The 57,671-nt window shown below is 66.4% G+C and carries 33 protein-coding genes and 1 pseudogene (1 of these 34 running past the window's edge); 17 read left to right on the top strand and 17 right to left on the bottom strand.

The annotated features are described in order from the left end of the window. The 11 genes from J7367_RS00520 to J7367_RS00470 all read left to right on the top strand — a co-directional run. A protein-coding gene (locus J7367_RS00520) for a family 20 glycosylhydrolase (protein ID WP_057660163.1) crosses the window boundary here: on the top strand, positions 1 to 1,476 show its 3' portion. Its footprint begins 975 nt before the window's first position; the window shows 1,476 of its 2,451 coding nt (coding positions 976–2,451); its start codon lies off the left edge, out of view; the stop codon is at positions 1,474 to 1,476. Between the two features lie 21 nt (positions 1,477 to 1,497). Beyond that, positions 1,498 to 4,188 carry a glycoside hydrolase family 2 protein gene (locus J7367_RS00515; protein WP_057660162.1) on the top strand — a complete coding sequence of 897 codons (2,691 nt, stop codon included), beginning with the start codon at positions 1,498 to 1,500 and terminating at the stop codon, positions 4,186 to 4,188. Positions 4,189 to 4,582: 394 nt separating this feature from the next. Continuing rightward, positions 4,583 to 7,243 carry a glycoside hydrolase family 3 C-terminal domain-containing protein gene (locus J7367_RS00510; protein WP_057660157.1) on the top strand — a complete coding sequence of 887 codons (2,661 nt, stop codon included), beginning with the start codon at positions 4,583 to 4,585 and terminating at the stop codon, positions 7,241 to 7,243. A gap of 746 nt (positions 7,244 to 7,989) precedes the next feature. Next, positions 7,990 to 10,881, top strand: coding sequence for a TonB-dependent receptor (locus tag J7367_RS00505; protein WP_244672237.1), 2,892 nt, complete (start codon positions 7,990 to 7,992; stop codon positions 10,879 to 10,881). Positions 10,882 to 10,978: 97 nt separating this feature from the next. Beyond that, positions 10,979 to 12,892, top strand: a complete 1,914-nt coding sequence (locus tag J7367_RS00500) for a beta-galactosidase (protein WP_057660156.1) — start codon at positions 10,979 to 10,981, stop codon at positions 12,890 to 12,892. Further along, on the top strand, positions 12,886 to 14,253 hold the full coding sequence (locus tag J7367_RS00495) for an APC family permease (protein WP_057660155.1): 1,368 nt from the start codon (positions 12,886 to 12,888) through the stop codon (positions 14,251 to 14,253). The genes J7367_RS00500 and J7367_RS00495 overlap by 7 nt, the downstream gene beginning before the upstream one ends. Then, on the top strand, positions 14,232 to 15,167 hold the full coding sequence (locus J7367_RS00490) for a sugar kinase (RefSeq protein ID WP_244667762.1): 936 nt from the start codon (positions 14,232 to 14,234) through the stop codon (positions 15,165 to 15,167). Before J7367_RS00495 ends, J7367_RS00490 begins: the two co-directional genes overlap by 22 nt. Beyond that, positions 15,164 to 16,588, top strand: coding sequence for a 6-phospho-beta-glucosidase (locus tag J7367_RS00485; protein WP_057660147.1), 1,425 nt, complete (start codon positions 15,164 to 15,166; stop codon positions 16,586 to 16,588). Before J7367_RS00490 ends, J7367_RS00485 begins: the two co-directional genes overlap by 4 nt. A 277-nt stretch (positions 16,589 to 16,865) precedes the next feature. Then, the gene (locus tag J7367_RS00480) at positions 16,866 to 18,329 is read left to right on the top strand and encodes a glycoside hydrolase family 125 protein (RefSeq protein ID WP_057660144.1); all 1,464 of its coding nucleotides are present in this window, start codon (positions 16,866 to 16,868) and stop codon (positions 18,327 to 18,329) included. Between the two features lie 85 nt (positions 18,330 to 18,414). Further along, positions 18,415 to 20,757, top strand: a complete 2,343-nt coding sequence (locus tag J7367_RS00475) for a GH92 family glycosyl hydrolase (protein ID WP_057660142.1) — start codon at positions 18,415 to 18,417, stop codon at positions 20,755 to 20,757. Between the two features lie 230 nt (positions 20,758 to 20,987). Then, positions 20,988 to 22,829 carry a beta-galactosidase family protein gene (locus tag J7367_RS00470; protein ID WP_057660141.1) on the top strand — a complete coding sequence of 614 codons (1,842 nt, stop codon included), beginning with the start codon at positions 20,988 to 20,990 and terminating at the stop codon, positions 22,827 to 22,829. A 49-nt stretch (positions 22,830 to 22,878) separates the two neighbouring features. Here J7367_RS00470 and xopK read toward each other — a convergent pair whose 3' ends face one another. Beyond that, the gene (xopK, locus tag J7367_RS00465) at positions 22,879 to 25,431 is read right to left on the bottom strand and encodes a type III secretion system effector XopK (protein WP_057660132.1); all 2,553 of its coding nucleotides are present in this window, start codon (positions 25,429 to 25,431) and stop codon (positions 22,879 to 22,881) included. A gap of 607 nt (positions 25,432 to 26,038) precedes the next feature. On the opposite strand from xopK, the gene J7367_RS00460 reads away from it, so the two are divergent. Continuing rightward, positions 26,039 to 26,239, top strand: coding sequence for a hypothetical protein (locus J7367_RS00460; protein WP_057660131.1), 201 nt, complete (start codon positions 26,039 to 26,041; stop codon positions 26,237 to 26,239). Between the two features lie 57 nt (positions 26,240 to 26,296). Here the strand turns inward: J7367_RS00460 and J7367_RS00455 are convergent, their stop codons facing one another. Beyond that, positions 26,297 to 26,626 (bottom strand): RebB family R body protein, encoded by a 330-nt coding sequence (locus tag J7367_RS00455; RefSeq protein ID WP_007968024.1) that lies wholly within the window; start codon positions 26,624 to 26,626, stop codon positions 26,297 to 26,299. A gap of 461 nt (positions 26,627 to 27,087) precedes the next feature. Between J7367_RS00455 and J7367_RS00450 the strand changes: the two genes are divergently transcribed. Then, a complete protein-coding gene (locus J7367_RS00450; RefSeq protein ID WP_057660130.1) occupies positions 27,088 to 28,251 on the top strand; it encodes a sialidase family protein in 1,164 nt (387 codons plus the stop codon). A gap of 355 nt (positions 28,252 to 28,606) precedes the next feature. Then, positions 28,607 to 30,346 (top strand): annotated as a pseudogene (xopL, locus tag J7367_RS00445) (type III secretion system leucine-rich repeat domain-containing effector XopL). A 102-nt stretch (positions 30,347 to 30,448) separates the two neighbouring features. On the opposite strand, the gene J7367_RS00440 reads toward xopL, so the two are convergent. The 10 genes from J7367_RS00440 to pilG form a co-directional block, all read right to left on the bottom strand. Continuing rightward, positions 30,449 to 31,180 (bottom strand): copper homeostasis protein CutC, encoded by a 732-nt coding sequence (locus J7367_RS00440; protein WP_007969838.1) that lies wholly within the window; start codon positions 31,178 to 31,180, stop codon positions 30,449 to 30,451. Beyond that, the gene (locus J7367_RS00435; RefSeq protein WP_057660127.1) at positions 31,177 to 32,241 is read right to left on the bottom strand and encodes a N(4)-(beta-N-acetylglucosaminyl)-L-asparaginase; all 1,065 of its coding nucleotides are present in this window, start codon (positions 32,239 to 32,241) and stop codon (positions 31,177 to 31,179) included. The genes J7367_RS00440 and J7367_RS00435 overlap by 4 nt, the downstream gene beginning before the upstream one ends. A 408-nt stretch (positions 32,242 to 32,649) precedes the next feature. Then, positions 32,650 to 33,273: a GNAT family N-acetyltransferase gene (locus J7367_RS00430; RefSeq protein WP_022558751.1), complete on the bottom strand. Its 624-nt coding sequence runs from the start codon at positions 33,271 to 33,273 to the stop codon at positions 32,650 to 32,652. Positions 33,274 to 33,504: 231 nt separating this feature from the next. Beyond that, positions 33,505 to 33,981 (bottom strand): chemotaxis protein CheW, encoded by a 477-nt coding sequence (locus J7367_RS00425; RefSeq protein ID WP_003482475.1) that lies wholly within the window; start codon positions 33,979 to 33,981, stop codon positions 33,505 to 33,507. A 33-nt stretch (positions 33,982 to 34,014) separates the two neighbouring features. After that, positions 34,015 to 35,202 carry a chemotaxis protein CheB gene (locus J7367_RS00420; RefSeq protein ID WP_007967134.1) on the bottom strand — a complete coding sequence of 396 codons (1,188 nt, stop codon included), beginning with the start codon at positions 35,200 to 35,202 and terminating at the stop codon, positions 34,015 to 34,017. 7 nt (positions 35,203 to 35,209) lie between these two features. Further along, positions 35,210 to 42,436, bottom strand: a complete 7,227-nt coding sequence (locus tag J7367_RS00415; RefSeq protein ID WP_057660125.1) for an Hpt domain-containing protein — start codon at positions 42,434 to 42,436, stop codon at positions 35,210 to 35,212. A gap of 113 nt (positions 42,437 to 42,549) precedes the next feature. Beyond that, positions 42,550 to 44,586, bottom strand: coding sequence for a methyl-accepting chemotaxis protein (locus J7367_RS00410; RefSeq protein ID WP_007967140.1), 2,037 nt, complete (start codon positions 44,584 to 44,586; stop codon positions 42,550 to 42,552). 39 nt (positions 44,587 to 44,625) lie between these two features. After that, on the bottom strand, positions 44,626 to 45,156 hold the full coding sequence (locus tag J7367_RS00405) for a chemotaxis protein CheW (RefSeq protein WP_003482487.1): 531 nt from the start codon (positions 45,154 to 45,156) through the stop codon (positions 44,626 to 44,628). Further along, positions 45,156 to 45,518 carry a response regulator gene (locus J7367_RS00400; protein ID WP_005913708.1) on the bottom strand — a complete coding sequence of 121 codons (363 nt, stop codon included), beginning with the start codon at positions 45,516 to 45,518 and terminating at the stop codon, positions 45,156 to 45,158. Before J7367_RS00400 ends, J7367_RS00405 begins: the two co-directional genes overlap by 1 nt. Positions 45,519 to 45,535: 17 nt before the next feature. Beyond that, a complete protein-coding gene (pilG, locus tag J7367_RS00395; RefSeq protein ID WP_057660123.1) occupies positions 45,536 to 45,937 on the bottom strand; it encodes a twitching motility response regulator PilG in 402 nt (133 codons plus the stop codon). Between the two features lie 236 nt (positions 45,938 to 46,173). Between pilG and gshB the strand changes: the two genes are divergently transcribed. Then, a complete protein-coding gene (gshB, locus tag J7367_RS00390; protein ID WP_057660119.1) occupies positions 46,174 to 47,124 on the top strand; it encodes a glutathione synthase in 951 nt (316 codons plus the stop codon). Continuing rightward, positions 47,121 to 47,996: an energy transducer TonB gene (locus J7367_RS00385; protein WP_057660117.1), complete on the top strand. Its 876-nt coding sequence runs from the start codon at positions 47,121 to 47,123 to the stop codon at positions 47,994 to 47,996. The genes gshB and J7367_RS00385 overlap by 4 nt, the downstream gene beginning before the upstream one ends. Positions 47,997 to 48,282: 286 nt before the next feature. On the opposite strand, the gene J7367_RS00380 is transcribed toward J7367_RS00385, so the two are convergent. The 5 genes from J7367_RS00380 to mrcB form a co-directional block, all read right to left on the bottom strand. Continuing rightward, entirely contained in the window at positions 48,283 to 49,197 is a 915-nt protein-coding gene (locus J7367_RS00380; RefSeq protein ID WP_007973966.1) for an ADP-ribosylglycohydrolase family protein, read from the bottom strand. Further along, positions 49,194 to 49,919 (bottom strand): tRNA (adenosine(37)-N6)-threonylcarbamoyltransferase complex dimerization subunit type 1 TsaB, encoded by a 726-nt coding sequence (gene tsaB / locus J7367_RS00375; RefSeq protein WP_057660115.1) that lies wholly within the window; start codon positions 49,917 to 49,919, stop codon positions 49,194 to 49,196. Before tsaB ends, J7367_RS00380 begins: the two co-directional genes overlap by 4 nt. 13 nt (positions 49,920 to 49,932) lie before the next feature. Continuing rightward, entirely contained in the window at positions 49,933 to 51,957 is a 2,025-nt protein-coding gene (locus J7367_RS00370; protein ID WP_057660113.1) for an ATP-dependent DNA helicase, read from the bottom strand. A 278-nt stretch (positions 51,958 to 52,235) separates the two neighbouring features. Further along, entirely contained in the window at positions 52,236 to 52,760 is a 525-nt protein-coding gene (locus tag J7367_RS00365; protein WP_007973971.1) for a hypothetical protein, read from the bottom strand. A 13-nt stretch (positions 52,761 to 52,773) separates the two neighbouring features. Further along, a complete protein-coding gene (mrcB, locus tag J7367_RS00360) occupies positions 52,774 to 55,218 on the bottom strand; it encodes a penicillin-binding protein 1B (protein WP_057660111.1) in 2,445 nt (814 codons plus the stop codon). A gap of 240 nt (positions 55,219 to 55,458) precedes the next feature. Between mrcB and J7367_RS00355 the strand changes: the two genes are divergently transcribed. Beyond that, the gene (locus tag J7367_RS00355; RefSeq protein WP_057660109.1) at positions 55,459 to 57,543 is read left to right on the top strand and encodes a glycosyltransferase; all 2,085 of its coding nucleotides are present in this window, start codon (positions 55,459 to 55,461) and stop codon (positions 57,541 to 57,543) included. Positions 57,544 to 57,671 lie beyond the last annotated feature (128 nt).

The following is a 57,671-nucleotide window of genomic DNA, read 5'->3' as shown; positions in this document are numbered from 1 at the left end:
GTGGACTGGGGCGTCAACCCGTATCTGTTCAACACCAGCGAACGCAGCCTGACCTTCATCACCAATGTACTGGACGAGGTGCTGACGTTGTTCCCGTCGACCTACATCCACATCGGTGGCGATGAGGCGGTGAAGGATCAGTGGGAAGCCTCGCCGGCGGTGCGCGCGCAGATGCGCAAGCTCGGGGTCAAGGACGCGCACGCGATGCAGGGCTGGTTCAACGAACAACTGGCGGCCTACCTTACCCAGCACGGCCGGCGCATGATCGGCTGGGATGAAATTCTCGAAGGCGGCGTGCCGGCGAGTGCGTCGGTGATGTCGTGGCGCGGCATCGAAGGCGCAGTGACCGCAGCACAGCAAGGCCACGATGTGGTACTCGCGCCGGGCGACTGGCTGTATCTGGACAACCTGCAGACCACCCGCAGCGACGAACCGAATGGTCGCCTGACCGTGTTGCCGCTGTCCAAGGTCTACGCATTCGACCCGGTGCCGGCCAAGCTCAGCGCCGAACAGGCCAGGCATGTACTGGGCGCACAAGGCGCGTTGTGGTCCGAATACATCCCCTCGCGCTGGCATGTGGATCACGCGCTGTTTCCGCGCCTGGCTGCGGTGGCGGAAGTGACCTGGTCGCCGCCGGCAGCGCGTAACTGGAACAGCTTCCTGGCGCGCATGCCGGCGCAGCTGCAGCGCTACAAGGCACTGGGCATCGACTACAGCGATGGCGCATTCGCTGCCGATATCGCCCTGGAAAACGGACCCAATCCGGTGCTCGCCGGCGGGCCGGCCAAGGTGACGCTGAGCACGCAAGCCGGCGCGGGCACGCTTCACTACACTACCGACGGCGGCGACCCGACGCCGGCATCGCCGCGCTACAACGCGCCGTTTACGATTCGATTGCCGACTACGGTCAAGGCGACTGCGTTCGATGCCAACGGAACGCCGCTGGCGGCCACGCGTCGCCGCACCTTCGATCGCGCGAGTTTGTTGCGGGTGGATACGCAGGGATTGCAGCACTGCGTTGAAACCGGCGCGCTCGGCTTGCGCCTGCCGCTGTTGCCGGAGATGACCGGCGCCGACACGCCGGTGTACAACGTCGACCTGTTCCGAGCCTGCCGCCTTTATCCGCAGGCACGGCTGGACGGTATCGGTGCGATCCGCATCGAAGCCGCACGCTTGCCCAACAACTTCGGACTGGCGCACGAGCAATCCAAGGTCGTGCAGTACCCGGCCAAGACCCGCGGCGGTGAGCTGGAAGTGCGTCAGGGCTGCGACGGCGAGTTGATCGCCAGCGTGCAGCTGCCGCGCAGCGACACCCTGGGCGAGCAATTCACCCTGGAAACCGCACTGCCTGCACGCACCGGCGTCCACGATCTGTGCCTGCGCTTCACCGCGCCGATTCGCGGCCCTCTGTACGCCATCGGCGCCGTTCAATTGATTGAAACCACTGCGCAGGCGCCCCCCGCCGCCACGCGCTGAGCCACCTTAGGAGAGTCACGCATGCCACTGTCCCGTCATCGTTTTGTTCCCGCCCCCGCCCGTCTCGGGCTTGCCCTGGCCTTGGCCATCTCGCAGGCCTGGGCAGCGCCGCCCACGGCGGTGACGCTGGATGGCGGCTGGCAGGTGCGACTGGTGCCGGGTCAGGAGCAGGGCAAGACGTATCCGAAAGCCGCGGCGTGGCTGCCGGCGCAGGTGCCCGGTGCGGTGCAGACCGACCTGATCGCCGCCAAGATCGTGCCCGACCCGTTCTATCGCGACAACGAAGGCAAGATCCAGTGGGCCGGCCTGAGCGACTGGCAGTACCAGACCCGCTTCAACGTGGATGCGGCCACGCTCAAGCGCGAACATGTCGAGTTGGTGTTCGACGGCCTGGACACGTTTGCCGAGGTCACCCTCAATGGCAAGCAGCTGCTCAGCGCCGACAACATGTTCCGGCAATGGCGCGTGGACGCGAAGTCCCTGCTCAAGCGCGGCGACAACGTGCTGGAGGTCAAGCTGTATTCGCCGATCAAGAAGATCCAGCCGTGGCTGGCCAAGCAGCCGTATGCGCTGCCGGGTGCCTACGATTCGGCGTTCGGGGACGAGCCGGAGGCACGGCACAGCTCGACCTATGTGCGCAAGGCGCCGTACAACTTTGGCTGGGACTGGGGTCCGCGCATGGTCAACGCCGGCATCTGGAAGGATGTGCGCGTGGAAGCGTGGGATGCCGTGCGGGTGGACGGGCTGCATATCGCCCAGCAACGGGTGGATGCGCACAGTGCGCAATTGCAGGCTCAACTGGAACTGCAGGCCGGCCGCAGCGGCCCGGTGCAGGTGACGCTGGATGTACGGGGTCCGGATGGGCAAAACGTCGGCCAGTTCACCCAGGACGCGGTGGTCGACCCGGGCCAGAACCGCATCGACCTGGCGGTGCGCATCGCCAAGCCCAAGCGCTGGTTTCCGGCCGGTTATGGCGCGCAGGACCGCTACACCTTCGTCGCGAGCGTGCGCGATGCCGATGGCGACAGCCAGCAGATCAAGCGCGTCACCGGCCTGCGTTCGGTGGAGCTGCGCCGCGAAAAAGACCAGTTCGGCAAGAGCATGGAGATCGTGATCAACGGCATCCCGATCTTCGCCAAGGGGGCAAACCTGATTCCCCTGGATGCTTTCCCCGCACGTGTCACGCACGAGCGCATGCGCAGCACCTTGCAGGACGCGCGCGATGCCAACATGAACATGCTGCGCATGTGGGGCGGCGGGCATTACCAGGACGACTATTTCTACGACGTGGCCGACGAGCTCGGCATCATGATCTGGCAGGACTTCATGTTCGGCGGCGCGGTACCGCCATACGACGTGGAGTTCCGCGAGAACACCCGGCAGGAGGCGATCGAGCAGGTCAAGCGGCTGCGCGATCACCCCAGTATCGTGTTGTGGTGCGGCAACAACGAAGTGCAGACCGGCTGGGAAAACTGGGGCGACCGGGTCAAGTTCAAGCAGTCGGTGGACCCGGAAGAACGCGCCCGCATCGAACGCGGCATGACCACCTTGTTCGGCACCGTGTTCCGCGAAGTGGTGGCCACTTACGACAGCGATGTGCCGTACTGGGCCACCTCGCCGGGCACCGATTTCGATGGCGCGGCCGACCAGACCAACGATGGCGACATGCATTACTGGAAGGTGTGGGGCGGCCCTGCCCTGCCGGTCACCGAATACCTCAACGTCACCCCGCGCTTCATGTCCGAATACGGCCTGCAGTCGTTCCCCGATATGCGCACCGTGCGTGCATTTGCCGAGCCCGGCGACATGGATCCGGAATCGCCGGTGATGCGCGTGCATCAGAAGTTCGACAAGGGCAACGGCAACAAGCGGCTGATGCTGTACATCCGCCGCGAATTCGGCGAGCCCAAGGATTTCGAAAGCTTCGTCTACCTGAGCCAGCTGATGCAGGCCGAAGGCATTCACATCGCGGCCTCGCATCTGCGCGCCTCGCGCCCGCAGTCGATGGGTTCGCTGTACTGGCAGCTCAACGATGTGTGGCCGGGTGCGTCGTGGTCCAGCGTGGATTACGACGGCCGCTGGAAGGCGCTGCATTACCATGCACGCCGCTTCTACGCGCCGGAAATGATCGCCGCGCTGCGTAACGACAAGGGCCAGACCGATGTGTCGCTGGTGTCCGACCGCACCACCCCGCTGGCGGCACGCTGGCGCATGCGGGTGATGGGTATGGATGGCAAGGTGTTGAGCAAGCGCGAGGAAAAAGCCAGCGTCAAAGCGCTGAGCAGCCTGCAGGTCGGCAACTTCAGCGACAAGCAATTGCTGGGCAGCGCCGATCCCAAGCGCACCTACGCGGTGTTCGAGCTGTTCGACGGCGACACGTTGCTGTCGCGTGAGGTGGTGTTCTTCGCGCCGGCCAAGCAGCTCGCCTTGCCGGCCGCGAAGATCGACGGCCAGTGGCGCGCCGATGGCGGTGGCTACGCACTCACCCTGACCAGCAACACGCTGGCGCGCGAGGTGTGGCTGTCGTTCGGCGATGTGGATGCCACGCTCTCGGACAACGCCTTCGACCTGCTGCCGGGCGAGCCACTGACCGTGCATGTCTCCAGCACGCTTCCGCTCGCGCAGGTGCAGGCGGCGCTGCAGGTGCGCGATCTGGGCTCGACCCTGGCTGGCGCACCGGCCGAGCCGCAGGAGGAAGCGGCTGCGAAATAAGAAGCAGAGCGGCCCTCATCCGCCCTTCGGGCACCTTCTCCCGCAACGCGGGAGAAGGATTGGATTTCTTGCAATGAGCGACTGATTTCTTGCAATGAAGGACTGGATTTCTTGCAACGAGAGACTGGATGTCTCGCAATGAAGGACTCGATTCCTTGCGATGAGGGACTGAATTTCTTGCGATGCACGTCTTCCTTCGTTCATGAGTGCCCTTCTCCCGCTGGCGGGAGAAGGTGCCCCGCAGGGGCGGATGAGGGCCCACCGCAAGACCAGCACCAGCCGTCACCCACGGCACGCATGCCACCGCCGCGCCCCACCCTTCACCTCACCGCAGCCACTGCGGCACCACCAGAACAATGCCCAGCGGCCTTGGCCGCTGCCCAGGAGTGAATCCATGTCGTCCGTGTTTGTATCGCGCCTTGCCATGGCAGTGGGCCTTGGCCTGACGCTGCCCTGCCTCGCCCTTGCCGCCCCCGCCGAACCGGCCGGATCGCCCGAACAGCGCGCCGCCGCGCTGGTCGCGCAAATGAGCCGCGAAGAAAAAGTGGCTCAGGCCATGAACGATGCCCCGGCGATTCCGCGCCTGGGCATCCCCGCCTACGAGTGGTGGAGCGAAGGCCTGCACGGCATCGCGCGCAACGGCTACGCCACGGTGTTTCCGCAGTCGATTGGCCTGGCGGCGAGCTGGAATACCAGCCTGATGCAGCAAGTGGGCACGGTGGTGTCCACCGAAGCGCGCGCCAAGTTCAACCAGGCCGGCGGTCCGGGCAAGGACCATCAGCGCTACGCCGGTCTGACCATCTGGTCGCCCAACATCAACATCTTCCGCGACCCGCGCTGGGGCCGTGGCATGGAAACCTACGGCGAGGATCCGTTTCTCACCGGGCAGATGGCGGTGGGCTTCATCCGCGGCCTGCAGGGCGAGGATCTCGACCATCCACGCACGATCGCCACGCCCAAGCACATCGCAGTGCACAGCGGGCCCGAGCCGGGACGGCATGGTTTCGATGTGGATGTGTCGCCGCACGATGTGGAAGCGACCTATACGCCGGCGTTCCGCTACGCCTTGGTCGAAGGCCAGGCCGGCTCGGTGATGTGCGCGTACAACTCGCTGCACGGCACACCGGCATGCGCCGCCGATTGGCTGCTCAACGGGCGCGTGCGTGGCGACTGGGGCTTCAAGGGCTTTGTGGTGTCCGACTGCGATGCGGTGGATGACATGACCCAGTTCCATTACTTCCGCCCCGACAACGCCGGCTCGTCCGCCGCCGCGCTGAAGGCCGGGCACGATCTCAATTGCGGGCATGCCTATCGCGACCTCGGCACGGCGATCGAACGCGGCGACGTGGACGAAGCCTTGCTCGACCAATCGCTGGTGCGCCTGTTTGCCGCGCGCTATCGCCTGGGCGAGCTGGAGGCCCCGCGCAAGGATCCGTACGCACGGCTCGGTGCGAAGGACGTGGACAACGCGGCGCATCGTGCGTTGGCCTTGCAGGCGGCTGCCGAGTCGATCGTGCTGCTGAAGAACGATGCCAACACGTTGCCGCTGAAAGCCGGCACGCGGCTGGCGGTGATCGGCCCGAATGCGGACGCACTGGCGGCATTGGAGGCCAATTACCAAGGCACCTCGTCCGCGCCCGTGACGCCATTGCTGGGCCTGCGTCAGCGCTTCGGTGCACAGCAGGTGAGCTACGCGCAAGGCGCACCGTTGGCCGCCGGCGTGCCGGGCATGATCCCCGAGACGGCATTGCGCAGCGACGGCAAGCCGGGATTGCGTGGCGAGTATTTCGACAACGTCGACATGAGCGGTGCTGCGCGCGTGGTGCGGCAGGACCGCGCGGTGAGCTTCAACTGGGATCAGGTCGGCCCGGCAAAGGGCGTACCGGCCGACCGTTACGCAGTGCGCTGGAGCGGCGAACTGCTGCCGCCCAGCGCTGGCGATTACACCCTGGCGGTGCGCGTGGCGCGTTGCTTCGATTGCAGCGGGCACGACCCGGTACGCCTGTATATCGACGACAAGCTGGTGGTTGCCGGCAACGCCGAAGACAAGCACGTGCCGGCCGGCATGCACAACGCCGACGGCCGCAGCGTGGAAACCGTGCTGCATTTCGACGACACCCGCCCGCGCAAGATCCGCCTGGAAATGGAGCATCGTGGCCAGGACCAGGGCGTGCGCCTGGAATGGCTGGCTCCTGCCGCCGCGCAACTGGCCGAAGCCGCGCAGGCCGTGGCGCAGGCAGACGCGGTGGTCGCTTTCGTTGGCCTGTCGCCGGATGTGGAAGGCGAAGAGTTGCGGATCGATGTCCCCGGCTTCGACGGCGGCGATCGCAACGACATCGCCCTGCCCGCCCCGCAGCAAGCGCTGCTCGAACGGGCAAAGGCGTCGGGCAAACCGCTGGTGGTGGTGCTGATGAGCGGCAGCGCAGTGGCCTTGAACTGGGCCAAGACGCATGCCGATGCGATCGTGGCCGCGTGGTACCCGGGCCAGTCCGGCGGCACCGCGATCGCGCGCATGCTGGCCGGCGACGACAATCCCGGCGGTCGCCTGCCGGTGACGTTCTATCGCTCCACCAAGGACCTGCCGGCCTACGTCAGTTACGACATGAAGGGCCGCACCTACCGCTACTTCAAGGGCGAGCCGCTGTTTCCGTTCGGCTATGGCCTGAGCTACACCCGCTTTGCCTACGATGCGCCGCAGCTGTCCACGACCACGCTGCAAGCCGGCAATCCGCTGCAGGTGACCACCACCGTGCGCAACACCGGTGCACGTGCCGGCGACGAAGTGGCGCAGGTGTATCTGCAATATCCGGACCGCCCGCAGTCGCCGTTGCGCAGCCTGGTCGGTTTTCAGCGCGTGCATCTTGCAGCGGGCGAGCAACGCACGCTGACCTTCCATCTGGATGCACGCGCCTTGAGCGACGTGGATCGCAGCGGGCAGCGCGCAGTGGAAGCCGGCGACTACACGTTGTTCGTCGGCGGCGGGCAGCCGGGCACCGGCGCCGCTGGCAATGCTGCGTCGTTTTCGATCCAGGGACGCTCGCCGTTGCCCAAGTAATGCCTGTGATCACATGACGCACAACAGGCGCCGGCTGTTTCAGCCGGCGCCTGTTGCGTTGACGCACGGCAATGCTGCGCCGCATCGGAAATCATCGCCATCCGCGTGCCGCGACGCTGTATTCGTCTTCATTGCGCAGCCGGCACGACGATCTGAGCACACACTTCACACCCGCTTGACAGTCGCAACAGCGCGGTCTATCACTCACCTCAGTCGGCAACACTCGTCATTGCGATGACCGTGGGCTGATCGACAGCAACAGCGTTTCCACGCAGCACGCGCACCGGGAGATGGTTGTATGCAGCATCGTCGTATCGACCAGCGCCTCCGTGTTGCCACCCTCGCGTTGCCTCGCCCTGCCCACATGCGCGCGCTCGTTGCACCGGTGCAGCCGGCATGACCAAGCACTACAAATTGAGCGCCATGCGATCGCGCTCCAAGTGCATCGCCGGCTATTCCCCGCCGCGCCACTGACGCCTGCAACAGCTGTCCCAGCTGGCAGACGCTTCGACGTGCATCCCCTGCGGTAATACGCACACGCTTTGACGGCGTGCTGCGCGATGCCGTGTGTGTGCTTCATCGTGCGCACCGTCTGCCCGAGAGCAAAGGCATTGGAGGGCATTGCCATCGGCAACGTTGCCCAGCATCTGGCGAGGTGGCACGTGGAAAAGCGTGAGCGTTCGAATGGCAAGCAATGGGCCGTGGCAATCCTGACCGTCACCGGCATGGCATCGGCGGCGACGGCAATGGCCGGCACGGTGGAAGGCGACCTGAAGGAAGCCAGCAGCGGCAAACCGGCAGCGAATGCGAAGGTGCGTATCGCAGGTACCGCCTATAGCGCAGTCGCCGATGCGCGCGGGCATTTCGTCATCCGTGACGTGCCTGCAGGGCAGTACGCGCTGAATCTGGAGTATCCCGGCTTCAGCGCGGCCGAAACCAGCATCCAGGTCGGCGAGACCGGTACTGCGTCGGTGGCGATCGCGCTGGAAGAGGTCAAGCAAATGAAGGCGATCAGCGTGGTGAGCAACCGCTACGACGCCAGCGACCTGAAGATCAACGCGGCCAACACGGTCGATGTGCTGTCGGCCAACGACCTGCAGCGCACCGCCGTGCACAACGTGGCCGAAGCGCTGGGCCTGATTGCCGGCATCAACATCACCAGCACCGGCTCGGGCTATTTCGGCGGCATCGACGGTGCAGCACGCGGCGAAGGCATGTTTGCCTCGGTGCGCGGGCTACCTTCCGAATACAACGTCAACATGATCGACGGCGTCACCGTGGCGCAGGGCATGCCGTATAGCCGCAGCGTGCAGCTCAGCCTGCTACCGCCGACCGGACTGCAGACCATCGTCGCCAACAAGACCTCCACTGCCGACATGGACGGCGATGCGATCGGCGGCACGTTGGATTTCCGCACCCCCACCGCCTACGACTTCAAGGACACCACCAGCGGCAGCGTCACCGGCAGCGGCCGGGTGGAGAGCCGCGCGCGCGATTACGGCGGCGATGGCCTGGGTGGCGGCTTCGGTGGCGAGTTTCAGCATAAATTCGGCGATGCGCAGCAGTTTGGCGTGTATGCCAGCGCGTACTACGACTACCGCACCACCACCAACAGCGAAGTGGCCGCGGCCACCAGCGCGCTCAACGATGGCTCGTGGGAATATTTGATTACCGACGCCAACGGCGGCAACGCCGCCGGCTTGGATCCGCAACACAACCTCACCAGCACCGGCATGAATGTCGGGATTGCCGCAGGCTGGGAGCGCCGCTACGGCGGCAATGCCTCGTTTGATTGGCACGTGGACGACACCCTGTCGCTCTACGCGCGCATGACCTACGCCTATGCCAAAACCGATCAGGGCACCACCTTCGTGCAGCTGCTGCCGCAGGATGTGCGCTACGTGCCGACCGGCACGTCTGGCGTATATACGCCCAACATCGGCCGCATCGCCTCGCGTTTCTGGTACGAAACCAACCCGGAAATCGCCGATCTGGCCACCTTTCAGATCGGCGCGAAAAAGACCGTGGGCGGCTGGACCTTCATGCCCAACGTGTTCTATAGCTTCGGCGACAACGACCGCCCCGACCACGTCGAGATCGATGGACGCGAAGACAAGTTCACCCAGGACAACTACGCCTATTCCGGTAATACCCTGGTGGCCTATGGCGGCGGTGCATTTCCATACCCGCAGCTCACTCCGGCGCTGCAGGCGCAGGTCAACAACATCCCCTCGTTGTATGCCGGCAGCTATGGCGAGCTGACCAAGATCTACTCCGGCCAGAAGAAAGGCGGCGCACGCGTCGATACCCGCTACGACTTCGAAGAGGATGGCGCACTGCGCTCGGTGCAGTTTGGCGTGAAGTACAGCAAGAGCCGTCGCCGCTACACCAATCGCGACTGGTATACCGGCGGCGTGGATGGCACCACCACGCTGGGCGAGCTGGGCATCTTCACCGGCACCTATGCATCGATCTTTCCGGGTAAATACGACTGGAACACCCCGCGCGTGAGCGAAGCCGCAGTGGCCGGTGTGATTGCGCAACATCTCACCGACGACGATCTGGACACCTGCGGCAACGCGTTCTACGTCAACAACTTCAACTGCAACACCATGCGCGGCACCGAGGCGGTCGGTGCCGCCTACGCCAGCGCCACCTTCACCATGGGCAACCTGGACATCGTGCCCGGCGTGCGCTTCGAACACACCGCGATCAACAACACCTTCTGGGTGAGCCCGACGGACGCCGACGGCAACGAAATTGCCGGCTACTTCGACCATAACCACACCTCCTACAACGAGCCGCTGCCCAGTGTGTTCCTGACCTGGCGACCGGATCTGCGCACGGCGTATCGCGCCTCGCTGTGGACCAGCTACACCCGACCGGCCTTCGTGCAGCTGGGCGGCGGCAGCCAGATCGACATCTCCAACGGCGTCACCACCATCACTCAGGGCAACCCGGACCTGAAGCCGATCGAATCGACCAACCTGGACCTGTCCGGCGAATGGTCCACGCAGCACGGCGGCTTTTTTTCGCTGGCCGGCTTCTACAAGCAACTGCGCAACTACATCTACGATGCCGGCTCGGCGCAGGCCAATGGCAGCACCACCGGTAGCGGCACGGTGCTGTACCACATGCCCACCAATGGCGGCGACGGCAAGATCTACGGTGTTGAAATCAGCGCCCGGCAAAAGTTCCAGGACCTGCCCGCCCCGTTCGATGGCCTGGGCGTGAGCGCCAACGCCACCCGCCAGCACGCGCGTGCGGACCTGGGCCTGGACGGTTTCGAGAACGAGCACATGCAGTCGGCGCCGGCGGCAATGGCCAACCTGGAAGTGTTCTACGAACACAACGGGTTCTCGCTGAACCTGAGCTACCACTTCAGCAGTTCGTACCTGCTGGGCTACGACTTCCTGCACGAAGGCGCGCCGTGGAACGACCTGTGGGCACGCCCCACCCGACGTGTGGATCTGCACACCGGCTACCGCTTCGACAATGGTGTGAGCATGGATCTGTCGATCTCCAACCTGACCAAGGAATGCAGCTATTGGGCGCATGTAGGTCGCCGCAATCTGGCGATCTCCGACATCGTCGATGCCGGAAGCACGGCGCTGTTCACTGTCAAGTACGCGTTCTAGCAGTGGGTCGCGCCGCGCCGCAGACCTGGCGACGCGGCATGGCGCACCGCAATGCGATCGATATAACGCAGCAGTTCCTTTCCTGGCTGGAGAGACGATGAAACGCAGGAGCCTATGCACGTTTGGGCTGCTCGCGCCGCTCGGCCTGGCGGCCGCACCGGCGCTGCTGTCGTCGCTGCGTGCGCCAGTGCCGGATGGTCGTCCGCATGTATTCGGCTTCGACCGCGGACAGTTCGTGCTGGACCAGCAGCCGTGGCAGTTGCGCAGTGGCGAGATGCATCCGTTGCGCATCGCCCGTGCGGATTGGCTGCAGCGCATCCGCATGGCCAAGGCGATGGGCTTGAACACGATTGCGCTGTACCTGATGTGGAATGCCTACGAGCGCGAGCCGGGGCAGTTCGATTTCGCGACCGACGAGCGGGATTTCGTCGCCTTCATCAAGCTTTGCCAGCAGGAAGGCATGTGGGTGTATCTGCGACCCGGCCCTTACGTGTGCGCCGAATGGACGCTCGGCGGGCTGCCGCCCTACCTGCTGCGCGAACCGGGCATGCGGTTACGCGACGCCAATGACGCACGTTACATGGCAGCGGTGCAGCGCTATATCGCCGCGGTGGCGCCACGCCTCGCACCGCTGATGGCCGGTGCCGGCGGGCCGGTGCTGATGCTGCAGATCGAGAACGAATACAGCATGCACGGCAGCGACGTGGGCTATCTGCAGGCGCTGGCTGCGCTTTGGCGCCAGCACGGCATCGATGGCCCGTTTTCCCTGGCCGAAGGCATGAAGGACCTGCGCCGGCGCAAGGCCTACCTGCCCGGCGCGGCGCTGGGTCTGGATGGTGCGGATCTGCAGGAGCTACAGCAGGCCAGAACCATCGCAGGTGACGCACCGGTGTGGGTCGCCGAAGGCTACCCGGGCTGGTTGACGCATTGGGGCGATGCCGATGTGGCGCGCCGCGACTACGCGCCGATGCTGCAGCGCCTGATGGCGGCCGGCTATTCGTTCAATCTGTATGTGGTGCACGGCGGCAGCAACTTCGGGCTGAGCGCTGGCGCCAATGCCGAAGACGACGGTTCGCACTTCCAGCCGGTGCTCACCAGCTACGACTACAGCGCACCTATCGACGAACGCGGCCGCGCCACGCCGGCCTACACGGCACTGCGCAGCATCATCGCCCAACACAGCAGCGGCCCGTTGCCGGCGATTCCGGCGGCGCCAGCGCGCGCCCGCTTCGACGCGGTCATTGCACACCCGGTCGCATCGCTGTGGGACAACCTGGGCGATCGGCCGGTGCCTACCGACCAGCCTGCCGACAACCAGACCCTGCTCAGGCAGAACCTGGGCCTGGTGGTCTATCGGCGCCGCATTGCCGCCGGCACGCAACTGGACCTGGGCCAGGTGCACGACTACGCAGCAGTCCACCTGGATGGCCGGGAGATCGGCCATGTCTCGCGCATGCGGCATGCGCACCTCAACAGTGCCGCGCAACTCGCCCTGCCGAACGCCGCCGCGAAGGAACGCCAGCTCGACGTGCTGGTCGACAGTTTCGGCCATATCAATTTCGGCCCGGCACTGGGCGATGCCAAAGGCCTGCTCGGCCCGGTGCGACTGGATGGCAGCGAGCTGCGCGGCTGGCAGGTGCACGGCGTAGCGCTGGATAGCGACACCGCGCCCACGTTGCGCCCACTGCAATCCCCAGCCACGCGCCCCGGCCTGTTCTTCGCCGCCGATATCGCACTGCAGACGGTCGGCGACGTGTACCTGGACATGCGCCAGTGGCGCAAAGGCTATCTGTGGCTCAACGGACGCCTGTTGGGGCGTTACTGGAACATCGGCCCGCAACAGTGCCTGTTCTGCCCCGGCGCCTGGCTGCGCAAAGGCAACAATGCGGTGCTGGTGCTGGATCTGCATCAACTGCAAGCCACCGCAATCCACTGCGCCGACAGCCTGCGCGCTGCACATGACGCGGCCACCACAGCACGCAGCACGCATGCGGCGTACAGCGCATGCTGAGCCCCTCGGTGGTATCGCCATCGTCCACACCGGCAGGCGCCCCGCCGCGCACGCTGGGTTTCTGGAGCGCGCTGTCGGCCAACCTGCTCAACATGATCGGCATCGGCCCGTTCATCACCATCCCGCTGGCGTTGTCGGCGTTGGCTGGCCCTTCGGTGTTGATCGGCTGGGTGGCCGGCGCGTTCCTGTGCCTGTGCGACGGGCTGGTGTGGGCCGAACTCGGCGCTGCGATTCCGCGCTCGGGCGGACCGTACCACTATCTGCGCGAAGCATACGGGCGCGAACGCTGGGGGCGCCTGTTCGGGTTTTTGTATCTGTGGCAAACGCTGCTGACCGCACCGCTGTCGGTGGGCTCGGCGGCGGTGGGCTGCGTGCAATATCTGGCGTTCCTGCTGCCCGGCCTGGGCCATGCCCGGCTCACCGCCATGGCGATGGCGCTATGCGCGTTCAACACACTGCTGCTGTATCGCAAGGTGCGTTCGGTGCAAGTGCTGTCGTTGCTGGTGAGCGCCGTGGTGATCGGTGCCTGCGTGTGGATCATTTTCAGCGGCGTGCTGCATTTCGATGTGGGCATCGCCGCGGATTTCCTGCATGCGCGCCCGGCTTCGCCGCACGGCTTCTGGCTGGGCTTGGGCGCAGTGGCATTGATCGCGGTGTACGACTACGGCGGCTACAACAACGTGTGCATGCTCGGTGGCGAAATCCGCAAGCCACGCCGCACCATTCCGCGGGCGGTGCTGGTCTCGATCCCGATCGTGGCGCTGCTGTATCTAGGCCTCAACGTCACCTTGCTCGGCGTGCTGCCTTGGCAGAAGGCGGCGCAATCCAAGGCGGTGATGGCCGACTTCATGCAGGCCATCTACGGGCCGGCGGGCAGCACCGTGGCAGTGGCGTTGATCGTGCTGGCCAGCTGGGGCTCGGCACTGGTGGTGTTGCTGGTATATTCGCGGGTGCCATATGCCGCCGCCGCGGCCGGGCAATTCTTCGGCGTGTTTGCGCGGCTGCATCCGCGTGGCGGCTTTCCCACCGTGTCGCTGCTGTTCGTCGGCGCAACGTCCGTGCTGGCCTGCCTGCTGTCGCTGGACGATCTGATCGCCACCTTGATGATCATCCAGATCCTGTTCCAGTTTCTCGCGCAATGCCTGGCCGTGGTGCTGTTGCGACGCAAGCGGCGCCGCCGTGCATTTTCGATGCCGCTGTATCCGTGGCCGCTGCTGATCAGCGTGGCCGGTTGGCTGTATCTGCTGGCCACCAGCCCCGGCCATCGCGTATTGGCGGCAGTGCTGGCGCTGTGCGTGGGCAGTGCGTTGTATCTGATCCAGGCACGGAGGGAGCGCGCATGGCCGTTCCAGCTGCAATGAGCGCGGCGCAACTCATGGTGGTCGGCGAGGTGTATCTCGACCACATCTTCAGCGGTTTCGAACGCTGGCCGGCACCCGGCGAAGAAGCGCTTGCGCGTCGCTACACGCGCGAGTTGGGCGGCGGCACGCTGATCACCGCCTGCGCGCTGGCGCGGCTGGGCTGCAGCGTGCGCGTGCTCGGTGCGATCGGTGCGCAGGACCGCCCGGTGTTCACGCAGCGCCTGGACGAGTTCGGGGTATCAGCTGATGGCTTGGTCGACTCACCGGCCGGCACCGGCGTGACCACCAGCGTGTCGCTACAGGACGACCGCTCGTTCTTCACCTACCACGGCGCCAATGCCGACCTGAGTGCGCTCCTGCTGGATGAAACCTCCATCGCCGCGATGTCTGCGGCCACCCACGTACACTTCGCCCTGCCGCTGCCTGCTGCGGTGGCGCAGCTCCTCCTGCCGCTGCTGGCGCGTGCCGGCTGCAGCACCTCGCTGGATGTCGGCTTCAACCCGGCCTGGCTGACCGATCCTGCCAACCACGCCACCTGCCGCGCGGTGACCTGGTTTCTGCCCAACCAGAAAGAAGCCGCGCTGATGGGCTGCGGCGATGGCGCCGCTGCGTGTCTGGCATGGGCACACGCACTCGGCCTGCGCCAGGCGGTGATCAAGCGCGGCGCTGCCGGCGCGATGGTGATCGATGACGCCGGCGCACGCCGGGTCGCCGCGCCCATCGTGCCGGTGCGCGACACCACCGGCGCCGGCGATGCCTTCGATGCCGGCTTTCTCGCCGCCCAGCTGCGCGGCCTGTCGCCGGACGAAAGCGCACAGCACGGCTGCCACGCGGGCGCGGCCTGCTGCAGCGCGCTCGGTGCGCTCGACGGCCTGTTTCTCCTATCTCCCCCCACACACGAGGACGTTCCATGAGCAGTTCTGTCGACAATCGCAAGCTCACCCTGATCGGCGGCGGCGGCGTCCGCACCCCACTGGTGGTGTATGGCGTCAACGAGGCCGCCGAGGCGCTGGGCGCGGGCGAGATCGTGCTGTACGACCCCGACCAGGAGCGGCTGGCGCTGATGGTGGCGATGGGCCGTGCCATCGTGGCCGAAGCCGGCGGCGCGTTGCAGGTGCATGCGGCGCGCTCGCTGGAAGCGGCGATCGAAGGCGCGCATTTCGTGCTCAACAGCATCCGCGTTGGCGGCATCGCCCAGCGCGCCTCCGATGAGCAGACCATCATCGGCCATGGCTATTCCGGCCAGGAGACCACCGGCCCCGGCGGCGTGGCCAAGGCGCTGCGCACCGTGCCGGTGGCGATCGAACAGGCGCGCATGATCGAGCGCCTGAGCCCGGACGCCTGGCTGGTGAGCTTCACCAACCCCGCCGGGCTGATCACCCAGGCCATCAGCGCGCATACCCGCGCGCGCGTGGTCGGTATCTGCGATACGCCGGTGGAGTTGTTCCACAACATCGCACGCGCGCTTGGCGAGCCGGCTTCCGATGTGGAATGCGACTACGTCGGACTCAATCATCTGGGCTGGATCCGCGCGGTGCGCCTGCGCGGCGAAGACATCCTCGACCGCGTGCTCGCCGACGACGCCATCCTGCGCCAGCTCTACCTGGCGCCCTTGTTCGACTTCGACATGCTGCGCGCGCTGCGGCTGATCCCCACCGAATACCTGTATTTCTTCTACGAGCGCCGCCGCGCCCTGGAGAACCAGCGCGCCAGCGGCGCGAGCCGTGGCGGCGAGATCGAGCGGCTCAACCGCACCCTCATCGGCAACCTGCGCAGCCGGCTGGACGCCGGCGACACCACCGGCGCGGTGCAGACCTATGCGGCCTATCTGGCGCAGCGCTCCGGCTCGTACATGAAGCTGGAGGCCGAGGCCGGCTCGGCCTTCGCGCCGGACCTGGCGCCGCAGCCGGACCCGTTCCGCGCCAGCACCGGCTATCACCGCATCGCGGTGGACGTGATGAGCGCGCTGACCGGCGCCCGGCCCGCGCGGCATGTCGTCAATGTGCGCAACCAGGGCGCGATGGCCGAGCTGGCCGACGACGACATCGTGGAAATCGCCGCAGACATCGATCGCGACCGCATCGTGCCGGTCCCGGCCGCGCCGCTGCCCAGCGCCGTGCAGGGGTTGGTGCACACGTTCAAGGCGTACGAGCACGCCGCCATCGAGGCGGCGCTCAGCGGCAGCCATCTGGACGCCTGCAAGGCCATGCTGATCCACCCGGCGATTGGCGAATGGAGCCCGGCGCGGCGGTTGCTGGACGCGTTGTTCGGCCACGCACACGACGACGGCCACTGCGCGGGGCCGGCGCAGTGGCGTGGACATGCGGTGGGCTGAGAACGAGCTTGATGCCGCGCCGTCGCTGCCGGTGCGGTCGTGACACTGGCGTGCCGGTGGTCGGCGCGTTTCAACGCCGCCGGCAGCGAAGACCCAGCGCAATCCGCTACGCAGACGGCAGAGAATTGTGCGGCCGCACTATGCACATTTGGCGCACACGTTGTATGGTCATCGGGAATTGGTCATGCATAGGTCTCATCCCTAGCCGGCGGGTAGCGCGGCGCTGGAGCGGCACTGGTGCGCAGGCCTGCAGTCGAAATCCAAGGAGTTCCAGGTCATGCACACCCGCCGCGACATCCTTCAGCTGCTGGGCGCCAGTGCCGGTGCCGGCCTGCTCGCCGCTGCCCTGCCTGCCCTTGCGGCCGCGCCCGCCACCGGCGCGTCCAGCGCAGGCAGCGCCTTCGTCAGCAGGCGCCCGCCCAAGGCGCAGCGCCGCTTCGTCAGCCAGGCGGTCGAACAGCAACTCGCGCAGATCAAGGCGCGCATCGCCGACCCCGAACTGGCCTGGCTGTTCGAGAACTGCTACCCCAACACGCTCGACACCACGGTGGAAACCGGCACCCGCAACGGCAAGCCGGACACCTTCGTCATCACCGGCGACATCCACGCGATGTGGCTGCGCGATTCCTCCGCGCAGGTGCACCCGTACGTGCCGCTGGCCAGGCGCGACCCGGCGCTGCGGCGCATGTTCCATGGTCTGATCCAGCGCCAGGCCGCGTGCATCACGCTCGATCCGTATGCAAACGCCTTCCTGCCCGATGGCCAGACCCAACGCCTGAAGTGGTCGCTCAACGACATCACCGAAATGAAGCCTGGCGTGGGCGAGCGCAAGTGGGAAGTCGATTCGCTGTGCTACCCCATTCGCATCGCGCACGAATACTGGCGCGCCACCGGCGACGCCGCACCGTTCGACGACGACTGGCGCGCGGCGATGCACGTGGTGGTCAAGACCTTCCGCGAGCAGCAGCGCAAGGACAACCGCGGCCCGTACGTGTTCCAGCGGCCCTCGCCACTGGCCACCGAAACCCTGGTGCTGGAAGGCTACGGCCAGCCGACCAAGCCCAACGGCATGATCCACTCGATGTTCCGCCCCTCCGACGACGCCTGCGTGTTCCCGTTGTTCGTACCGGCCAACCTGTTCGCAGTGACCTCGCTGCGACAGCTGGCCACGATGAGCACCGCCTTGCATCGCGACACTACCTTTGCCGCCGAGTGCACCGCATTGGCCGACGAAGTGGAGACCGCCACCCGCCAGTTCGGCCAGCAACGCGATGTCGACGGGCAGGCGTACTGGGCGTTCGAAGTGGACGGCTTCGGCAACCAGTTGTTCATCGACGACGCCAATGCACCGGGCCTGCTCAGCCTGGCCTACCTAGGTTGCTGCGATCGCGCCGACCCGGTGTTCCTGCGCACGCGCCAGTTGGCGTGGAGCGAGCGCAACCCGTATTTCTCGCGCGGCAAGGCGGCCGAAGGCGTCGGCAGCCCGCACAGCGGCATGGGCACGATCTGGCCGATGTCGATCATTCAATACGCGCTGGTCAGCGACGACGACGCGCAACTGCGCCAATGCCTGCAGTGGTTGAAAACCACCCACGCCGGCACCGGCTTCATGCACGAAGCCTTCGACAAGGACACTCCGAACACCTTCACCCGCGACTGGTTCGCCTGGGCCAACACCTTGTTCGGCGAACTGATTATCGACCTGCATCAACGCAAGCCGCAGCTGCTGCGTAGCCTCTGACCTTTCCTTCTCCTTTGGGAGAAGGTGCCCGCAGGGCGGATGAGGGTGCCCCGGCATCGGCCCGCAACATTCCGAGACCACACACATGGCAACACGACGCGGTTTTCTCCAAGGCGCCATCGCCGCAGCCCTGTTCGGCAGCGTCGGCCTGCCCGGCCTGGCGCGTGCGCGCGCCGACAATTACGCGCTCCCGGCCGATGCGCGCACCCGCGCCGACCTCACCCGGCATGTGGATGTCTTCATCGGCACCGGCGGCCACGGCCATACCTTCCCTGGCGCCACCTTGCCGTTCGGCATGGTGCAGCTCAGCCCGGACACCTATAACGCAGTGTGGGATTCGTGCTCGGGGTATCACGAATCCGATGGCTCGATCATGGGCTTCTCGCACACACACCTGTCCGGCACCGGTATCGGCGACATGCTGGACTTCCTGCTGGTGCCCGCAACCGGCGAGGTCAAACTGGTGCCCGGCCCGCTCGACAACCCGGATGCCGGCTACCGCTCGCGCTACGACCATGCCGATGAGGCCGCATCGCCGGGCTACTACCGCGTGCGCCTCAAGGACAGCGGCGTGCATGCCGAACTCACCGCCACCGCGCGGGCAGGCCTGCACCGCTATCACTTCCCCAAGGGCAAGCCGGCGCATGTGTTGCTCGACCTGTGCCACGGCATGCAGGACAAACCCGGGATTCCCACCCGCGTCAGCGATGCGCAGCTACGCGTGGTCGACGAGCGCACGCTCACCGGCGGACGCCGCGTGTACCAATGGGCCAAGGGCCGCTACATCTATTTCGCCATGCGCCTGTCGCGCCCCTTCAAACAGGTGCAGTTGTACGACCAAGACCAACCGCTGGCCGCCGGCACGCGCAGCGCCGACGGCACGCACCTCAAGGCCGCGCTGCATTACCCCGATGCTGCCGACGCCCCGCTGCTGATCAAGGTCGGCATCTCGGCCGTCAGCGCCGACAACGCACTGGCCAACCTGGATGCCGAATTGCCGGACTTCGACTTCGCGCGCGTGCATGCGCAAGCGGTCGCCGCCTGGGAAAAGGAACTGGCCCGCGTGCGCATCGACAGCGATGACGACGCGCAACGGCGCATCTTCTACACCGGCCTGTATCACAGCCTGCTGGCGCCCACGCTGTTCTCCGACGTGGACAACCGCTACCGCGGCATGGACCTGCAGGTCCACACCGCGCCCACCGGCTATCACAACTACAGCACCTACTCGTTGTGGGACACCTATCGCGCATTGCACCCCTTGCTGACCTTGGTGCAACCCGAGCGCGTGCCCGACCTGGTGCAATGCCTGGTGCGCGGCGCCAACGAATGCCCGGACGGCGTGGGCATCTGGCCGCTGCAGGGCGTGGAGACCGGCTGCATGATCGGCTATCACTCCGCCGTGGTGCTGGCCGAGGCGCATGCCAAGGGCTTTACCGGTATCGACTACAAGGCCGCGTGGCCGGCGTACCGCAAGCGCGCGATGGACGACACCACTCACGGCCTGGGCGAGTACCGCAAGCTCGGTTACATCCCCGCCGACAAGGTAGACGAAGCAGTCAGCCGCACGCTCGAATACGCTTACGACGACTGGGCCTGTGCGCATCTGGCGCGCGCCGCCGGCGCCAGCGACGATGCGCGCGCACTGCGCGAACGCTCACGCAACTACCGCAACGTATTCAATCGCGATAGCGGCTTCGTGCAGGCGCGGCTTGCCGACGGCAGCTGGGCCACGCCGTTCGACCCGCGCGGCATGGGCCACATCGCCAAGTGGCGCGATTTCACCGAATCCAACGCCTGGCAGGCCACCTTCCTCAATCAGCACGATCTGTACGGCTACATGGACCTGTACGGTGGTCGCGACGGTTTCGTCGCCAAGCTGGACGAGCTGTTTTCCACCAGCTCCGAACTGCCCGCCGATGCACCGCCGGATATCGACGGCATGGTCGGCCAGTACGCGCATGGCAACGAGCCCAGCCATCACGTGGCGTATCTGTTCGCCTATGCCGGCCAGCCGTACAAGACCCAGGCGATGGTGCGCCGCTTGCTGCGCGAGCAATATCACGATGCGCGCAACGGCCTGTCCGGCAACGAAGACTGCGGGCAGATGAGCGCATGGTTCGTGCTCAGCGCACTGGGTCTGTATGCGGTGGATCCGGTCAGCGGCAACTACATCGTGGGCAGCCCCTTGTTCAAGCGGGCCACGCTGGATGTGGGCAACGGCCGCACGCTGCGCATCGTTGCCAACAACAGCAGCGAAACGAACGTCTACGTGCAATCGCTGAAGTGGAACGGCGCACCGACCAACCGTGCCTGGCTGCGCCATGCCGATCTTGCCGCAGGCGGCACCCTGGAGTTCGAGATGGGGTCCACGCCCAATCTGAGCTTCGGTGCCAACAAGAAGGATCTCCCGCCCTCGTTTGCCTAGCGGACGCACAGCCGCGGCAGCTCGACCATGACAGATCCCGCTAGTCCCCTTTTTCCGCAAGCAGAGGCGCGCTGCCTTCCTTCTCCCGCAAGCGGGCGCGCGCTGCCTTTCCTTCTCCCGCAAGCGGGAGAAGGTGCCCGGAGGGCGGATGAGGGCCACCCTCAACACCGATCCACCCAAAACCTCATCCACCGCCATCACCCGTCATTGGTTACCGCCGAGAATCGCTCATGCTGCGCACCACCCTTGCACCGCTCGTCCTGGCCCTCGCGTTCGCGCTTCCCATCACCGGCGCAGCCGCAGATACCGAACGCTGGCCGAACTTCGGCACGCAGGGCACGCAGTTCGTGCGCGACGGCAAGCCCTACCAACTGCTTTCCGGCGCCATCCATTTCCAGCGCATTCCGCGCGCCTACTGGAAAGACCGCCTGCAAAAAGCGCGTGCACTGGGCTTGAACACGGTGGAAACCTACGTGTTCTGGAATCTGGTGGAACCGCAGCAAGGCCAGTTCGATTTTTCCGGCAACAACGATGTGGCCGCGTTCGTGCGCGAAGCCGCCGCGCAGGGGTTGAACATCATCCTGCGGCCCGGCCCTTATGCCTGCGCAGAGTGGGAGGCCGGCGGCTACCCGGCCTGGTTGTTCGGCAAGGGCAACATCCGCGTCCGCAGCCGCGACCCGCGCTTTCTCGCCGCCAGCCAGGCATATCTGGACGCACTGGCCAACCAGGTGCAGCCGCTGCTCAACCACAACGGTGGGCCGATCATCGCCGTGCAGGTGGAGAACGAATACGGCTCTTACGCCGACGACCACGCGTACATGGCCGACAACCGCGCCATGTACGTCAAGGCCGGCTTCGACAAGGCCTTGCTGTTCACCTCCGATGGCGCCGACATGCTCGCCAACGGCACCTTGCCCGACACCCTGGCGGTGGTGAACTTCGCACCCGGCGAGGCCAAGAGCGCATTCGACAAACTGATCAAGTTCCGCCCCGATCAACCGCGCATGGTCGGCGAATACTGGGCCGGGTGGTTCGACCATTGGGGCAAGCCGCACGCCGCCACCGATGCCAGGCAACAGGCCGAAGAGTTCGAGTGGATCCTGCGCCAGGGTCACTCGGCCAATCTCTACATGTTCATCGGCGGCACCAGTTTCGGCTTCATGAATGGCGCCAATTTCCAGAACAATCCCAGCGATCATTACGCGCCGCAGACCACCAGCTACGACTACGACGCCATCCTCGACGAAGCCGGCCACCCCACGCCCAAGTTCGCGTTGACGCGCGATGCCATCGCCCGCGTGACCGGCGTACAGCCGCCCGCATTACCGGCGCCGATCGCGACCACCACACTGCCAGACACGCCGCTGCGCGAATCGGCCTCGCTCTGGGACAACCTGCCCGCGCCGATCGCCATCGACACCCCGCGGCCGATGGAGCAGTTCGGCCAGGATTACGGCTACATCCTCTACCGCACCACCGTCACCGGCCCGCGCAAGGGCCCGCTGTATCTGGGCGATGTGCGCGATGTGGCGCGCGTGTACGTGGATCAACGACCGGTCGGTAGCGTCGAACGACGGTTGCAGCAGGTGTCCCTGGATGTGGAGATTCCTGCAGGCCAGCACACCCTGGATGTCCTGGTCGAGAACAGCGGCCGCATCAATTACGGCCCGCGCATGGCCGACGGCCGCGCCGGCCTGGTCGACCCGGTCGTGCTGGACAACCAGCAACTCACCGGCTGGCAGGCCTTCCCGCTGCCGATGCGCACGCCCGACAGCATCCGCGGCTGGACCCGCAAGGCCGTGCAAGGCCCGGCGTTCCACCGCGGCACCCTGCGCATCGGCACGCCCACCGACACCTATCTGGACATGCGCGCGTTCGGCAAGGGCTTCGCCTGGGCCAACGGCGTCAACCTGGGCCGCCACTGGAACATCGGCCCGCAGACCGCGCTGTATTTCCCCGCGCCGTTCCAGCGCAAGGGTGACAACACGGTGGTGGTCTTCGATCTGGACGATGTCGCCACCCCCAGCGTGCGCGGCCTGAAGCAGCAGGTGTGGCTCAAGCCGAAGGAGTGAGTCTCACAAGGCGGCTGCTGCCGACGCGTGCGCGCTCGCACAGCGGCCATCAGGTCGTGGACGCAGGGGCCGCGGCCGCGGCCTGTTCGCGGATGCGTGCTGCCTGGACTTCGGTCGCCAACAGCGTGCCGCGCACATGGGTGGCGTGCTGACGGGCCTGTTTCAGACAGAACCTGGCAAACCCTGCCACGCCTTCTTGCGGCACGATCGCGTTCGAGGTCAGCACCCGGATCAGGCGCTGCTGCAAACCGGCCATCCTGGCGGCGGCGCGCGCCTGGCTTCGCGCATCGGGGCCTGCCAGCTCCTGCTCGGCCATCTCCAGTTCCTGCAGCATCAGGCTGACGGCTCGCCGCTGGGTGTCGTCGCGCGTGCGCGCTTGATGCAATTGCGCCAGCAGACGTTCCGGCGCCCGATCGACCGTCGCAACCGGCGTTTCGACATGAGAATGCGGATCGTCGTGCACGTCGGGCTGCGGAAGGTCCGCCTGCGCGCTGAGCTTGACGTCGAGATACTTGTTCTGCAGTTCGAGGCAGCATTGCATATAGGCGATCTGCGACCTCACCGAGCCGGGCGTTTGCAGCCACTGCGCAAGCGCGGTTTCGGTCAGCACCGCGCTGTGCTTGGCATGGCTGCGCATCGCCTTGCCTCGCGCCTCCTGCGGCTTGCCGGTCAATACCGCGCGTCCGTAGTTCGCTGCCGCACGCAGGGCTGCATTGACGCGCCGACCCAGCGGCGCCGCAGGTGCCGCTCGACCCGAGCCTGTGCTCTGATCTGTCGAGCGCGGCTTGGCCGGATGCAGTTTCTGCAGGTCGTCGGCGCCGGCCTGCAGAAACGCGTCCAACGCCTTTTCCTGCCCATCGATGCAGGCGTAAAGCGCGCTCCGCAACTCGAAACCATGGTGCGGCACCACGTCATCTGCCGCTCTTGCGCCCGACCTGTCGGCAGTCGAAGCGGCGGGTTCCGGCATTGCCGGTTGAGCATCATGTGCGGCAGAGGCGCCTTGGCGATGCTTCGGCTCCAGGCCGGGATCGGCTTCTGCAATGAGATCGTCTTCATCGCTTCCCGCCGCTTCCTCCGCCACTGGCGTCAGTGCAACGTCCAGCGCAGTTGGCTGCAACTGGTCGGCGACGTTGGGCGCTTCCCGGGCTGCGCCACTCTCCGCCTCGCGTGCAGGCAATAGATCCGCCACCGCCAGTAGCGCACGATCGACGCCGGGCATGTCCTCGGTCTGGTACCTGCGATAGCGCTTCTGCTTGCCGTGCGCCAGCAGGAACTGATGGCTGCCGACCCCCATCGTGGCCGCACCGAGCAGGCCTGCGCCGATGATCAGGCCCGTGCCCACCGGTGCGGCCACCGTGGCGCCGGCAACGACGGCCGCGCTGACGCCGACCTTGGTCAACGTACTGGCGGTGTAGGTGATTCCACTCACGACAAAGCCCTTGTTCCACTGGTTGAACCGATGCGCAAAGCGGTCGTACTTGCCCAACTTGGTGCTCACAAAGTACTGGTAGCGCTGTGCGCCAGGACTGAGTTCGCTGGGTTCGAGGTCTTGCAGGAAGCGCTCGACCCTGCCGACATCCACGGCAACACGTGCCCTTTCCCGACGCGACTGGTGCAGGAAGGTGCCCCCCAGTGCGGTCGCCGCCACGCTCGCCAACGGCGCGAGCACGAAGGAGCCGGCGATGCCCGCCGCAGAGGCCGCACCTGCGGCGGCGGCGCTGTGGCCCACCAGGCCTGCCGCATTTGCGCTATTGCTGGCGATTGCCAACCCGCCCTGGATGCCGAGTTCGCTCGCTGCCTTGGTGAAGATCACTCCGGCCGAGGCCATGGAGGTCGCGGCGATGGCACCGTCCCGCGCATTTCGCCGCTGCAGGTAGGCGTTGGTATCGATCGCCTCGCTCAGTGCATGCGCGTGCGCATTTGCAGCGTCTGCAGGCGCTGCCGTGTCCAAGGCAGATTGCAGTGCCGCCTGCTCCGAGCGCAGGCGGCGTTCGCGCTGCCGCAAGTGCGTGCGCTGCTCGGCAACCTCGCGGGTTTCCTTGTACGCGGCATAGATCGCAAGACTCGACAGCGGCAGCATCGCACCGCTGATGCCCAGGCTCATCGCCAGATCGAATGCGCCTGCCGGCGCGCCTTCCTCGGCGAGGGCGTGCAGGACGCCTTCCTTCGCTGCATGCCCAACCGCTTGCGGATCCGCCGGATGCCCGGCGTCGGCATGCGGCGCGTGGTGTCCCCCCGGCGTCGGCGCATGCGGGGCATGGGCAGCGTGCGGGTCTGCGGGATGTGCGGTCTGCGGTGGGTGTGGCGGGTGGCCATCCGGTGCCGCTGTATGGTCGGCCGGTGGGTGCGCGGGTGGATGCGCTGACTCCCCGGCTTCGGCGGAATGCTCGGGTTCGCCGCGGCGGGGAATGTCGTTGATCAATTCGGCCGTTTTGTCCGCGGTTCCGTGCAAGGGGTCGGCCACGTACTTGGCGACAACGAATACGTCATAGGCCGTCTCCGCTTCGGCAACTCGGGCGTTGGCATCCCCGTGGTGCGGTCGTCGCTCGCTCTCATCGCGATGTGTGCGTTTGGGCAGTGGCCGCGCCTGCAGCACTTTCAACCCCAGTGGCCAACCCTGTCGATCTTGCGGCGATTCCGCTGCGGGGGGGTGTTTCAACGGCCGCAGAATCGCGTGTGACAAGATGCTGTGCAATGGATCGCTGGACACGCATGAGCAAACTCCAACCGGTGCAAAGCGGCGATGGTGCGCCTGTCCTTTCCATCCAGTCTTGCTGCGACGAACACGCGATTCCGTAAACGAACTCTCCGGCCTAACCACGCGTCGCGCGATTTATCCCGGAGAAAGCCCGCCATTGAGTCCCTCCATGCCAGATTGGCAACGCCACATGGATGGCCTCGCGGAGCTGGCGATGCGCCAGGACGCGCCGGCACAGCAATCCACCTGTTGAGCCGCCGCGTTCTTCCAAGACGCCCATCGCCTTCAGCCCTATTGCGCAATCAAACATAACCGCCAGAGCAGATTTCAGCCGATGGCGCTTTAGACCTGGCCGCAGCCGCCGTTATCAGAACGTCCGGTGCCGCTGCGCCGCCGCATACCGTCGAGGTATCGGACGGCACAGATTCCAGGCAATATCACCGGCTGACTCCGTTACGGATGCGCTTGCTTGCGACGTAGACGGCTTGATTGCAGGTTCCAGGAGCGTTGCATGTCGTCGTCTACCGTTGCACAAGAGTCCGTTTCCGCCGTTGCCGAGCACACCCAAAACGCCTTCGCCGAGCAGATCCACAGCAAGCACATGGGCAGTGCCGAAGCCGCACACCTGATGACGTTCCTGTGCCAGACCGAATCGGCCAAGAAGCCGCAGACGCTGCTGCCGCCGCAAATGCGCGACGACAACGCCGCCTGAGCGACGCGTTTGCGCGAGCACGCGTGGCGACAGCCATGACGCTGTCGCCAGAGGCGGTTACTTTGCAGTGTCGAACGACCTGAGCACGGTCAGCAGACTGTTCGGATTGTCTGCGGCACCGCCTTGCGCAACTTTCTCGACATCTGCCGCGCAAGCGCCCGTATCGACACCGTAGGTCTGGATCACGCCCTGATTGGTGGCCGCCTGCGCCAAGGTGTTTTGCTGCTGTTGTGCAGCGACCGCATTCTGAAACAGGATGTCGCTCGAATGGGCCATGCTCTGGTAAATCGAACTCATTGCAACCGCTGGCGCTTCGCCAACGACCTTGACGTTGGTCTGGGTGACGGCATCGGTAATCTGCGGATCGAGGGTGGTTGGAAAAGCCATCAATGCACTCCTGAGTGAATGGATGCACGGCGGTCTGTGTTGTGTAGGCCCATCGGCGCTGAGAACGCATCGCGGTTATGTTCCCCGCATCGCTGCCGGCAACCCGCCACACCACGCGCGCTGTGCCATCCCGATAGCGGCCGGCGCGCGCACAACTCGACCCTCGCATCGCCACGCTTCAGCGCGCGTCGCAACATCGGTGTGATCGTACGCGCGGGTGCAATGCTGCCGAGTAATCGCTGCAATGAAGGCTTTACCGCGGCAATGCTGCACGATGGCCGCGTACACAGTCGCGCCAGGGTCAGGCCAGGTGCCACCAGCTGATAGCAGCCGGAGCAGCGCGGCCACATCGCTGTGTGTCTGGCGATGCACGTCGACCAAGCCGCCTCGACGGACGGCACACGTGGTATTTAAGAGATAATAAAGAGGTCTCTTTAAACCTGGCACAGGACTGGACCACGATGCATCCGCCACGCCTGCTGAGCCGTCTCGTTGCGAGCCTTGCCGCAAGCCTGGGTGCGGTTGTCGCACAGGCGCAATCGCCTGCGTCGTCGCCTTCGCCGATCGTGCTCAGCGAGTTCATCGCCGACCCGGCTCCCACGCCGCAGGCTCACGCCTCCACCTTGCTGGAAACGCGCGATGGTCATCTGCTGGCCGCCTGGTTCGGCGGTGAGCACGAAGGTGCGGCCGATGTCGGCATCTGGCTCGCTCGGCGCGGCCCGCAGCAATGGCAGACCCCACGCCGTATCGCCGATGGCGCACACGCCGGCGTCGATGGCACTGCAGTGCCGGCATGGAATCCGGTGTTGTTCCAATCGGCCACCGGGCCGGTGCAGCTGTACTACAAGCTCGGACCCAATCCGCGCCAATGGTGGGGGCTGCGTCTGCTCTCCACTGACGATGGCGTGCACTGGTCGCCACCGCAGCGGTTGGCCGACGGCATTCTGGGGCCGATCAAGAACAAGCCGGTGCAATTACCGAACGGTCGCATCCTGGCGCCCAGCAGCAGCGAAGACCACGGCTGGCGCGCGCATCTGGAATGGAGCGACGACGACGGCGTGCACTGGCAACGCGGCATGCCGCTCAACGATGCGAAGGCGATCGGCGCGATCCAGCCCAGCCTGCTGCTGTATCCGGATGGCCGACTGCAGGCATTGGGCCGCAGCCAGCAAAACAAGCTTTTCAGCACGTTCTCACTCGATGGCGGCCTGCATTGGCAGCCCATGCACTTGCTGGAGGTGGAAAACCCGAACTCCGGCACCGACGCGGTGGTGCTGCGCGACGGTCGTGCGTTACTGGTCTACAACCCGGCCATCGCCGGCAAGGACTGGTGGGACGGCCGCGGCACCCTGGCCGTTGCCGTCTCCAACGATGGCGTGCACTGGCAACGCGTGCTGACCCTGGAAGACAGCGCCCGTGATGAATTTTCCTATCCGGCGGTGATCCAGACCCGCGATGGGTTGGTGCATGTCAGCTACACCTGGAAGCGCCGACGGATCAGGCATGTGGTGCTCGATCCCGCGCGGTTCGGCGCGTGCAGCCCCTCCTGCCAGGCGCTCGCCCCCGCAACGCTGCCTGAGCGCTGCACAACGGCATGCGGCCACGCCGCCGATCCTTCGTCATGATGACGACGGCTTCGCCCCTCGGAATTCGCCCATAGCGTTGCATGCCGATCATCGTCATCGAGCGACAGCCAAGACGAGGAATGCGATGCGACGCGTCGATCAACCCCGCCCGCCGGGCATGCCGGTAGGACTGCGGGAGCAGAATGCATCCGATGCAGATGCGCCCGTGCGGGCTGTCCCACCCGCACACCCCGCGCCCGAGCGCCCTACCGGCATGCTCGGCGGCCTGACCCGATATGTGCCTGGTGAGCGGTCCGGGCGTCCGCCAGCATCGCCTGCCGCTGCCGAGACCTCTCGCCGGCCAACCCCATCCGCTCGCACTCTTCCCGACCGCGGATCCGGCAGCGCCGCGCGGATGAACGAGGCGGCTGGACATCCTGCGCAGACGCCGCAATTGCCACAGCTCAGCGCCATGGAGCGCTCTCGCTTCCACTCCGTCACCACCGATTCGCAACGCTTGCAGCCGGTGCGCCCCCGTATGCCGCCGACCGTGGGCGCTTCACCATTACGGCGCTCCACAGCGCTTCGCCCGTACCGCGACGTCCTGTCGCAATGGCAACGACACTACAGCGCAGATCGCAACCGCTGGCACAGCGCGTGGCGCCAGGCCAACAGCAACAACCCGCAGGTCGAGACACGAACAGACCGGGCGCTGAAGGCAACCGCCGACATGCTGGAGGACGCAACCGCACCGGGGCGGGTCGCGCTGGAACTGCGCTCAGTTCCCCTTCCGCAATTTCCCGACCAGGCATTCCGTCTTTCTCATCTGCAGCACATGACGATCGACGCGGCGGGGTTGATGGAGCTCCCGGACACCATGCAGCAATTTGCTGGCCTGGAAACACTGACGCTTGCGCGCAATCCGCTTCGCTCGCTACCTGCGTCCATCGCAAGCCTCAGCCGATTACGCGAGCTCTCCATCCGCGCCTGCCCGGAACTGACGGAACTTCCCGAGCACCTGGCGAGCACCAATGCATCCGGCGAGCACGAGGGCTTGGTCAACCTGCAGAGCCTGCAGTTGGTAGAAACCGGGATCACATCGCTTCCGGCTTCCATCACCAGCCTGCAAAACCTGAAAAGGCTACAGGTACGCAATTCGCCGCTGTCCGCCCTTGCCCCGGCCATCCATCATCTGCCAAAGCTGGAGGAACTTGATCTGCAGGGCTGCACGGCGCTGCGCAACTATCCGCCGATTTTCGGCGGCAGTGCGCCATTGAAGCGACTGAGTCTGAAGGACTGCAGCAACCTGCGCACGCTGCCGCTGGACATTCACCGCCTGACGCAGCTGGAATAACTCGATCTGCGAGGCTGCGTCAATCTCTCCAGACTGCCCTCGTTGATCGCCGGATTACCTGCCAACTGCATCATCCTCGTGCCGCCGCATCTACAAGCGCAACTCGACCAGCATCGTCCGGTTGCGCGAACCGCCGAACCAGAGCGGACTGGCCCGACCGGCCCAGTTCTCTCGGCCCCTGGTGCCCGCAATCGCGCCAGGGCATCCTCTTCGGCGACCAGCACCACCGAACTGCTCCGTGCGGTTGCGCTCGAACTGAACAAGGTTGCGCTCGAACGCATCGAAGACACCGCACAGGCCATGCTGAGCACGGTCATTGATGAGGAAAGAAATCCCTTTCTGGAAGGTGCTCCATCCTATCTTCCAGAAAAGCGCCCGCCCGACATCCCCACCACCTTCGGCGAGATTCCGGTATTGCAGAAAATGCTGCAAGAAAGCAGGGATAGCCACTTCCTGCAACGGGTGAACGACATGGCAGGCCCCTCCCCCAGAATCGAAGACCGGAGCGAGGAAGGCCTCAGCCGCCACTACACGGAAGTCAGCAACTGGAAGGCGCAGAAGCGCGCGCACCTGGGCGTCGTCGATCATCTCGGGCAGTTCGTTTACCACTAAGGAAGCCCGCTCGACGCAGCGACGCTGGCCAAGGCAGTGCAGATGTGGAAGACCCGCGAGCTGATCGTCAACGCACACCCGCAGGATCGCGCGCGCTTTCCCGAGTTCGCTGTGCACATTCCAGAACAGGTCAGCGACGACTCTGACGACGAACAGCCAACAAGCCCGGAACCTTCAGGCCATCAGTAGATGGCAAAGGCGACGGGCGCAGCGGCCAAGCGAGCATCGCCGTTGTCGTGCCTGCGCAAGTCAGGCGGCGCCTTCCTGGTCGAACGGGGCGTTGCGCGTGTTTCACGCTTGCTGCAACGCGTCCACCATCCGTTGTACCCGCGCGGTATCGGTCCGCTGGTAGTCTCCGCCCAGATCGTGGACATACGGGTGCGGCGACGGCACCTGGGCGGCGATCACGCCACGCGCCGACGCATGGAATTCGTGGGCGCCGGTGTGCTGCCGTAGGGTGCGGATGTTGTGCTCAGAAAGCCCGGCACCGGGCATGATGCCGATGCGCCCGGCTGCCTGGCGCACCAACGCGGCGATGGTGTCGATGCCCTCTAGCGCACTCGCACGCGCGCCCGAGGTCAGCACCCGCTCGCACCCCAGCGTAATCGCATCCTCCAGCACACGCGACGGGTCGGCACTGACATCGATCGCACGATGAAACGTCACCCCCAACGACCCCGCCGCCTGCAGCAACACGCGCATCGTCGCCAGATCGACCTGCCCATGCCGGTCCAGTGCGCCAAGGACCACGCCATCGCATCCAAGCCGCACGCACTGCTCCACATCGCGGCGCATCACCTCGACTTCGGCGGCGTCGAACACGAAGTCGCCCACGCGCGGACGAATCAGCACATACAGCGGAATCCGCAAACGCTCGCGCACCACTGCCAACGTGCCGAACGACGGCGTCAGCCCGCCGCCATCCAGCCCACCGCACAGCTCCACGCGCATCGCACCGCCTGCTTGCGCGGCCAATGCCGAGGCCACCGAATCGGCAGCCACTTCCAACCCCAACGCGCTCATGCCGCCGGCTCGCTGGTGTAGTGGCTTTCGCCAGGCACCAGCAGATCCTGCCGCTGCGCATCGCACACCGCGTAACTGAAGCCCTTCTGGATCGCGAACGCACCCACTTCGCCGCGCTTGTTCATGGCCAGAAAGCCGACCTGCAATGTGCGCGTCAATTCCGGCTTGCGGCGGATCAGCCGCATCACCACCTCGCGACAGGCATCGGCGGGCGATTTGCCCTGCCGCATCATTTCCACCACCGCGAAACTGCCGACATTCCGGATCACCTCCTCGCCCACACCCGTCGAGGTCGCCCCGCCCACTTCGTTGTCCACGTACAGGCCCGCGCCGATGATCGGGCTGTCGCCCACGCGGCCGTGCATCTTCCACGCCATGCCGCTGGTGGTGCATGCACCGGATAGATTGCCGTGCGTATCCAGCGCCAGCATGCCGATGGTGTCGTGATTGTCCTTGCCGCCGGGCAACTGGGCATCGCGCCAGGCGCGGTTTTCGACATTGGCTTCGGGCGAATACTTCGAGGTCTTCAACCACTCTTTCCAGGCCGCTTCCGAGCTTGGGGTCAACAGCGTGGTCTTCGGAAAGCCCTGTTCGAAGGCGAACTGACGCGCACCATCGCCCACCAACATCACGTGCGGCGTTTTCTCCATCACCGCACGCGCCACCGAAATGGCGTGCACCACGTCTTCCAGCGATGCCACCGCGCCGCAATTGCCCAGGTGATCCATGATGCAGGCGTCCAGCGTTACCCGGCCATCGCGGTCCGGATAACCGCCCAGGCCGACGGTGGGATTGTTCGGGTCCGCTTCCGGCACACGCACGCCGGCCTCCACCGCATCCAGCGCGATACCTCCGCTGCTGAGAATTTTCCAGGCTTCCTGATTGGCGGCGACGCCGAAGTCCCAGGTGGAGATCACCCGCGCCGCACCACGCGGCAGCGCCGTCGGCCGCATGCCTGGCGTGGCGCCTGCCGCGGCTTGCGCGCGGGCGCCCCAGCCGGCCAACCCGGACGCAATCGCGCCTAGCGTGGCGCTCTTGAGGAAGTGACGGCGTTGAAGCATGCGGATGACTCCATGACGGAAACGAGCGGCCGCACAGTGCGGTACCAGCTTTCCATCATGCGACAGCGTGGCGTGCGGATAAACCTTATTGCGGCGTTGTCGTATGCGGATCCGTGCACAACCCTTGCCTGGCTGGGAGCGGCGCGCTCGCGACAGGCATGGATCACGGCGCGCTTGCCCCGCAATGCACCGCCGTTGCTGAAACGTTCCACATCGCCAAGCGGTTGGCTGACGGACCACGCTGTTTCCGGGAGCACGCAGACACCGATCACGCTCCGCATCATGGCGGCCACGCCGACTGCAGCGGCCGTGCAGACCTGGGCGAGACAGTGGCGCCATCAGCTCACATAACCTGGCTGGCCAACGCAGATCGCGCTTGCGCAGGACAGCAATCTGGCCACCGATGCACTACGGATCGAGCTCTCGGGCGCTGTGACCTGAAAGCGGCTGACCGTCCACCGTGCCTTCGCCAAGGGTGCCGTCGTCGCGCAACCTGCTGGTGAGCACATGATCGCGCCAGTGGCCATTCAACTGCAGATAGCGCCGCGCATAACCTTCGATCTGAAAACCCAGCCGCTGCAGCACACGCGCACTGCGCAGATTCTCCGGCACGTATTGCGCCATCACCCGATGCAGGCCGAGTGGGCCAAAGGCAAAGGCAATTCCTTGCGTGGCTGCCCACTGGATCAAGCCGCGTCCCTGCTGCGCCGCGTCCAGGCCATAGCCCATGTGGCACGCCTGGAACGCGCCACGCTGGATCTGGGTAAACCCAGTGGTGCCGATCACCTGCTCGCCCTGCAACAAGACCAGTTGCACCTCACGCTCGCCAGGCATCGCGCTGCGGTATGCCATGCACAGGCGGCGCCAACCCTCGACGGTGTAGAACGCGGGCGGCCGCAGCGGCATCGCATCGGCCAGATGGACGCGGTTACGCGAGTGGTAGTCGGCCATTGCGGCCGCATCGACAACGGCCAGATCGCAAAGCACCACGCCATCGGCGCGGCGGATCGGCGCAAATCGCGGAAGACTCATGACGGCCGCGCCTCAACCCTGCATGTCATCTTGCTGCGAGGTGCATCCGGCTGATGCATACGATCATGCTCCGCAAGCCGTCTCCATAGCCGTGCGTCGTCCGATGCACGAGATGGAGCGCCCGACTGTCAGCAACACCCTCACTGCGTATCGCCCGGAACATGGCGCCATCCACTGCGCGATGCGACTGCACCCGCCTGATAGCGAGCACAGCAGGTGTGCCGCCCGCTCTCAGGCCGCAGCGACCGCAAGCGCCTGGCCGACCTGCGCTTCGATGGCGTCCAGGTTCGGCAACAGCGCGCTTTGCTCGCCCAGCAACACGCGCATGTGCACACCGTCGGGCAGCGCATCTTCCGAGGCATCGGCCAGCAGGCCATCGCGCGGCACCGAAATCAGCTGCGGGAACGAGGCAGTCAGCAGCGCGAAATACGGCAACGCCGGGTTGCCGCCCAATGCCTTCAACACGATGACCTTGTTGTTGACCGCGGTGGGCTCTTCGCCCATGCCGCTGAGGCGCGCGAACGACAGCAGCGGCACCTTCCAGCCGTACCAGTCGATGCGTCCGACCACCCAGCGCGGCATGTCGGGTAGCGGCTCGACCGCCACACGCGACATCACCTCGGCCACCGTCGCGTTCGGCAGCAGCACGCGCTCGCTACCGGCCTGGATCAGGACGCCGCGGATTTCGTCGTTATTGGCGTAGCTCATCGCATGATTCCGATTCGAAAGGGAGCGCCCGGCTTATGCCGGCCAACGCTGTGCCAGCGCCTGCGCCAACTGCGCGGGGTCGCCGGTCAGAATGCCTTGCCGCGCCAGACGCGCCGCGGCGGCGGGGTCGTAACAGCCATCGGTGGATTGCCCGGCCAACCAGCCGCCTTGCTCGGCCAATGCCAGCGATGCCTCCACCAGCGCCTCGTTGGCACCGCTGAGCATCAGCACCGCGCTGTCGGCCGGCGGCAGCGCCGGGATCAGCCCGGCCGGATCGGCCGGTGCCACGAACGCCAGCGCGCCGGCATGCTGTTGCACGCCGACCTCGTCGGAGAGCACATAGACCTTGCCCGGTGCGACCACCTGTCCCGGTTCACCCAGTTCGACCGGCAACGCAGACACGCGCCCCATCTGCCGCACCAGGTTGCCGTACTGGCCGCCGTCCAGGGTCATGCGCACCAGCACCGCGCGCGGGAATTCCGACGGCAATGCGGCCAGCAGGCGACGGATCGCATCCGGCCCACCGATGCCAGCGACGACCAGCACTGCGCCGGTGACGCTGCCGCTGTGCTCCAGATCCACCAGCGACAAGCCGCCGGTGGACAGGGCCGCCACATCGGGTTCGGCGCGCGGGCGCACCACCACGGCCACCTCGTCCACCAGGCCCCAGGTACTGGAATCGCCCAGCGTCGGACCCGGCTTTTCCACAGCGACCGGTGCCGCCTCCTGCATGGAGGCGTGCGCGAACAAGGCATCGCCAGGCACGCTGTCGAACGCATGCGCGGCCGCTTCCAGGTGTTGGTCCAGCTGCAGGTCCGAGTGCTGGTGCGCGACCAGCGCCAGACCCGGCTCGGGCTGCAGCGACGGCTCGCTCTCGGTGCCAGGCGGTAGCACGTCGGCATGGCCGTGCAGTTTGGCGGCCAGATGGCGCACCCAGCGCTGCGCTTCCCAGCCTTCGCGACGTACCGTCAGTTCGGCCTCGTCGAAGATCACGGTGACGCCAGGCATGTTGAAGGCCGGCTCCAGCGCTTCGAGCGCGTCTTCGATGGACGGTTCGAGTGCGACCAGCACCGCCACCGGCTCGGCGTCGCGCAGCATCTGCACGTCGACCGCCGCTGGCTCGTCTTCCAGCACCACCTGCGCACCGGCCAGGCCAAGCGCTTCGCGCAGACGCTCGCGCGCCTGACCGGGACGGCCCAGCAAAGCAACCGGAGTTCCCATTGCGCCATTAGTCTCGGACACGGGCGATCCCCAGCAGGTCATACACGTTTCGCATCAGATCCAACTCTTGGTAGGGCTTGCCCAGGTAACGCTGCACGCCGATCTCGAAGGCGCGCTGGCGATGCTTCTCGCCACTGCGCGAGGTGATCATCACGATCGGCACCGCCTTGAAGCGCGGGTCGGCACGCATCGCGGTCGCCAACTCGTAGCCGTCCATGCGCGGCATTTCGATATCCAGCAGCATCAGGTCGGGCACGCGCTCTTCGAGCAGTTCCAGCGCCTCGACACCGTCGCGCGCGGTGGACACGTCCAGGTTGTGGCGTTCCAGCACGCGGCTGGTGACCTTGCGCATGGTCAGCGAATCGTCGACCACCATCACCAACGGCACCTGGCGCTGCGCTTCGGCCTGGGTTTCCAGCGACGGACGCGCCGGCTGGGCCAGGAAACGACGGACCAGCGGGGCGACGTCCAGGATCACCACCACGCGGCCATCGCCGGTGATGGTGGCGCCGTAGATGCCCGGCACCGAGGCGATCTGCAGGCCCACCGGCTTCACCACGACTTCGCGGTTGCCCAGCACCTGATCGATGGCCACCGCGGCACGCAGGTCGCCCGCACGCACCAACAGCAACGGCACCTGCGCCTGGCCATCGGCACGCGCGGCGGGCTGGCCGACCAACGAGCCGAGGTCGTGCAGCACGTACTCTTCGCCGGCGTAGTGATACCCGCCCTCGCCCGACTCGTAACGGGTGCGCGAGATGCGGCCGATACCGCTGACCGAACCCACCGGCACCGCGAACGTCGTTTCGCCGATGCGGACAAACACCGCCTGGGTGACCGCAAGCGTTTGCGGCAGACGCAAGGTGAAGGTGGCGCCCTGTCCGCGTACCGAGTGGATATCCACCGAGCCGCCGAGCTGACGCACTTCGTTGCGCACCACGTCCATGCCCACGCCACGGCCGGCCAACTGGCTGACCTGCTCGGAGGTGCTGAAGCCGGAGGCGAAAATCAGGTTATCGAGTTCGGCCTCGCTCAGCTCCTGGCCCGGTTCGATCAGGCCGCGCTCTTCGCCGCGGCGACGGATCGCCTCGCGGTCCAGGCCGGCGCCGTCGTCGGCCACTTCCAGCACGATTTCCGAACCTTCGCGGCGCAGACGGATCGCAATGCTGCCTTCTTCCGGCTTGCCTGCGTCGCGGCGTTGCTCGGGCGTTTCCAGCCCGTGCGCCACCGAGTTGCGCAGCATGTGTTCCAGCGGCGCGACCATGCGATCGAGCACGTTGCGATCCAGTTCGCCCTGGGTGCCTTCCAGCACCAGATGCACCTGCTTGCCGGTGTCGCTGGCCGCCTGACGCACCACACGACGCAAACGCGGCACCAGACCGTCGAACGGCACCATGCGCGCGCGCATCAGGCCGTCCTGCAGTTCGGAGCTGACGCGCGACTGCTGTTGCAGCAAGCCGTCGTACTGACGCGACAGATCTTCCAGCACGCCCTGCAAGCCGCCCAAGTCGGCCGCCGATTCGTTCAACGCACGGCTGAGCTGCTGCAGGGTGGAGAAGCGGTCCAGTTCCAGCGGATCGAAGGTGCGATCGCCCTGGTCCTGTTCGCGCTGATAACGCGCGACGATCTGCGCTTCGGTTTCCAGATCCAGACGTCGCAACTGATCGCGCAGACGGGCGTTGGTGCGATCCAGTTCGCCCATGGCGCCACGGAACGCGCCCAGCTGCTGTTCCAGGCGCGAGCGGTAGATCGCCACTTCGCCGGCGTGGTTGACCAGGCGGTCGAGCAGGTCCGCGCGCACGCGCACCTGCTCCTGCTGCGCGCGCGGCAGGAAGTCTTCTTCGGCCTGGCCCTCCACCGGAACCGGAGCGGACAGCGGCGCCGGCTCCACCGACGCCTTGGCGATCGCGCGGACATCGGCGTCGCTGGGCGCTGCGGCATTGCGGCCACGGGTACGGGTTTCGAAGGCTTCCACCAGATCGGTCGGCATCGTCACCGCACGGTGCATGCCGGTGCGGGTCAGCAACTGATGCAGGCGGTCGAAGCCCCGCTCGAACAGACGCACGTCGTCGCGATCGATGTCGGTGCGGTTGGCCGCCACGGCTTCGAGCAGCGATTCGATCGCGTGACCGAGATCGCCGATGGCGTTGATGCCGGCCATGCGCGCACCGCCCTTGAGCGTGTGCAGATCGCGTTGCAGTCCGTTGAGGACATCGCGGTCTCCCGGCACTTCGCGCATGCGGGCGATCAGGCCGTCGCAATGGTCCAGCAGGTCGCGACCTTCTTCGACGAAGATGTCGACCAGCTCGCCGTCGAGTTGATCGAAGTTCAGCGGGCCGGCATCGAATGCCGCGCCGATATCGTTGCTGGCCGTACCGGCACGCGCCGCATCTTCGACCGGGGCGCTGAACGCAGCGGCAGCGGTGTCTTCCAGCTCGTCGGCGCTGCGGTCGGTTGCGTGCTGATCTGCGGAGTCTTCGGCATGCTGATCGGCACCGGCTTGGTCGCTGGCTTCCGCTTGTTCGGCGTGCGCTGCGTGTTCTGCGCTTTCGAACTGTTCTGCGCGCTCGGCGTGATCGGCGTGATCGACCACGTCAAACGCATCGAGTGCGGCCTGCGCGTCGGCCTGCGCCGCGTCGTCGGAGGTGGCAGTCTGCGTGTCGTGCAGCTCCGGCGCAGTGTCCGATTGCGGATCGCCCGCCTCTTCCACCTGATCGGCCGCATGCGCCATTTCGAATGCCTGCACCGATTCGACGGTGTGATCGGGCAGGACGTCGGCATCGGCCTGCGCGGCGTCAACACGGTCGGCGTCTGCGTGCTCTGCTTCAGAATGCTCTGCTTCGGCCTGCTCGGCAGCCACATGCTCGGCTTCGGCGTGCTGCGCTTCGGAATGCGCGGTCTCGATGCGCTCGTGATCGGTCGCGTGCTCGGCGTCGCCCGCATGTTCATCGAAATGCGCGTGCGTTTGCAGCTGCTCGCCGGCCTCGACGTACTGGTCAGACGGCACCTGCTCGTGGACGTGCTGCTGCGCATCGGCAGACGCGCCATCGCCCGAATCCATCTGCCGATTCGAAGACGTCTGCGCTTCCGCCTCTGCGTGGTCGCCCAGCTGCGCCGCTTCTTCCAGAGGTCGGTCTTGGCCCGCATACGGCTCGCCGCCATGCAACCGTGCCGCATCGCCGTGCTGCGCCAACTCGTCTGCCGGCTGCTCGCCCGCGTGTTCCTGCGTGTCGGCGTGTTCGTGGCCAGGCTGATCGGACGGCGCGCTATCGAGCGCTGCGGTTTCCGGGGTCCAGTCTTCCGCAGTCGTTGCATTGGCCTCATCAGCCAACGCAGCGTCGGCGTGCACCGCCTCCAGCGCTTCGATGCTCTCGACCGCTTCGTCAGCGCCAGCTGCAACCTGATCGTCGTGCGCGGGCACATGCTGTGCCTGCGCGTCCACTGCCTGCTCGGCATCGGCTGCTGCCAGCGTCTGCGCATCGCCCAACGCAGCTTCTGCATCGGCCAACTCGTCTACCGCAATGCCGTCGGCATGCGTGGTGGTCGCGTCGGCGTCGTGCTCGCTGGAGACAACCTCAGCAGATGCCTCACCGTGCTCTGCCACGTGCTCGCCCGGAACGTGAGCGTGCGGTGCGGTCTGCGCATGCTGCAGTTCGGTGGCGTCCCAGGCCTCGGCTTCGACCAGCGGCTCGTCGGCCGGCACGTCGTGTGCGTCGATGCCCTGCGATGGGGTTCGTTCTGCCTCTTCGTCTGGCGCGGTATCGCCGTGCAGCGACTCGGCAAGCTGCCCGGTTGCGGCAACCGGTACCAGCGCGTCGTCGCTCGATGCGGGCACAGACTCGGCAGAGGCGTGGACATCTTCATGCACGGCGGCATGGCCGGCGTTGTCCACTGCATGCGGTGCAGGCGCGTCCAGTGCGAGTGCCGAATCATGCTCGGCCTCGGCCTCGGCCAGCTCGTCCACCGCAATCGGCGCGTCGTCCGGCTGCGGCTGCCCGTCTTCGGCATCCTGCGTCGATGCGGGCGCGTCGGACGGCAGCGCGCCGGCATCCAGGTACTGCGACAGATCCTGCGCACCGGTCAGTTCGACCGAGGCATCGCTGCCGTCCGCCGTGGCGCCCGGGGCGTCGACATCGTCCAACTCGTCCAGGAACGCCTGCGGCGGCCACTGCGCTTCCGGCAAGGTGTCCACCAGCGCGCGCAAGCGTTCGGTCAACGGTGCGAACGACGGAATCAACGGCGCATCGGCGCGTAGCGCTGTCACCGTGGCGGCAATCGCAGCAGCGGTGGCGGTGAGCGCTTCGAGCCCGTCCGCCGACGGCGTGACCGAGGCGGCCAGCAATCGCTTGACGTAGCTTTCGGCCGGCGTCGTCACCAAGGTGATTTCCGGCACGTCGGTCATGGCGAACGCGCCACTCATCGTGTGCACTGCGCGCAGCAATTCTTCGGTCGCCAACTGCGGCTCGGCCTGGCTGGCCTGCAGCCACCCGTTGACCGTGTCCAGATGCGTGGCGACCTCGGCTTCCAGGATCTCGCGCAGCACGCTGTCCACCGAAGCCGGGGTTCCGCCGCTGGCGGCAAACACGCCTGCGGTTGCGACCGGAATCGCAACGGCGTCGGCCACCGGTGCCGCAGCTGCGGGCACGTAGTAGACCTCTTCGCCAGCAGCAACGCGCTCGGCGATGCCCTGAATTTCATGCAGATCGGCGCTGATGCGGCCCTGGTCGCGCAGCGCGGCGTTGAATTGCGGCAACACCGCATAGGCCAGTTCGACCATTGACACGACCGCCGGGCTGGCGGGCCGCGAATTATCGAGCACGCGGTTGAGCATGCTCTCGATCTTCCAGCTGAACTCGCCGAGTACGCTGGCACCGACCAGGCGCCCACTGCCCTTCAGGGTATGGAAGACACGGCGGATCGGGCGCAGGGTTTCCGGGTTAGTGGGCGCGGCGCGCCACACCGGCAACAGCTGCCCCAGGTTGACCAATTCTTCGTCGAATTCTTCCAGGAACACGTCGCGGATATCGTCGTCGATATCGCTGTCGCCAAAACCGCCGAAAATGCCGGTGTCGGCAGCCTCCTGGGCACGTTCGCTGGATACCGGTTCAGAGCTTGCCTGCGCAGGTTGCGCATCGGCTGCCAAGGTCGGTGCCTGCGGGCGCTCCACGTCGAACTGCGCGGCCGCTGCATCGAGCTGGGCCAGGAACGCAGCGGACGCGTCGTCCAGCTCGAATTCGCTGACCACCGCCTGTTGCACGCGTGGAGCGACCGGCTCGGATGCTGCTTCGGACGGGACGTCCTGCGGCTCCTGTGCCGGCTCGACGAACGGGTCGTCCAATTCCTGCGGCGGACTCGGGGGCGGCGAGAAAGCGTCTTCGATGCTGGTCTGCGCACGACGCGTTGCGTTCTCGGCGATGAAATCCAACGGTGCGTCGGTCTGATCGTCGTCGCCCGGCAGGTCGATCTGCTGGATCTGCAGCGGCGCGTCCTCGGCAACCACCGGCTCGGCGGCGTGCTCCTGCTCCAGAGCGCTCAGATCCACCGTGTAACTGACCTGCGCGGTTTCGTTGCCATCCTGCTCGGCCGATACCGGGTCGAACGCAGAGGTGGCGATCGGCGCGGCCTGCTCGGTGGTTTCCAGGTGCCAGTCACCGGGCGCCTGCGCGCCGTCGTCCGAAAGATCCAGCGGCGCCACGGTGAACGGCACGTGCGACTGGCCGGACACGGTTTCTTCGGCGGCTACCGGGTCGAACGAGAACACCGTATCGGTCGCGGCAGCGCCGGTGTCGTGCACCACGCTGGCAGCGAACGGCGTCTCGACCACGGTTTCGTTCGCCCATTCCAGCGACGGCAAAGACGCCGCATCGTTGGCGGCCTGCGGCGCGTCTGCGTGCTGCAACGGCGGGGCGGCCGCCGGCTGCGGCTCGGCGGCGCTGCCTGGCTGGTCCGCGCCGACCGGCAAATCGGACGGCTGGCCCGACGGCAGCGGCCAGTAACGCAGCGTCTCCAGGCTGTTACGGGTGATGTCCAGAATCTCTTCGCGGCCGGGACGGCGTTCGCGCAAGGCTTCCAGGTAGTACTCCAGGCTGGCCATCGCATCGGCCAGGGTGTCCAGCTGGCGCCCGCTGGGCACGCGCTGCTTGCCGATCAATTCCAGATCGACGTAGCGACGCACGCCTTCCAGATAATCGGCGGCCTGCGGCAGCTCGAGGATGCGCAACGCACCGCCGACTTCGCCGAGCAGGTGCGGTACCTCAGCCAGACGCGCATGGTCCCAGTTGGTTTCGATGAAGGCGACGAAATGTTCGCGCGCCGCGCCGAAGTTGGCGATCGCCTCTTGCGCCAGCACATCGACCGTGCGGCGCACTTCCGAGGAGTTGGCACTGTTGCTGACTTCGGTGCCGTCGCCCGGGTCGGCGCCGAGGCTGGCCACCTGATCGTCCAGCGATGCATCCACGTACAGCAGCGCGCCGGCAATATCCAGCAGCACGCTTTCGTCCATCTGGGTCTGGCCATCGACTACGCGCGCCAACGCATCGCGCTGCTGCACGACGACGCTGCGCGCCACGCCCAGGCCCATCATGCCGAGGGTGTCGGCAACGCTGCCCAGGTCGTTGACCTGGGTCTGCAGCTCGGCGATCTCGCCGCCGGTGCGCAGATGCAGGTCCAGCGCGTCCTTGACGCGCAACAATTCTTCCTTGACCGCATTGCCGACGGTGTCGAGCAGTTCGCGATTGCGCCCGCTCAGACTGCCACGCGCATGATCCAGCTCGGCCTCGGTGGCAACACCGGCCTGCGGGTCGAACGCGAACAGCACGCTTTCGCTCAGACCTGGCTGGCCACGGGTGGCGCGGATCTCATTGAGCAGCGGCAGCAACACGATCGGAATGTCGCGGTGCCCGTTCTGCAAGCGCTCCAGGTAATCGGGCAGCAGCACGGTGCCGCGCATCAGCATCGCGCAGGCTTCATCGCGGTCGGCGACCTCGCCCGCCTGCACGGCCTGGGCCAGCAGCTCGAGCTCTTCGGCCACCATCGCCGGCGCATACAACTCGACCATGCGCAGCGTGCCCTGCACCTGGTGCAGGTAGCCGGCGCAGAACCGCATCCGACTGGTGTCGGAGGGTTCTTCGGCAAAGTATTCGATCTCGTTGCGCGCCTGGCGCAACGTCTCGTCCAGCTCTGGCTTGACCCAGCCCAGTGCGGCGTGACTCATCGCATCGCGAAGCGCACTCATTGCAGCCCCCTGACTACGACCGACTCGCCGCCAGCGCGGCAACCGGTCACTTCCTGCATCGACGTAACGCTACTACGCGCCATCTGCTGATCCTTTCCCGTTCCGCGTCGTGGTCACGCCGGCAGCTTGAAGTCGGCGACCGAACGGCGCAGATCGGCAGCGAGCTGAGCCAGGTTACCGATCGATTCGGCCGTCTGCTCCGCACCCTGCGATGTCTGGCTGGTGATCTGTCGGATCACGCCCATGGTCTGTGTGATATCCGTCGCTGCGGCCGACTGCTGGTGCGCAGCGATGGAAATGTTCTTAATCAGGTTGTTCAAGGCGTTGGACACGCGCTCGATTTCGGTCAGCGCGGTGCCGGCGTCTTCGGCCAGGCGCGCACCGGACACCACTTCGGACGTGGTCTGTTCCATCGAACTGACCGCTTCGTTGGTATCGGCCTGAATGGTCTGCACCAGACCTTCGATGCGTCGGGTCGCACTGGAAGTGCGTTCTGCCAGGCGCTGCACTTCGTCGGCCACCACCGCGAAACCGCGACCGGCTTCGCCGGCCGACGCTGCCTGCACCGCGGCGTTGAGCGCCAGGATGTTGGTCTGCTCGGAAATGTCGTTGATCAGCTCCACGATCGAGCCGATCTCCTGCGAGGATTCGCCCAGCCGCTTGATGCGCTTGGAGGTTTCCTGGATCTGGTCACGGATCTGGTCCATGCCCTGAATCGTCTCGCGCACCACGCCGGCACCTTCGGCGGCGATGACCACCGAGCGCTGCGCCACTTCGGCCGACTCGGTGGAGTTGCGCGACACCTGTTCGATGCTGGCAGCGATTTCGCTGATGCGCTCGGAGGCGGTCGTGATCTGGTTGGCCTGCTGGCCGGCCGCTTCGGCCAGTTGCATGGCCGTGGCCTGGGTTTCCTGGGTCGACACGGCCACCTTGGCGGAGGTGTCGTTGATGGTGGTCACCAGGTGGCGCAGTTCGTCCACGGCGTAATTGATCGCGTCCGCGATGGCGCCGGTCATGTCCTCGGTGACCGAGGCTTTCACGGTCAGGTCGCCCTCACCGAGCGAGCTGATTTCGTCCAGCAACCGCATAATCGCCTGCTGGTTGCGGCTGTTGAATTCCACCTGCGACTGGTAGCGCACGTCCTGCTCGCGGGTCCGCACGCGCACCGAGCTCCACACGAAGCCGATGATCGCCAGCAGCGCGACCAAGCCGGACACCACGCCCAGCCAGAAGTTCGGGAACACGCGCGTATCACGCACCGAACCGAACGCCGAGAATGCATCGAACAGCTTCTTGCTGTCTTCGAGCATCTTGCCGGAGCCTGCCGTCAGTGCGGCGGCCGAGGACTGTGCGGCGAACAGGTTGCGCGAGCTGGCGAGGATGGCGTCGACGTCTTTCTTCATCGTCGTCCACTGCGCCTGCGACTGCTCCAGCGCCGACAACGCGGCCGGGTTGCGCACCGCGGCGATGCCGAGTTCTTCGTTGCCTGTGCGCAGGCCTTCGAGCATCTGCGTGAACACCACCGAGTCGCGTGCCAGTGCGTCGCCCGAGGCGGCTGCATTGGCGCCACCGGCGCGCATTTCAGTGACCCGGCGTGCCATGGTGCCGGCGACCACCACCTGCTGCAGCGTGTTGTAGATCTGCGAGGCAGGCGCGCCGCTGACCGTCATCGCGCGCACCACCTCGTTCAACTGCGCCTGCAACTGCGGCACGCTGCCGGAGAAGCGTTCGGCGTTGCCGGCCAGACCGAGCACCGCCGGTTCGCTGGCGATGACCTGATCGGCGTTTTTGCTCAGCGGCACCCAGGTCGCCTTGAGTTGCGCCATCGAGCTGGCGATCGAGCTTTCCTGGCCGTAACGGCCATCCAGCTCGCTGACCGTGCCGTCGATGCGGCCCTTGGTTTCCTTGAATGCGGCAAAGGCCTTGGCGTCGCCGGACACCGCTTCGCGGCCCTGGTTGGCCAGCTGCTGCGAGAGCACCTGCAAGTCGGCCGCACCGGTGCCGGCACCGGCAAGGCGACTGCCCTGCCAAGTCGCGACGCCGGTGTTGGCGCCAAACACGATCATCGACAACACCAGCAAGCCGAGCCAGAAGCTGGTGCTGACGCTGCCGAGCTTGTTGGTCTTGCGGGCGTCCGGGGCGGTACTCATGGTTCGACCTCGATCTGTATGACGTGGCGGGGTCGCGGCTTAGGCCGCGGCCTGCCGGAATTCAGGAGTGCGCGACAGCAACGCCAGGGAAAACACACCCCAGTCCTGCGTCTCGTTGCGGAAGGCACGGTCGATGAAATGGGCGTAGCGGCCTTGCGCCAACTCGCCGGGTTCCACCGCCTGGACCTGCTCGAAGCTGCGCTGGCCGTACAGCTCATCGATGGTCAGCGCGACGTCGCCGCCGCTCTGACGCATGATCAGCACACGCTGGCCTTCCTGCAGCACCGTGCGACGGCCCTCCAGGAACTGCTTCAGATCGATCACCGGGAACAGATTGCCGCGCAGGTTGCCCACGCCCAGCAGCCAGGGCTGTGCGCCCGGCACCGGAGTGACCGGCGGCATCGGCACGATTTCCGCAACTTCGCGGAAGTCCGAGACCAATCGCCGGGTACCGACGCGATACCCCACGCCGCGCCAGATATCGGCCGAGAACTGGCGTTCCGGCAGCGGCGTGGCGTGCGCCAGACTACGACGCTCGTAGTCTTCGAGAATGTCGAATGGAGAGCGCATCAACGCACCAATTGTCTGATGCGCGCGATCAGATCGTCTTCGCGCGGCGGCTTGACGATGTAGTCGCTGGCACCTTGTCGCAAACCCCAGGCCCTGTCGGTTTCCATGCCCTTGGTGCTGACCAGCAGCACGGGAATGTCCTTGGTTGCCTGGTCGCGTGCGAGAGCACGGGTTGCCTGGAAGCCGCTCATGCCGGGCAACACCACATCCATCAACACAAGATCGGGCGCCTGGCTGCGGACCAGCTCAAGCCCCTCTTCTGCGTTATCGGTGGCGACGACCGTATGGCCTGCTTTTTCCAGCCATTGACTGAAGACTGCCCTGTCGGTGGGCGAGTCCTCGATCAATATAATTCGAGCCATGTTGCCTTTCCCCCTGGTCAGGCGTGGACGTACGTGCGGATCGCGCTCAGTAGTTCTTCACGGGTGAACGGCTTGGTCAGATATTGCTCGGAACCGACGATGCGGCCGCGTGCCTTGTCGAACAGGCCGTCCTTGGACGACAACATGATCACCGGCGTCGATTTGAAGAGCTGGTTGCCCTTGATCAACGCGCACGTCTGGTACCCATCCAGGCGCGGCATCATGATGTCGACGAAAATGATCTGAGGTTGCTGGTCCGCAATTTTGGCCAGTGCCTCGAAACCATCCGTTGCTGTCACTACTTCACAACCTTCCCGCTTCAGCAGCGTTTCGGCGGTGCGGCGAATGGTTTCCGAATCATCAATGACCATCACCTTCAGTCCTGCGAGTTCCCCACCCGCAGCAATGTTTTCACTCATGCAAATATCCCCGGGCGCGCGACGCTTCATCCCTTCCGACGTCGCTACGAAACTGCATGTATATCCCAAGACCCGCATCGACTGTCAAGGGCGCATTGCCGGGGCCCCGCCAGGCGGACGTTCCGACCACGTCTGGGTGCGTCCCGGCCGGCAAGTCGCGCACTACGACCCGCCGGGCGCGCCATCGCCCATCGCTTGAAGTTACCATCGGCAGCCTGTTCGAAAGGTTTAGCCCCATGTCGCTCGACGTCGTTGTGGTGATGGATCCCATCGCCTCCATCAAGATCGCCAAAGACACTACGTTTGCCATGTTGCTCGAAGCACAGCGCCGTGGCCACCGTCTGCACTACGTGCGTCCCGGCGGGCTCAGCCTGCGCGAAGGGCACGCAGTGGCGCAGGTGGCGCCGCTGAGCGTGCGCGAGGACAAAATCAGCTGGTTCACGCTGGGCGAGTTCGCCGAACTGGCGTTCGGGCCCGGCCAGGTGGTGCTGATGCGCAAGGACCCGCCGGTGGATGCGGAATTCGTCTACGACACCCAGGTGCTGAGCGTGGCGCAGCGCGCCGGCGCGCAGATCGTCAACGACCCGCAGGGCCTGCGCGACTACAACGAGAAGCTGGCCGCACTGCTGTTTCCGCAATGCTGCCCGCCGACCCTGGTCAGCCGCGATGCCGCCGCGCTCAAGGCCTTCGTGCTGGACCACGGCCAGGCGGTGCTCAAGCCGCTCGACGGCATGGGCGGACGCTCGATCTTCCGTAGCGGCAGCGGCGACCCCAACCTCAACGTGATCCTGGAAACGCTGACCGACGGCAACCGCAAACTGACCCTGGCGCAGCGCTTCATCCCCGACATCACTGCCGGCGACAAGCGCATCCTGCTGGTGGACGGCGTGCCGGTGGATTACTGCCTGGCGCGGATTCCGCAGGGCGACGAATTCCGCGGCAACCTGGCCGCCGGCGGGCGCGGCGAAGGCCGGCCATTGTCCGAACGCAATCGCTGGATCGCCGCGCAGGTGGGTCCGGAAATGCGCCGTCGCGGCATGCGCTTCGTCGGCCTGGACGTGATTGGCGATTACCTGACCGAGGTCAACGTCACCAGCCCCACCTGCGTGCGCGAACTGGATGCGCAGTTCGGCCTGAACATCGCCGGGCTGCTGTTCGATGCGATCGAGGCCGGCGCCGCGCGATGAGCACGGCCGCGGCCCTGCCGGCACCGATGGACGACGGTCGCCGGCTGATGATGACGCTGGTGATCTCGCTGCTGCTGCACGGCGTGCTGATCCTGGGGGTGGGGTTTGCGGTCAGCGAGGACGCACCGTTGGTGCCGACGCTGGATGTGATCTTCAGCCAGACCAGCACGCCGCTGACGCCCAAGCAGGCCGACTTCCTGGCCCAGGCGAACCAGCAGGGCGGCGGCGATCACGACACCGCGCAACGCCCCCGGGACAGCCAGCCGGGCGTGGTGCCGCAGGACCGCACCGGGCTGGCGCCACAGGCGCAACGCGCCACCAGCGTGAACGCGCCCGAGCCCACCCAGACCCGCGTGGTGACCAGCCGTCGTGGCGAACAGGCGGTGCCGACGCCGCAGCCGAATACGCAGACCGATCCGCTCACCCCGGCCGAGGCGCAGCGCATCCAGCGCGATGCCGAAATGGCCCGGCTCGCCGCCGAAGTGCATCTGCGCTCGGAGCAATACGCCAAACGCCCGAACCGCAAATTCGTCTCCGCCAGTACCCGCGAATACGCGTACGCGAACTACCTGCGTGCCTGGATGGACCGCGCCGAGCGCGTGGGCAATCTGAATTATCCGGACGACGCCCGCCGCCGCCGGCTGGGCGGCAAGGTGGTCATCAGCGTGGGCGTGCGCCGCGACGGCAGCGTGGAAAGCAGCCGCGTGCTGGTCTCCAGCGGGGTACCGTTGCTGGACGATGCCGCGTTGCGCGTGGTGCAACTGGCGCAGCCGTTTCCGCCACTGCCCAGGACCAAGGACGATGTGGACATCCTGCAGGTCACGCGTACCTGGCTGTTCCTGCCCGGCGGCGAGCTGCACGACGATCGCTGAGGTAGCGGGCGCGTTGCGTGCGACGCGCATCGCGCCACACCCTGGCGGCGCTGACCCGATAAACACTGGCAATGCAGCGGCAAGGCCGCTCCGCCGACGCGCACGACCCTCGCAGCGTCCGCTGCGAGAGCGAGGCAGAGACAGCACGCACAACGTCACGCGCGCGCCAGTCCGCCACCGCAATCACGCGTGATCGGGTCACCCATCAAGGGCCGCAAGCAAGACGCCGGCGCTTCACCTACAGCGTGCTGCACACGTGCCGGTCCTTTGAATCGTGGTTGCGGCCTCAGGCCACCGATGCCGCGGCGTACAGACGGTCCGCCAGCGCCACGATCTCTGCCGCGTCCTGCGCGCGCTCGCGCCACGCAGCGGGGATGCCGTCGATGCCGTAAAACGCACCCGCCAGCTGCCCGCAGATCGCCGCAGTGGTGTCGGCATCGTCGCCGAGATTGGCCGCACGCAGCACTGCGTCGGCAAACGTGTCGGTGGTGGCGAAACACCACAGGGCCGCCGACAGCGAATCGATCACATACCCCGTACCGCGGATCTGCGCTGCGGGTACCGCCGCATGGTCGCGGATCGCCAATGCGTGTACCGCAGGCGTCAGCGATGTTTCCGGCTGCGCATGCAGCACCTGATCGCGCGTGCCTCCAAGCAGCGCGGCGCACAGCTGGACCGCGAACAGCCTGCAGGCATCCAGCGCTTCGGCAGCGGCGTGCGTGGTGCGCGAACTATCGGCCGCACGATCGGCCAGTTGGTCAGGACAATGCGCGTAATACATCGCCACCGGCGCCAGCCGCATCAACGAGCCATTGCCGGCCGAGCGCGGATCGGTGCTGCCGCCGAAGGCGGGGCCGCCATCCAGATAGCGCTCCAGCGCCTGGCGCACGGTCGCGCCGATATCGAAGCAGGCACCAGTGCTGCTGAGATAACCGTGCTGGTACCAGTTGCAATAGCGGTTCATCTGATCTGCGGGATCGAACCCCTGCCGATGCAGCAGGCTATGCGCCAGGCACAAGGCCATTGAGGTGTCGTCGGTCCACTGCCCGGCGCGCAACGCGAACGGACCGCCGCCGCGCATGTCGTCGATCGGCGTGAAGCTGCCCGGCGCGCAGAATTCGAGCGTGGTGCCCAGCGCATCGCCCACCGCCAGACCGAGCAGGCAACCGCGAAACCGGGCGCGTCGGGCAGCGTCGGTCATGGCGTTGCGCCAGCCGCCTTTGCGGCGCGGGCAGCCTGTTGCTCGACCAGGGTGAGCGCGACGTTGTCACGCAGATAAGCCGGCTCCACCCGTTCCGGCGCCACGCCTTCGCCGCGCCGCAGGGCCGGCACCGCGAGCGTGAGCAGATCGGCCGCCCGCGGGAGGGCGGCTGCATCGACGCTGGTCAAGCGCGCGGCAAAGCGCTGTTGCAGCAGCGCATCGGCAGCCGCCAGGCCGGTGCCGACGCCGGCAATACCCACTGCAGCGCCCGTGTCGGGCAGCACGAGCGCGTCCGGCGCGCACACCACTTCCGGTGCCAGGTCGAGCAACGTGTCGCCATTGCGCGCAAAGACACCGGCATACACCTCGCCCATGCGTGCATCGATGCAGGCCAGCACCTGGCTCGCTTCGGCAGGCGCACGCAGGGCCAGTACCTGCAGCGTGGAAACGGCCAGCACCGGCAGATCCAGCGCCAGCGCGATCCCTTGCGCCAGGCCGATCGCCAGACGCACGCCAGTGAACGCGCCGGGGCCGCGGCCAACCGCAATCGCGTCGAGCTGGCGACGGGCGATGCCTGCATCGGCCAGCAGTTGTTCGGCCCACGGCAGCGCCAGTTCGGCGTGGCGGCGCGGCGCCAGTTCGAAGCGCTCGATCACGCGACCGTCGACATGCAAGGCGACGGAACAGGCTTCGGTGGATGTCTCGAAGGCGAGGACGTTCATGGCGGGGCCGCAATCAGGAAGAAGAAGATCGGTCGCCGCCGACCGGCAACGCGAGCGCGCCATTCTCGCCCACCGCCGGTTCAACGCCAAAAAACGCCTGCACATCGGCAATGGCATGCGTGCGCGCAAACGGCGGCAGCGACTTCATGAAGGTGCGGCCGTAGCTCTTGTTCACCAGCCGCGGGTCGCACAGCACCAGCACGCCACGGTCGGTTTCGCTGCGGATCAGCCGGCCCACGCCCTGCTTGAGCGCGATCACCGCCTGCGGCAACTGCTCATCGCGGAACGGGTTGCCGCCCTCGCGACGGATCGCATCCAGGCGCGCTTCGAACACCGGGTCGTCGGGTGCGGCGAATGGCAGCTTGTCGATCACCACCACGCTCAAGGCGTCGCCCACCACGTCCACGCCCTCGCGGAAACTGGCCGAGCCCAGCAGCACGCCATTGCCGGAATCGCGGAAGCGCTGCAGCAAGGTCGCGCGCGGCGCCTCGCCCTGCACGAACAAGGGCCATGGCGCGCCGCGTAAGGCTTCGGCCGCTTCGCGCAGCGCGCGGTGCGAGGCGAACAGCAAGAACGCACGGCCGTTGGAGGCTTCCAGCACCGGCGTCAGCGCGCCGATCAAGGCAGTGCCGAACCCGCGTGCGGCCGGATCGGGCAGGTTCGGCGGCAGGTAGCACAAGGCCTGACGCGCCCAATCGAACGGGCTGGGTTGCAGCAAGGTCACCGGATCGCTCAGGCCCAGCCGCTGCGCGATGTGGTCGAATTCGCCGCCCACCGCCAGCGTGGCCGAGGTGAATACCCAGGCGGCCTGCGACTTTTCGCGGTGGTCGCGCAGTGGGCCGGATACATCCAGGGGCGTGCGCTGACAGCGGAAGCCGCGCGGGCTGAGTTCGTACCAGAGCACATCGTTGTCGACCGTCTCTTCCGGCGGATCCTGCGCGAAATCGGCCACCGGCAGATCTTCGCCCAGCCAGCGCGACAGGCGGTTCAACGCTTCTTGCGCACGTGCCGTGCAGCCGTCGAAACCCGGTGAAGCCTCACGCAATGGCAGCAGGGACTCGCCCAACCGCGCCAGCGACGACAGCACGGCATCGAACCCCTCGCGCACCTGCGGCTTGGCCAGCGCACGCCATTGCGTGCCACGTGGCGGCAGCCCTTCCATTCCGGCGCGCAGGCTGCGCAAGGCCTCGTCCAGCGCCAGGATCGGTGCCTGCAGGCTGGCCTGCGCGCCGGCAACCAGGCGCGCTTCGACCATGCAATCGCGCGCCAGCTCCTGCCATGGCCGCATGCCGAAACTTTCGCCGAAGAAATTGGCCGCCAGTTCCGGCAACTGATGCGCCTCGTCGATGACGAAGGCCTGCGCACCGGGCAGGATTTCGCCGAAACCCTCCTGTTTGAGCGCCAGATCGGCCAGCAGCAGGTGGTGATTGACCACCACCAGATCGGCCGCCTGCGCACGCTGGCGCGCCTGCACCACGAAGCATTCGCTGTAGAACGGGCAGTCGGTGCCCAGGCAGTTGTCGACGGTGGAGGTCACCATCGGCAGCAGCGGCGAGTCGTCCGGCAAGGCTTCCAGCTCGGCCATGTCGCCGAACTGGGTGCGCCCGCTCCAGGCCACGATGCGCTGGAACTGCGAGACCTGTTCGGGCGTGGCAAAGCGCGGTTCGCCACGTGCCTGCTGGGTGCGGTACTTGCACAGGTAGTTGGCGCGGCCCTTCAACAACGCACTGCGCAGCCCCACGCCCAGCGCGGCGCGCACACGCGGCAGATCGCGATGGAACAGCTGATCCTGCAGCGCGCGCGTGCCGGTGGAGACGATGGTCTTGAGCCCGGACAGCAACGCCGGCACCAGATAGGCGTAGGTCTTGCCGGTGCCGGTGCCGGCCTCTGCCAGTAATACATCGCGCTGCTCGAACGCCTCGGCAATCGCCCCGGTCAGGCGCAACTGCGCAGCACGCGGCGCGAACGCGTCGAGCTGGCGCGCAAGCGCCCCGCCCTCGCTGAGCGCTTCGATGCTGGCAGTGGCAAGTTGGGACATGGGACCGAACGAAAAACGGACAGGAAGCACGACAGCCTAGCGCGTGCGCGGTGACGCTGCCCGGGTTGCGCTTGATGGATTGCGCACATCCCGCTGCTGCGCCAGCAACCGTCAGGTGCTCCGGCTGTGCTTGCTGAAACCGCACCGGGCAGCCAGGAGCCCCCTCCTCACCTTGGCCTCGAAGTGCTGCAGGCATTCCAAGCACACGAAGGACACGGCCATCCCAGGCATCCACCGCGCCCACCTTGCGGTGTCCGCAGTCGCTACGATCGCCGGCCTTAGTACCGCTTCACGCCTGGCACGGTGCAACCGGCAATCTGCGCCTTGGCAGAGGCGGCGTTTTCCTTTTCGCCACGCGCCAGACGCGACTGCTCGATGGTCGCCCAATGCCGACGGCACAACGGCCCGGTCTTGGACCCCAGGTCGATCGCCTGCTTGGCGAAGCGTTCGGCCGCCGGCCAGTCGGCCTGCAGCACGGACACTTCCGCGCGTTCCTGCAGGATCGCCGGGTCGCCCGACACCAGGCCCAGCGCCTGATCCAGTGCCGCAGCGGCGCCGGCCAGATCGCCGGCCTGGCGTTTGCTCTTGGCGGTCTCGCGCAAATCATCCACCTGCGGGTCGCGCAGCGGCTGCACCGACAGTTCGGTGTCGTCCGCGCCGGCTTCGCGTTCGATCAGCAACAGCCGCTGGGTCGGGGTGGTCGGGTCCACCGGGGTCGGCGGCGGCGCGGGTGGTGCGCTGACGCAGGCGGTGAGTGCGGCCAGGACGCCGATCGGGGCGAGCAAACGGTGCATTCGGTTCATGGGGTCGTTCCAATCAACGCGTGGGTGGGGCCGCGGCAGGTGCAGCGGCAGGGTCTTCGGGCTTCTTTTCCAGACCGAAGAAGCGGCGCCAGCCACCGCCGCTGGATTGTTCGGCAGGTGCGGCCGCTTCGCCGGGCGCGCCCTCGATCGACGGCGCGTTGCCCGCGCACGGTGCGTAGGCCGGCGTGAAGCCGACCACGAACGGGAACTGGCGCGCGCCCGGGCACCCCGGGTCGGTCACGCCGGTGCCGCTGGCGTCCACCCACTGCCAATCCAGGCCTTTGCCGCTGACCTTCAATGGCGCACTCGGCAAGCGGGCGAAGATGCTCGACCACACCCGCATCGCGCCGGTGGCGCCATACAGGCCGGTTTCGGCGTTCTGGTCGTTGCCCATCCAGATCACCGCCAGATGGTCGCCGGTGTAGCCGGCATACCAGCTGTCGCGACCGTCGTTGGAGGTACCGGTCTTGCCGGCCGGCGACAGGCGCCCCAGGCCATCGCCCAGCAGCTGTCGCGCGGTGCCGTTGCTGACTACCTGCTGCAGACCGATGCTGATGAGGTTGGCGGCCACCGAATCGCCCTCCTGCGCCGGTGCCGGGGTCTTGTCGTAACGCTTGAGCAGCTTGCCCTGCGGATCGAGCACGCCGCGCACCGCATGCAGCGGCTGGATCTCGCCGCCGGCCGCCAGGAACTGGTAGAGCTGCGCCATGCCGTACGGGCTCTGGTCGGTCGCGCCCAGGATCAGCGACGGATTCGAGTCGGCCTTGATGCCGGCAAGCACCTGGATCAACTGGGCGATACGATCGGCGCCGACCTGCATGCCCACCCGCACCGTGGCCTGGTTGTAGGAATGCGCCAGCGCATCCACCAGCCGCACCGTGCCATGGCTGCGGCTGTCCGAATTGCCCGGCGACCAGGTCTTGCCGCGGCTGAGCTGCACCGTGACCGGCGAATCGTCGACCCAGCTGGACAGTGCCCAGCGGTCCGGCGAAGCCAGCGCCAGCATGTAGACGAAGGGCTTGAGCAGCGAGCCCACCGGACGCTGCGCCTCCACCGCACGATTGAAGCCCGGCTTGGCCACATCGCGGCTGCCGACCACCGCCAACACATCGCCGTTATGCACGTCGGTGAGCACCAACCCCGCCTGCAGCGGCGGTCGCTTCTTGTTGTCCAGCCGCTTGATGGTGCCGGTCACTGCGCCCTCGGCATACGCCTGCGCCGACGGCGACATGCCGGTAAGCACGCTCATGCCGGCGCCCTGCAGCACGCCTTCCGGATAGTCGTGCGCCAGCTGGCGCCGCACCAGGTCCACATACGCCGGGAAACGGTTGGCAGCGACCAGGCCAGGCTCGGTCGGCACGCCCAATGGCGCAGCCAGCGCGCGCTTGTATTCGGCGTCGTTGATCAGATTGTTTTCGTGCAGCTTGCCGAGCACGAAATTGCGCCGGTCCAGCGCGCGTTCCGGGTTGCGCCGCGGGTCGTAGTACGACGGTCCCTTGACCAGCCCGATCAACAATGCGATCTGCTCGGTGGTCATCGAATTGAGTTCGCGACCGAACCACAGTTCCGCGCCCGACGACACACCGTGGATCGCCTGCCCACCGCGCTGGCCCAGATAGACCTGGTTGAGATAGGCCTCCAGGATGGTGCGCTTGTCGTAACGCGCCTCCATGATCACCGCGTACAGAATCTCGTTGAACTTGCGCGTGAGCGTCTGTTCCTTGCCGATGCCGAGCAGGCCGCTACGGGCCAACTGCTGGGTCAGGGTGCTGGCGCCCTGGCGGACATGGCCGCCGGAACGCGCCATGATCCAGGCCGCGCGCACCATGCCGCTCAGGTCGATGCCGTGATGGCTGTTGAAGTCGCGGTCTTCCACCGCCTGCAGGCCGGTGACCAGCAGCTCGGGCACTTCCTCCATGCGCACCAGGCGGCGCTCTTCCTGCTTCTGACCGTACAGGGTGGCAATGCGCGCCGGGTCCAGGCGTGCGTTTTTGAGCGCTTTGCGGTCGCCGGCGTCGCGCAGGCTGGCCACGCGCCCACCGGCCAGGCTGACGTCGATACGGCGCGCCGGCACGCGTCCATCCACATCGATGTAGCCGCGGCTGGCGATGGTGAAGCGGCTGCCGTCCTGCTGGTAGGTGCCGGCCAGCGTCGCCTGACCGTCGTCGCGGTACGACGCCGCGTCCAGCTCGGTCTTCAGGGTGGCCGCATCCAGTGCGTTGCCCGGTACCAGCACTAAGGGCCGGCCGTACACGCGGGTGGGGATCTGCCAACGCAGTTCGCCAAAGCGCTGGGTGACCTGCTTGTTCAGATACACCGTATAGGGAATCAGGAAACCGAGCGCCAGTGCGAACGCGGCAAATCCCCAGACGATGAGTCTGCGTTGCCAGCGGGAGCCTTGCGCGTTGGTGTCGTCCTCGAAATCGTCGGGAGCGTCGTTGTCGTGGCGTCGGGGCACAGGAATGCGAGAATGTAGAGTCAGGCGAGTCTAGCGCAGCGCTGTCATGGCTGTGACCTGCCGGGCCCGTCGGCCGTTAAGAGCGGCTAACAAAACGACCGATGCCGCTTCGCTAGGCGCGACGTGTTCTCGGCAGCAGCAGGCATGGGTCGCACACTGCGCTGGCAGATGCAACGATTGCCTCGACCCGCGCTCTGCTCGCCACGTTTCACTGCCACACCACGCTGGAGTTCCAACGCAATGTCGATGTCTTTGGCCGATGCGCGCTATCTGTTCAATCGCGTCCTCGGTCTGATCCACCGCAGCGTGGCCAGCATGCGCACGCGCGGCTGGCGCGCCACCTGGCAACGCATTCGCGTGCACACGCAGGCGCCTCCGGTCGTCCTGGGCACGCCGCTGTGGCTGCCGCAGGCCGCCCCGTTCGCGGCGTTCGCGCTGCCGCACAGCCCTACCCCGCGGGTGACGGTGGTGATTCCGGTCTACAACCACATTGCGCACACCTTGGCCTGCCTGCGCGCGCTGGCGGCGCATCCGCCGCTGCTGAGTGTGGAAATCATCGTCGTGGACGACGGCAGCAGCGACGCCACCGCTGAACAGTTGCCGCAGATCGCCGGTCTGCAGTATCACCCGCGTGCGAGCAACGGCGGGTTCATCGCGGCCTGCAACGACGGTATCGCACTGGCCGGCGGCGATTTCGTGGTGCTGCTCAACAACGACACCATTCCGCAGCCCGGCTGGCTGGACCGGTTGATCGACACCTTCGCCCGGTATCCGGCCGCCGGCCTGGTCGGCGCGCAACTGGTGTATCCGGACGGGCGCCTGCAGCAATCCGGCGGCGTGGTCTTCGGCGATGGCAGCGCCTGGAGCTACGGCCGCTTTGGATCGTCCGAAGACCCACGCTATGCATATGTACGCGCGATGGACTACTGCTCGGGCGCGGCAATCGCGCTACCGCGCACGCTGTTGCACACGCTGGGCGGGCTGGACCGGCGCTACATGCCGGCGTATTACGAAGACACCGATCTGGCGTTTGCAGTCCGCGCGGCCGGATATCAGGTGCTGGTGCAGCCGGCCAGCGTGGTGGTGCATGACCGAACCAATGAGACGAAAACGGGATCAGTGGTTGCGGAGCATCAAAGGCAATTCGCCAAAAAATGGGCACTGCAACTCGGCAAACAAGTCCAGCAACCAGTGCTGCCCGGGCCGGCACTGCTGCACCGCCACCAGCGACAGGTCTTGATCCTGGACGAATGCGTGCCGCAGCCGGACCGCGACTCAGGCTCGCTGCGGCAGTTCAACCTGATCCGACTGCTGCGCGAAGAAGGCGCGCATGTCGTCTTCGTGCCGACACGCCGCGAACACGCCGGGCGCCACACCCAGGCATTGCAGCAGCTCGGTGTCGAAGTCTGGTACGCGCCGTTTCTCGAAGGCATCGGCAGCTGGCTGCGCAGCCATGGTGCGCGATTTGCGGTGGTGCTGCTGGTGCGCCACCACGTGGCGCATGCCTGCCTGCCGTTGCTCAGGCAATATGCGCGCCAGGCGCGCACCTTGTTCGATACCGTCGACCTGCATTACCTGCGCGAACGACGCGGTGCCGAGCTGGCCGGCGATGCCAATCTGCTGCGTAGCGCAGAACGCACCCGCGTGCGCGAGCTCGAGATCATGGCGGCCACCGATGTCACCTTGTTGGTGTCTGCCGCAGAACAGGCGCAGTTGCGCGCGGACGCGCCACACATCCGCACTGCCCTGCTGTCCAACCTGCATGAGGTCGCCGGTAGCGGCCACAGCTTCGCGCAGCGCCGCGGCCTGGTCTTCGTCGGCGGCTTTCGTCATCCGCCGAATGTGGATGCGGTACAGTGGTTCATCAGTGAGATCTTTCCGCAGGTCCGTGCGCAGCTGCCCGAGGTGGTCTTCCACTGCATCGGTGCCGACCTGCCCGACGCCCTGAAATTGTTGGCCGACGAATGCCCCGGCGTGCGGCTGCATGGTCACGTTCCGGATCTGGTTCCGTTCATGGACAGCGCACGTATCGCGGTGGCGCCTCTGCGTTTTGGCGCGGGCGTGAAAGGCAAGATCAATCTGAGCATGGCGCACGGCCAGCCGGTGGTCGGCACCACCTGCGCGGTGGAAGGCATGCACCTGCGCGATGGCGAGGATGTGTGCGTCGCCGACGATGCCGAAGCGTTCGCCGCTGCAATCGTGCGGCTGTATCAAGATGCGACGTTGTGGCAGCGCTTGGCCGACAACGGCTTGCGCAACGTGGCCGAGCATTTTTCGCTGGACGCAGCACGGGCGACGGTACGCGAGTTCTTTATTACAGGGTGAGCAGGTGGCTGGGGATTGGCGCCTGGATCGTTTGCATCACGAAACGCCGCAGTACACGCAGTGATTGGCGCTTGATCCGCCTGCGCCGCATCGCGAGGCTGCGCACCTAGTCCGCCCTGAACAACTCG

Origin of the sequence: Xanthomonas sp. D-36-1, from assembly GCF_017746155.1 — a bacterium.
Taxonomy (GTDB): Bacteria; Pseudomonadota; Gammaproteobacteria; order Xanthomonadales; family Xanthomonadaceae; genus Xanthomonas; species Xanthomonas cissicola.
This window is presented reverse-complemented; position numbering and strand designations above follow the sequence as displayed.

Excerpts from the sequence above, each read along its gene's own strand:
- J7367_RS00515 (WP_057660162.1), top strand. The coding sequence starts at position 1,498 with ATGCCACTGTCCCGTCATCGTTTTGTTCCCGCCCCCGCCCGTCTCGGG.
- J7367_RS00510 (WP_057660157.1), top strand. The coding sequence starts at position 4,583 with ATGTCGTCCGTGTTTGTATCGCGCCTTGCCATGGCAGTGGGCCTTGGC.
- J7367_RS00505 (WP_244672237.1), top strand. The coding sequence starts at position 7,990 with ATGGCCGGCACGGTGGAAGGCGACCTGAAGGAAGCCAGCAGCGGCAAA.
- J7367_RS00500 (WP_057660156.1), top strand. The coding sequence starts at position 10,979 with ATGAAACGCAGGAGCCTATGCACGTTTGGGCTGCTCGCGCCGCTCGGC.
- J7367_RS00495 (WP_057660155.1), top strand. The coding sequence starts at position 12,886 with ATGCTGAGCCCCTCGGTGGTATCGCCATCGTCCACACCGGCAGGCGCC.
- J7367_RS00490 (WP_244667762.1), top strand. The coding sequence starts at position 14,232 with ATGGCCGTTCCAGCTGCAATGAGCGCGGCGCAACTCATGGTGGTCGGC.
- J7367_RS00485 (WP_057660147.1), top strand. The coding sequence starts at position 15,164 with ATGAGCAGTTCTGTCGACAATCGCAAGCTCACCCTGATCGGCGGCGGC.
- J7367_RS00480 (WP_057660144.1), top strand. The coding sequence starts at position 16,866 with ATGCACACCCGCCGCGACATCCTTCAGCTGCTGGGCGCCAGTGCCGGT.
- J7367_RS00475 (WP_057660142.1), top strand. The coding sequence starts at position 18,415 with ATGGCAACACGACGCGGTTTTCTCCAAGGCGCCATCGCCGCAGCCCTG.
- J7367_RS00470 (WP_057660141.1), top strand. The coding sequence starts at position 20,988 with ATGCTGCGCACCACCCTTGCACCGCTCGTCCTGGCCCTCGCGTTCGCG.
- J7367_RS00460 (WP_057660131.1), top strand. The coding sequence starts at position 26,039 with ATGTCGTCGTCTACCGTTGCACAAGAGTCCGTTTCCGCCGTTGCCGAG.
- J7367_RS00455 (WP_007968024.1), bottom strand. The coding sequence starts at position 26,626 with ATGGCTTTTCCAACCACCCTCGATCCGCAGATTACCGATGCCGTCACC.
- J7367_RS00450 (WP_057660130.1), top strand. The coding sequence starts at position 27,088 with ATGCATCCGCCACGCCTGCTGAGCCGTCTCGTTGCGAGCCTTGCCGCA.
- J7367_RS00440 (WP_007969838.1), bottom strand. The coding sequence starts at position 31,180 with ATGAGCGCGTTGGGGTTGGAAGTGGCTGCCGATTCGGTGGCCTCGGCA.
- J7367_RS00435 (WP_057660127.1), bottom strand. The coding sequence starts at position 32,241 with ATGCTTCAACGCCGTCACTTCCTCAAGAGCGCCACGCTAGGCGCGATT.
- J7367_RS00430 (WP_022558751.1), bottom strand. The coding sequence starts at position 33,273 with ATGAGTCTTCCGCGATTTGCGCCGATCCGCCGCGCCGATGGCGTGGTG.
- J7367_RS00425 (WP_003482475.1), bottom strand. The coding sequence starts at position 33,981 with ATGAGCTACGCCAATAACGACGAAATCCGCGGCGTCCTGATCCAGGCC.
- J7367_RS00420 (WP_007967134.1), bottom strand. The coding sequence starts at position 35,202 with ATGGGAACTCCGGTTGCTTTGCTGGGCCGTCCCGGTCAGGCGCGCGAG.
- J7367_RS00415 (WP_057660125.1), bottom strand. The coding sequence starts at position 42,436 with ATGAGTGCGCTTCGCGATGCGATGAGTCACGCCGCACTGGGCTGGGTC.
- J7367_RS00410 (WP_007967140.1), bottom strand. The coding sequence starts at position 44,586 with ATGAGTACCGCCCCGGACGCCCGCAAGACCAACAAGCTCGGCAGCGTC.
- J7367_RS00405 (WP_003482487.1), bottom strand. The coding sequence starts at position 45,156 with ATGCGCTCTCCATTCGACATTCTCGAAGACTACGAGCGTCGTAGTCTG.
- J7367_RS00400 (WP_005913708.1), bottom strand. The coding sequence starts at position 45,518 with ATGGCTCGAATTATATTGATCGAGGACTCGCCCACCGACAGGGCAGTC.
- pilG (WP_057660123.1), bottom strand. The coding sequence starts at position 45,937 with ATGAGTGAAAACATTGCTGCGGGTGGGGAACTCGCAGGACTGAAGGTG.
- gshB (WP_057660119.1), top strand. The coding sequence starts at position 46,174 with ATGTCGCTCGACGTCGTTGTGGTGATGGATCCCATCGCCTCCATCAAG.
- J7367_RS00385 (WP_057660117.1), top strand. The coding sequence starts at position 47,121 with ATGAGCACGGCCGCGGCCCTGCCGGCACCGATGGACGACGGTCGCCGG.
- J7367_RS00380 (WP_007973966.1), bottom strand. The coding sequence starts at position 49,197 with ATGACCGACGCTGCCCGACGCGCCCGGTTTCGCGGTTGCCTGCTCGGT.
- tsaB (WP_057660115.1), bottom strand. The coding sequence starts at position 49,919 with ATGAACGTCCTCGCCTTCGAGACATCCACCGAAGCCTGTTCCGTCGCC.
- J7367_RS00370 (WP_057660113.1), bottom strand. The coding sequence starts at position 51,957 with ATGTCCCAACTTGCCACTGCCAGCATCGAAGCGCTCAGCGAGGGCGGG.
- J7367_RS00365 (WP_007973971.1), bottom strand. The coding sequence starts at position 52,760 with ATGAACCGAATGCACCGTTTGCTCGCCCCGATCGGCGTCCTGGCCGCA.
- J7367_RS00355 (WP_057660109.1), top strand. The coding sequence starts at position 55,459 with ATGTCGATGTCTTTGGCCGATGCGCGCTATCTGTTCAATCGCGTCCTC.